The following is a 48,111-nucleotide window of genomic DNA, read 5'->3' as shown; positions in this document are numbered from 1 at the left end:
TCCCTCCGGGTCGATCGGGGTAGGGGCCCCGCCCTCCACCCGGCGCGCCGCAGGCCCGCCCCTACCCCGCGCAGGCAGACGACAGACCAACGGCGCCGACCACTCGCAGAGAGCAGAGTGCCGCATCCCTCCAGGTCGATCGGGGTAGGGGCCCCGCCCTCCACCCGGCGCGCCGCAGGCGCGCCCATACCCCGCGCAGGCAGACGACAGAGCAACGGCGACGACGTCCGGTGCAGGGGTGTCGTCTTCGAGTCAATCGGGGAAGGGGCCCCGCTCTTGACTCGAAGGCGACACCCCGGAGCCGGACGACGACGCCGTTGCGGGGTCAGGAGTCAGCCGAAGCTCACTCCCACTCGATCGTCCCCGGCGGCTTCGACGTCACGTCGAGGACGACGCGGTTGACGTCGCGCACCTCGTTGGTGATGCGGTTGGAGATCTTCGACAGCACGTCGTAGGGCAGACGCGTCCAGTCGGCGGTCATCGCGTCTTCGCTCGAGACGGGACGCAGCACGATGGGGTGGCCGTAGGTGCGGCCGTCTCCCTGGACGCCGACGGAGCGCACGTCGGCCAGCAGCACGACGGGGCACTGCCAGATCTCGCCGTCGAGGCCGGCTTTGGTCAGTTCGGCGCGGGCGATGGCGTCGGCCTCACGCAGGATCTCGAGGCGGTCAGCGGTGACCTCGCCCACGATGCGGATGCCAAGACCCGGCCCCGGAAAGGGCTGGCGGCCGACGATCGCTTCGGGAAGCCCCAGCTCGCGGCCGATGGCGCGCACCTCGTCTTTGAACAGGGTGCGCAGCGGCTCGACGAGCTCGAACTGCAGGTCTTCGGGGAGTCCGCCGACGTTGTGGTGGCTCTTGATGTTGGCGGTGCCGGCTCCGCCGCCCGATTCCACGACGTCGGGATAGAGGGTGCCCTGCACGAGGAACCGCACCTGCTCGCCCTCGGCCTTCGCCTCGGCGACGAGGTCGGCCTGCACCTGCTCGAACGCGCGGATGAATTCGCGGCCGATGATCTTGCGCTTCTGCTCGGGGTCGCTGACGCCGGCGAGGGCGTTGAGGAACGTCTCGCGCGCGTCGACGGTGATGAGCTTCACGCCGGTGGAGGCGACGTAGTCGTTCTCGACCTGCTCGCGCTCGCCCTGGCGGAGGAGGCCGTGGTCGACGAAGACGGCGATGAGCTGGTCGCCGACGGCCTCGTGCACGAGAGCGGTCGAGACGGCGGAGTCCACGCCGCCCGACAGTGCCGAGATCACGCGGGCGCTGCCGACCTGCTGGCGGATGCGCTCGACCTGTTCGGCGATGACGTTGCCGCTGTTCCAGTCGGCGGGGAGTCCCGCGGCCTTGTGCAGGAAGTTCTCGATGACGTGCTGACCGTGGTCGGAGTGCTTCACTTCCGGATGCCACTGCACGCCGTACATGCGGCGCGCGTCGCTCGCGAACGCGGCGACGGGCGTGTGCGCGGTGCGGGCGAGGACCTCGAAGCCCTCGGGAGCGCGGGAGACCTGGTCGCCGTGGCTCATCCACACGTTCTGGTCGACCGGCTGACCCTGCAGCAGCGTGCCCTCGGTCACGATCGTGGCGTCGGTGGCGCCGTACTCGCGCAGGCCCGTGTTCGCGACCTCGCCGCCGAGCGCCTTCGCCATGACCTGGAAGCCGTAGCAGATGCCGAGGGTCGGCACGTCGAGGTCGAACACGCCGCTGTCGAGGCTGGGAGCGCCGTCTTCGTACACGGACGACGGGCCGCCCGACAGGATGATGCCGACGGGGTTCTTCGCCGCGATCTCGTCCGCCGTGGCGGTGTGGGGGACGATCTCGCTGTACACGCCGGCTTCGCGCACCCGACGGGCGATGAGCTGTGCGTACTGGGCGCCGAAGTCGACGACGAGGACGGGGCGCTGGGACGTTTCGGTCTGTTCGGTCACCGGTTGCCTTCCGGGGTGGGAACGGGAGCGTCGGCCTGGGCGGCTTCGCGCTCGGCGAGGTAGGCGCGCACGCTCCGGGCGGTGCGCACCTCGAGGATGAAGGAGAGGAAGGGCACCACGCCACCGAGGGCGAGGAACACGAAGCGGCGGAACGGCCACCGCATGAGGCTCCATACGCGGAAGCACGAGAAGAGGTAGACCACGTAGAACCAGCCGTGGGCGACGAGGATCGCGAGCGAGACGTTGACGCCGTCTCCGGTCGACAGGATCTCGCAACCGCTGCCACCCGGGACGAACAGTGAGAACCACTGGCAGTCGGGACCGGGCACGGCATCCGCGAACCACAGGAAGCCACCGGAACCGCCGAGGAACAGCTCCACGTGAATGGGCGTGTACTTCAGGATCATCTCCGCGACCAGCAGCAGCAGGCCGACGCCGGTGATGATCGAGCAGATCTGGTAGAACTTCAGGGCTCCGCGGATCGCCGGGAACGAGGCGAGCTTGGGGGCGCGGGGCATGGATGCCAGTCTACTCGCGAGACACTGGGGGCCCTGCCGCGAGGGCTTCGGACTGTTCGTCCTCGAGGTCTTCGACCTCTTTCTCCCAGGCGTCGCGAGCGAGGCGGTACCAGAGGTAGAGCGCGAAGCCGGCGAAGACCGCCCACTCGGCGGCGTAGAAGATGTTCAACCAGTTCACCCGTGAACGCTCGTCGGGCGCCGGCGACGAGATGTCGACGAGCGGACCGATGGCGGTCTGCGACGCGATGTACTGCCGGTAGACGCTCACGTCGGTGATGTCGTGCCACCGGCCGAGCAGCATGGCGGGAGACATCCGGGTGAGGGTGTACGGGTCGGCGCCCGACGGCGGCACGGACGGCCCCTCGTCGGAGATCAGACGTCCGGTGACCTCGACCACCGCCGTCGGGTCGGTCTCGACCTGTCGCTCGAGCTCGGCGGCGGCGGCGTTCGCCTGGTCGAGGCTCGGGGTCCAGCCGGTCGCCACGGCGACCGAGGTTCGTTCCTCGGCACCGGCGACGCGGAGCTGCCCGGTGACCCAGTACCCCTCGACGTCGTCGTTGTACCGCGAGGAGACGACGATGAAATCGGATGCCACCCACGTGCCCGTCACCTCGACCCGCTGACCGACGAGGGGTTCGGGGAGGTAGTCACCCGGCTCGACCACGTCGGCGAGCGGACGGACGACCTCGGTCATGCCCGGCTCGGGCGGCGAGGTGTCGACCGCGCGACCCAACTGCCACTGCCCGAGCCACGCGAGGACTCCCGCCACGACGAGAGAGAATGCCAGCAGCGCGATCCAGCGCGGCCGCAGCATCACCTCCCGCAGGGTGGGCGGGAAGATCTGCGGGGGCGCCGGATCGGTCGCGGGGGCGGATGTCATGCGGTGCCGGTCAGTGACCGTAGGGGGCGACGACGACCTCGACGCGCTGGAACTCCTTGAGGTCGGAGTAGCCGGTAGTGGCCATCGACTTCTTCAGCGCCCCGATGAGGTTGGCGGTACCGTCGGCGACGGGCGCCGGGCCGTAGAGGATCTGTTCGAGCGGCCCGACGCGGTCGACGGCGACTCGACGGCCGCGCGGTAGCTTGGCGTGGTGCGCCTCGGGGCCCCAGTGGAAGCCGCGTCCGGGCGCGTCGGTCGCGCGAGCCAGGGCGACGCCGAGCATGACGGCATCCGCGCCCATGGCGAGGGCCTTCACGATGTCGCCCGAGGTGCCCACGCCGCCGTCGGCGATGACGTGCACGTACCGGCCGCCCGATTCGTCGAGGTAGTCGCGCCGCGCTCCGGCGACATCGGCGACGGCGGTGGCCATCGGGGCGTGCAGACCGAGGGTCGCCCGGGTGGTCGAGGCCGCTCCCCCACCGAAGCCGACGAGCACGCCCGCGGCGCCCGTGCGCATGAGGTGCAGGGCGGCGGTGTACGTGGCGGCACCGCCGACGATCACGGGCACGTCGAGGTCGTAGATGAACTTCTTGAGGTTCAGCGGTTCGGCGACCTTCGAGACGTGCTCCGCCGACACGGTGGTGCCGCGGATGACGAAGAGGTCGACGCCGGCCGCGACGACGGTCTCGTAGAGGTCTTGCGTGCGCTGGGGGGTCAGGGCCCCGGCCACGGGGACGCCCGCGTCGCGCACCTCGGCGAGGCGGTCGCGCACCAGCTCGGGCTTGATCGGCTCGGTGTAGAGCTCCTGCATGCGGCGGGTCGCGTCAGCCTCGGGGAGCGTCGCGATCTCGGCCAGGTGCGGCTCGGGGTCGTCGTAGCGGGTCCACAGCCCCTCGAGATCGAGGACGCCGAGACCGCCGAGCCGACCGAGCTCGATGGCCGTGCGGGGGCTGACGACGGAATCCATGGGGGCACCCAGGACGGGGATCTCGAACGAGAACGCGTCGATCGTCCACGCGGTCGAGACGTCTTCGGGGTTGCGCGTGCGCCGCGACGGCACGACGGCGATGTCGTCGAAGGTGTAGGCGCGGCGGGCGCGCTTCGCGCGGCCGAGATCGATCTCCATGGTCACCCGCCCAGCCTACCCGCGCCCTCCGACCTCATCGTCGGCGGGGGAGAGCTCGATCGGCGCGTTGCCGCCCCGCAGAAGTCGCGTCAGCAGTCCGTCGAAGAAGAAGACGAGAAAGGCGATCGAGCCCACGAGGGGGCTCAACGCGACCGCCACGACGCTCAGGAGCATGGCGCTCAGGCCCGCCCGCCCGACGCGGCGTGCGTCGTCGCGCGAGAGGTCGGGGATCGCGTCGGAGCGGACGGCCCACACCCACTGGATCCACCCGAGAAGAATCGCGAGGAAGAAGTTGACGGGGAGGAGCACCCGTCCGAGGAAGAGATCGGCGTAGGTCGTGTTCAGCGACGACGTGAACGGCACGAGCACGACGAAGAGCAGACGGAAGCTGTTGATCCACATGCCCAGGGCATCGATGCGGGCGATGTACTCGAACTGGCGCACGTGCGTCATCCACATCAGGCACAGGATGAGGAAGCTGATCGCGAACGAGAACACCGGGTGCGCCAGATCGCGCAGCGCGGCGGAGAGGTCGGCGTCGGTGGTGACCGAGCCCAGCGGCTGGTCGGTCAGCCCCAGCACGAGCAGGGTGGCGGCGATCGCGAAGACCCCGTCGGTGAAGGCCTCGGTGCGCCGCGCCGACACCGACGCGTCGGGGTGACTCCTCCGCCGGATCATGCGCACAGCGTAGCGCCACCCTCCGACGACGACGGGCCGGGCAGTCACTGCCCGGCCCGCCGTGAAGAACGCGTTATCGCTTGTAGTTCGGTGCCTCGACGACGATCTGCACGTCGTGGGGGTGCGACTCCTTGAGCCCCGCCGAGGTGATGCGGACGAAGCGGCCCTTCGTCTTCAGCTCTTCGACGGTGCGGGCGCCGACGTAGAACATCGACTGACGCAGGCCTCCGATGAGCTGGTAGGCCACCGCGGCGACCGGACCGCGGTACGGCACCTGACCCTCGATGCCCTCGGGGATGAGCTTGTCGTCGCTGGGCACGTCGGCCTGGAAGTAACGGTCCTTCGAGTAGGAGGTCTTCTTGCCGCGCGTCTGCAGTGCGCCCAGCGAACCCATTCCGCGGTACTGCTTGAACTGCTTGCCGCCCTGGAAGACGATCTCGCCCGGCGACTCGTCGGTTCCGGCGAGGAGGGAGCCGAGCATGACGGTGTCCGCGCCGGCGACGAGGGCCTTGGCGATGTCGCCCGAGTACTGCAACCCACCGTCGGCGATCACGGGCACACCGGCGGGGATCGCGGCCTGCGCGGCCTCGTAGATGGCGGTGACCTGGGGCACGCCCACGCCCGCGACCACGCGGGTGGTGCAGATCGAGCCCGGGCCGACGCCCACCTTCACGGCGTCCACTCCCGCATCGATGAGCGCCTGGGCGCCCTCGCGGGTGGCGACGTTGCCGCCGATGACGTCGATGTGGTCGAAGGTCGGGTCGGCCTTGAGGCGACGCACGATGTCGATCACGCCCGCGGACTGACCGTTGGCGGTGTCGACGACGAGCACGTCGACGCCGGCGTCGCGCAGCGCCTCGGCGCGCTGCCAGGCGTCACCGAAGAAGCCGATCGCCGCGCCCACCCGGAGGCGGCCCTGGTCGTCCTTGGTGGCGAGGGGGTACTTCTCGCTCTTGTCGAAGTCCTTGATCGTGATGAGACCGGCGAGCTTGCCCTCGTCGTCGACGAGTGGCAGCTTCTCGACGCGGTGCTTCGCGAACGTCGCGATGACGTCGTTGGCGTGGATGCCGACGTGCCCGGTGATCAGGCCGTCCTTGGTCATGACGTCCTTGACCTTCGTCGTCTGACGCTCGAAACCCGAGACGAAGCGCATGTCGCGGTTGGTGATGATGCCGACGAGCACGCCGTCGGGGTCGACCACGGGCAGACCCGAGATGCGGTACTGCGCGCACATCGCGTCGACCTCGGCCACGGTGGCATCCGGGTTCGTCGTGATGGGGTTCGAGACCATGCCCGACTCGCTGCGCTTGACCTGGTCGACGATGCCGGCCTGGTCGTCGATCGAGAGGTTGCGGTGCACGATGCCGATGCCGCCCTGACGGGCGATCGCGATGGCCATGCGCGCCTCGGTGACGGTGTCCATGGCGCTGGAGAGAAGAGGGGTCGCCACCGTGATGCGGCGGGTCAGACGCGACGACGTGTCGGCCTCGCTCGGGATGACGTCGGTGTGCCCCGGAAGCAGCAACACGTCGTCGTAGGTCAGTCCGATGAAACCGAAGGGGTCGTGCTGCTCCATGGATCCTCCTGCGCGCGCGGCGCCTGTGTGAAAGGGGACGTCGTCGGCCGGAGCGCGGGTTCGCGTGCTCCGCCTGCGATTCTAAGCGTCGGGAGGCTGGGAAACATTCCCGTGAACACTGGCCGCCATGCGAAGCGGGCACAACACGGTTCGCTAACGACGCGGTCGGCGAAACACCCGCGACACATTACGCTCGTAGCGTCGACCGTCGAAGCTGACGGGACGACTTCGTCAGCGCTGCCGAACTGGAGATTCCGTGGGTCATTCCTCCCCCACCGCGATACGATCGCGAACTTTGTCCCGCCTGGCCGTGATCGTCTCGCTCTTCGCGAGCGCGATCGCCGTCATGAGCCTGTTCTTCGCGTCACCCGCGATGGCGCAGGCCACGCAGGCGCCCACCCCCGCCGCATCGGCGGGCACCGGTGACGTCTCGACCCAATTCTCGATCGGAGGCATCATCCGCGCGGGCGACGACCCGGTCGAGGGCGTCGAGGTGCTCGTCTCCGGTTCGGGCTTCTCCGAGACCGGCACGACCGGCGCCGATGGGCGCTGGGCGGTGGCCGTCCCCGGACCCGGCGAGTACACGGCCGAGCTGCAGGTGGACACGCTGCCCGACGGCGTCGCTCCGCGCGACCCCGACAACGTCACCCGCGACGTCACGATCGGCACGACCAACACGGTCAACGTGCTTTTCCCGACGGGTGAGGGCACGGCGGCCAGCGGAACCATCTGGGACACGCTCTTCTCTCGCTTCTTCTACGGCCTGAACTTCGGCCTTCTGCTGGCACTGGCCGCGATCGGCATCTCGCTGATCTTCGGAACGACCGGCGTGAACAACTTCGCCCACGGCGAGATGCTCACCTTCGGCGCGATCATCTTCTACGTCTTCACGGCGATGGGCTGGAACCTGCTGCTGGCGATCCTGCTGACGGTGGTGCTCTCGGCCGCGCTCGGCTGGACTCAGGATGCCGTGCTGTTCAAACCGCTGCGAAAACGCGGGGTGGGCTTGGTCCAAGTGCTGATCGTCACGATCGGTCTGTCGATCGTGCTGCGCTACCTGTACCTGTACTTCTTCGACGGCGGAACGCGCAACATCGCGACCGGGATCACCGACAACGTCACCATCGGCCCCGTCACGGTGACGCTCACCTCGATCATCAGCATGGGCATCAGCATCGTGATGCTCGGCCTCGTCGGGTACTTCCTCACCCGCACGCGCATCGGCAAGGCGACCCGCGCGGTGAGCGACAACGCGTCGCTCGCCGCCGCATCCGGTATCAACGTCGACCGGGTGATCCGCATCGTCTGGGTGCTCGCGGGTGCGCTCACGGGCCTCTCCGGCGTCCTCTACGGCCTCTACCGCGGCGTCACGTGGGACATGGGCTTCGCCATCCTTCTGCTGCTGTTCGCCGCGGTCACGCTGGGCGGACTCGGGAGCGCGTTCGGCGCGCTCGTGGGCTCGCTCATCATCGGCATCATCACGGAACTGTCGACCATCGTCATCCCACCCGACCTGCGGTACGCGGTGGCCCTGATCGTGCTCATCGGCGTGCTGCTGTTCCGGCCGCAAGGTGTGCTCGGTCGTAAAGAGCGGATCGGTTGAGGAAAGACGACATGGACTGGTTTTCGATCTTCAACAACGCCGCGGGCGAGCTCATCAGCCCGACCACCGCGGCCTACGCCCTCGCCGCCATCGGACTCAGCGTGCACTTCGGTTACGCGGGTCTGCTCAACTTCGGTCAGGCGGGCTTCATGGCCGTCGGCGCCTACGCCTTCGCCATCGCGACGCTCTCGCTCTCGGCACCGGTGTGGCTCGCCATCCTCATCGCCATCGCCGCCTCGGTGCTCTTCGCGTTCCTTCTCGGCATCCCGACCCTGCGTCTGCGCGCCGACTACCTCGCGATCGTCACGATCGCAGCGGCAGAGATCGTGCGCTACGTCGTGTCGACCGTGGGTCTGACCGACATCACCGGTGGCTCGCAGGGCCTGAACGGCTACAACCGCGAGTTCCAGGCGCTGAACCCCCTGCCCGCCGGCACCTACGGCATCGGGCCGTGGACTTACTCGGCGAACGACTGGTGGGTCCGCGTCTTCGGCTGGGGCCTCGTCATCATCGCCACGATCCTCGTCTACCTCCTGATGCGCAGCCCCTGGGGCCGCGTGGTCAAGGGCATCCGCGAGGACGAGGACGCCGTGCGCAGCCTCGGCAAGAACGTCTACTCCTACAAGATGCAGGCTCTCGTGCTGGGTGGTGTCATGGGCGGCCTCGCGGGCGTGGTGTTCATCCTCCCCCGCGCCGTGCAGCCCGGTAACTACGGAACGGCGCTGACGTTCTTCATCTGGACCGCCCTCCTGCTCGGCGGGGCCGCGACCCTGCTCGGCCCGATCGTCGGATCGATGCTGTTCTGGGTGCTCCTGTCGCTGTCGAACGGCATCATCGTGGGGTTGCGCGACGTCGGCATCCTGGGCTTCATGTCCAGCACGCAGACGGGGCAGGTGCGCTTCATCCTCGTCGGCATCGGACTGATGCTCCTGGTGATCTTCCGACCACAGGGCATCTTCGGCAACAAGAAGGAGCTGTCGTTCAATGTCTGACACGACCCTCACCCACCCGCTCGTCAAGGGCGATGTCGGCCCCGGCTGCGCCAAGGTCGACCCGATCGTCGTCGCCGACGGCGTCACCCGGCAGTTCGGCGGGCTCAAGGCCGTCCACGTCGAGCACCTCGAGATCCCGCGCGGACAGATCACCGCTCTGATCGGCCCGAACGGTGCCGGCAAGACGACGCTGTTCAACCTGCTGACCGGCTTCGACAAGCCCAACACGGGTCGTTGGAGCTTCGAGGGGTCGAACCTCGCCGGTGTCCCCGCGTTCAGGGTCTCGCGCAAGGGGATGGTGCGCACCTTCCAGCTCACCAAGTCACTCGGGCGCCTGTCGGTGCTGCAGAACATGCTGCTCGGCGCCCGCGGGCAGAAGGGCGAGAACATCTTCCGCGCCCTGATCCCCTCGACCTGGCGCTCGCAGGAGCAGGCGAACACCGATCGGGCCGACGACCTGCTGCGCCGGTTCAAGCTGGATGCCAAGCGCGAGGACTTCGCCGCGTCGCTCTCGGGCGGCCAGCGCAAGCTCCTCGAGATGGCCCGCGCGCTCATGAGCGACCCGAAGCTGGTCATGCTCGACGAGCCCATGGCCGGCGTGAACCCCGCGCTGACGCAGAGCCTGCTCGGGCACATCCTCGACCTGAAGAAGGAGGGGATGAGCGTGCTGTTCGTCGAGCACGACATGCACATGGTGCGTCACATCTCCGACTGGGTCGTCGTCATGGCCGAGGGGCGCGTCGTCGCCGAGGGTCCGCCCGACACCGTGATGAGCGACCAGGCCGTCATCGACGCCTACCTGGGCGCCCACCACGACACCGATCTCGGCGACATGACCACGTCGCAGCTCGAGACCATCCAGTCCGAGGCCGCCGCCGAGGCGGAAGCGGAGCTCATCGCCGACGAGAAGGACGGCAAGCTCTGATGGCCGACACCGCCACCACCACGCGCACCGCGGTGCTGCGTACCGACGACCTCGTCGCCGGGTACCTGCCGGGTGTGAACATCCTCAACGGGTGCACGGTCGACGCCTACCAGGGCGACCTGATCGGCATCATCGGCCCCAACGGCGCGGGCAAGTCGACGCTGCTGAAGGCCATCTTCGGCCAGGTGAAGATCCGCAGCGGCGCCGTGCTGCTCAACGGCGAGGACATCACCTCGCTCAAGGCCGACAAGCTCGTCGGCAAGGGCGTCGGCATGGTGCCGCAGAACAACAACGTGTTCCCGAGCCTGTCGATCGAAGAGAACCTGCAGATGGGTCTCTTCCAGCGGCCCAAGGTGTTCGCGGAGCGCTTCGAGTTCGTCAGCGGGCTGTTCCCCGAGCTGGCCAAGCGGCGCCGGCAGCGCGCCGGATCGCTCTCGGGCGGCGAGCGCCAGATGGTCGCCATGGGCCGCGCGCTCATGATGGACCCCTCGGTGCTGTTGCTCGACGAGCCGTCGGCCGGTCTCTCCCCCGTGCGCCAGGACGAGACGTTCCTGCGCGTGGCCGAGATCAACCGCGCGGGCGTGACGATCATCATGGTCGAGCAGAACGCGCGCCGATGCCTGCAGATCTGCCACCGCGCCTACGTGCTCGACCAGGGCAAGGACGCGTACACGGGAACCGGTCGAGAGCTTCTCACCGACCCCCGCGTCATCGAGCTGTACCTCGGCACGCTGGCCGCCGACGAGGACGCCAAGCGCGATCGTCCGCAGCCCGAGGCCTGATCGACCGTCGACTGATCGCGAGTGCGGCGCTCACCCTGGTGGGCGTCGCACTCTCGGCATGTTCGGCCCCGGCACAGCCCGCGCCGTCGCTCGAGGTCGTCCTCGTGCAGCAACGCGGCGACATCGCCGTCGGCCGGGTGCAGCTACGGGTGACCAACACCTCGGACTCCCCCGCGACGTTCACGGCGGCATCGTTCTCTTCCCCCGTGTTCGACGGTCCCGCGCAGTGGGATGCCCCGCGGCCGACGACGCTGAATCCGGGGCGCACCGTGGATCTCCCGGTGATCCTGCCCACCATCCGCTGCGAAGCCGCCGACGACGCGCCCGAGGCGACGCTCACGGTCGACGGGGAGCAGACGACCGTCCCCTTGGAGGACACCCTCGATGTGCTCGGGCACGCGAGCGCCACGGCATGCGACCGGGACGCGCTGGCATCCGTGGTCCGCGTGACGGCTTCGGCGGCGACCGCCGGCGCCGACGGCTCGATCATCCTGAGTCTCGCGCTCGATCCGGCTCAGAGCGGCGACGGGACGGCCCAGCTCGTCGCCCTGCGGGGAACCGTGCTGCTGCGGTTCGCGGCCGGTGACGAAGCGCCCCTGAACACGACGGTCTCCGCCGGCGACGCGCCGTCGATCCTCGACGTCGCTGTGGTGCCTCAACGCTGTGACGCGCACGCCATCGCCGAAGACAAGGTCGGGACGCTGTTCGACCTCGTCGCCCGCGTCGACGGACGCGAGGTGGTCGTCCCCCTGGAGCGGTCGAAGGACGTCGCCGCCGCGCTCCTGGTGCTCACCGCGCAGGTGTGCGGGTTGACGCCGACGGGTTGAGTCCGCCTCACTGCCTCTCCCGCTCCTCGGCTGCACCGCGCGACGCGGCGCATGCCTCAACGCGAAAGGGCCCGGATCCTGAGATCCGGGCCCTTCCTGCGGTGTCAAGTCACTCGTTGAGCGAGCCGAACTCCGTGTTCAGCAGGGTGTACTTGTTGTCGGCACCGTACTGGTAGATGCCGATGTACGCCTCGGTCGGGTCACCGTTCTCGTCGAACGTGATCGGGCCGGAGACACCGTCGTAGTCGATGTCGGTGCCGTCGTTGATCAGCGCGAGGCAGTCGGCGAAGGTCGTGCACTTCTCGCCGCCCTCGGAGACCGACTGGAGGTTGTCGCGGATCGCGGTGCCCGAGTCGTCCTTGGCCTGCGCCGCGGCGAGAGCAGCGACGATGACGGCGTCGTAGGACTCCGGCGCGTAGCTGAAGTCGGTCAGCGCGGGGTCGATCTCCTTCAGACGCGACTGGAACGTCGTGTCGGCCGGGTTGCCGGGCAGCGTGCCCTTGGCGCCCTGCAGGGTGCCGGCGGGGAACTCGTACGAGTTCGACAGGTTGCCGTCGACGAAGTAGACCTTCGACGCGGCGTAGCCCTGCGTGCTGACCAGCTGCGGGATGATCGACGACGTCTCTTCGAACGCGATCACCGCGACGGCGTCGGGCTGAGCCGCGAGCAGCTCGTCGACCTGCGACGTGAAGACCGTGTCACCCGGGTTGTAGGGGACCGCGACGGAGACCTCGCCACCGGCGGCCTCGATGGCCGTCGTCGCGTTGTCCTTCAGGCCGATGCCGTAGGGGTCGTTGATGTAGATGATGCCGACGTTGGCGGCACCGTCTCCGACCATCAGGTTGCCGAGCACGCGGCCCTGCAGCACGTCGGAGGGCGCGGTGCGCCAGTAGTACCCGTCGTCGGCGTAGGTCGTGAAGTCGGGCGAGGTGTTGGCGGGCGAGATCTGGACCACACCGGCGTTGACCAGCTGGTCGACGAAGGTGAAGGACACACCCGACGAGGCGGCACCGATGACGACGTCGGCACCGGCGTCGACGAGCTCGGTCGCCGACTGCGTGGCGATGTCGGTGGTCGTGTCACCCGAGTCGCGCTCGGTGAGTTCGACCGAGAACGGGAATGCGTCGCCCGTGGCCTCGATGTCCTGCACGGCGAGCTTGACGCCGGCGACCTCGGGCGGGCCGAGGAAGGCGAGGTTACCCGTGGCGGGGAGGATCGTGCCGACGTGGAACGCGCCGTCGGCCGTCGATACGGCACCGCTGCCACCGTCGGAGGATTCGCTGGGTGCGGCGGCGTCGCCGCCACCACCGGCACAACCGGCGAGGACGAGCGCGCTTGCGCCGACCAGGGCGAGACCGCCGAGGAGTCGGGCGCTGCGCGTGCGCGGGAAGACGTTCATAGTGCTCCTTGCTGTGGATGAACGCGGGGAAGACCCATGGGGTCACCTGATTCCCCCAACCTAATCGGATGCAGGTTTTCCGCATGTTGCCGTTCGTTAACGATGTGCGTCCCCGCGGTCACGGGCGCATAACGGTCGACGACACCGCATCGAGAACGGACGGATTCAGCCGGTAAACGCAGAAATCGCGGAACTCACACCGGCTCGGCGACATCGGCCACCACGCGACGATGACGCCGCGAGGCGACGATCGAATCGGCACTCAGGATCACCAGCGCCACCCAGACCAGGGCGAAGCCGATCCAGCGCTCGGGGGTCATCTCTTCGTGGAGCACCCAGACACCGATGACGAACTGGATGACGGGCGCCACGAACTGCAGCAGCCCGATCACCGTCAGCGGCACCCGCCGGGCACCCGACGCGAACAGCAGCAGCGGGATCGCCGTCACGACGCCCGCCGACAGGAGCAGCACCGTGTGCAGCGCTCCGACGGTGCCGAGCGTGATCCCCGAGATGGTCGCGACGAACACCAGCTGGATCGCGGCGACCGGTAGGAGCCACAGCGACTCGAGGGTCAGACCGCTCACGGCATCCACCGACGGGCCGATCTGCTTCTTCACCAGACCGTAGAAGCCGAAGGAGAACGCCAGCGTCAGGGCGATCCACGGGAAGGAGCCGTAGCCGACGACGATGACGACGACCGCGGCGACGGCGATGCCCACCGCGATCCACGGCAGGACGCGCAGTTTCTCGCGCAGCACGAGGACCCCGAGCAGGACCGTGACGATCGGGTTCGTGAAGTACCCGAGGCTCGTCTCGATGACGTGCCCGGTCAGGGCCCCGATCAGGTAGGTCTGCCAGTTCACGTAGATCAGGACGCCCGCCAGTGCCGTGAGCGCCATCAGGCGCGGCTGCCGCACGATGGCGAGGAACGGGCGCCACGTGCGGAGAACCGTGAGCAGCAGGAGGCAGAAGGCGAAGGCCAGGATGATCCGCCAGGCGACGACCTCGAAGGGATCGGTCGGCTTGAGCTGCAGGAAGTAGATCGGCAGGACACCCCAGAGCAGGTAGGCGCTCAGTGCGTACAGCGCGCCTCGGGTGCTCCCACCGGCGGGGGCGGGTGGGATGGCGGTCACTCGATCAGCCTATGCGCGGCGTCGCCCCGGGGGCCGCCGACGGCCGCCGCTTTCCTGCCACCTGCCCGGTCGACGACACGGAGGCCGAGGCGAGGACGGCGACGAGACGAGGAAGACCCCGGATGCTGTGGCATCCGGGGTCTTCGTCGTGAGTCGCGCGATCAGCGGACGACGACCGCCAGCACGTCGCGAGCCGACAGCACCAGGTACTCGTCGGCGCCGAACTTGACCTCGGTGCCGCCGTACTTGCTGTACAGCACGCGGTCGCCGACGGCGACGTCGAGGGGGACACGGTTGCCGTTGTCGTCGATGCGGCCGGGGCCGACGGCGACGACTTCGCCCTCCTGCGGCTTCTCTTTGGCGGTGTCGGGGATGACGAGACCACTCGCGGTGGTCTGCTCAGCCTCGACCTGCTTGATGACGATCCGGTCCTCGAGCGGCTTGATGGAAACCGACACGGTCTACCTCTTTCTCGTTACAGAAGACTTGTCAGCACTCACGCGGGGAGAGTGCTAACCAGAGTCTAGGGAAGGGTTGGCACTCGTGCAATGCGAGTGCCAACCCGACGTGTGTGGGAACGGCACGAGCCGGAGAACGACCGGCGCGGCCGCGACGCGCAAGCGAGGACGGACCTGAACGACGGCGCGCGAAGTATTGCACCTTCGCGCCTTGGATAACACCCGTTTCACCTCCCCTTTCATCCTCAATCGGGGTGTGCGACACTTCTGGGACAGCGTCGACACGTGCAGGGGGCACGGGCCGATGGAACACGAACGGGCTCGTCGTCGAGCTCGGAGAGTCGGGGGATTCAGGAGTGCCTTGGGCGCTTCTGTGCGCCCTCGGGGGGTCGAAACACATGGCTACGCCGTACTTCTTGGCGATCGATGTAGGGACGAGCAGGACTGCGGCTGCGACCGCGCGTTCCGCACCCGACGGGGCGTTGCTTGCCGCATCGCTGCCGCTCGGGCGCAACGCCGACAGCACCCCGACCACCGTCTTCGTGTCGGACAGCGGACTGCTGTTCGGCGACGCGGCGGAGCGTCGGGGCACCGCCCAGCCCGAGCGTCTCGTGCGCGAATTCAAGCGCCGCATCGGCGACGACGTGCCCATCGTGGCCGGAGACCGGCGCTTCTCTCCTCAAGACCTCTACGCCCTGGTCGTGGGGTGGGTGATCGGCACCGCGGTCGAGCGCGAGGGACAGCACCCCGCCGGCATCGCCGTCTCCGTCCCCGTCACCTGGGGCGAGTACCGCACGCAACTGGTGCGCGACGCGATCGGCCGCCTCGGCTGGAGCGACGTGCAGGTCATCACCGAGCCCGAGGCCGCCGCGCGCCACTACGAATCGACGCACCCCCTCGAGAGCGGCCGCGCCCTGGCGGTCTACGACTTCGGTGGCGGCACGTTCGACACCGTCATCCTCCAGAAGATGCCCGACGGCAACGTGGACTTCGTCGGCAGCCCCGTCGGCATCCCCGACCTGGGCGGCGCCGACTTCGACGACATCGTGCTGCGGCACACCGTCCGTGCCGCCGGCATCCCGGCATCCGCGCTCGCGAGCGTGGAGTCCGATGCGGGCCTACGCATGGCCCTGGCGTCGCTCCGACGCGAGTGCGTCGACGCCAAGGAGTCGCTGTCGTTCGACGGTGAAGCCGTCGTGCCGGTGCTCGTCGGCGACGGCCACGGCGCCGTCCGCCTGACCCGCGCCGAGTTCGAGGACATGATCGAACCCGAGATCGAGCGCACCGTCGAGGTGCTCGAGATCGCGCTGGAGCAGTCGGGCCTCACCGCCGACGACCTCGACGCGATCCTGCTCACGGGCGGCACCTCCCGCATCCCCCGCGTCGCGCAGCTGCTCTCAGAGCGTTTCGACCGCCCGATCGCCGTCGACGCCGATCCCAAGGCGATCATCGCGCTCGGCGCCGCGCGCACCGCGGCCGGCGGCGACCTGCGCCCGTTCTCGCTCCTCGCGGTCGACGACGCTCCGGCCGACGACGATGACGACGACCGCGATGACGACGACGCGAACTCCGAGTCCGTCTTCACCGCCCAGCGGAGCGAGAAGCGCGCTCCGTGGTTTCGACGGGTTCCCGCCACGGCGTACGTCGCTGCGGGTGTCGCGGTGCTCACCGTGAGCGTGGGCGTCGTCAGTGTGCCCGCCCTCGGCGTCGGCATCCTTGCCCGCACCGGAATGGCCGTTACCTCGCAGCCCATGGCCGCCGACCTCGACGTGCGCGTGTTCGACGCGCTCGATCTGCCCTCCTCTCCCCCGGCGAGCATCGCCGCCCCCCAGGTGCAGCCCGTCGCCGAGCAGCCCGCGGCCCCGCAGGAGGCCACCGCTCCCGAGGAGCCCCGCTCGACCACTCGCAGCGAGGAACGTCAGCGCACCCCCCAGCGACTGACCCCTCAGGCCGCCGAACAGCGCAGCCCCTCCGCGGCGCCCCCCGCGCAGCAGCAGGCCTCCAACGGTGGCGGCGGAAGTGGGGGCGGGAACCCCGCCCCGGCCACCCAGCCGTCGTCGTCCACGCCGTCGGAGCCCTCGGCCGGCACGCCGTCGACCGATCCGACGACCACCGCTCCCTCTCCCTCCGACCCGGCCCCCACCACGCCGGCCGAGACACCGGGCACCGAGACGCCGGGCACGGACACGCCGGTCACCGACCCGCCCGCCTCCGAGGAGCCGGCTCCGTCTCCGTCGACGGAGAACCCGCCGCCGACCGAGACCTCGCCGCCGTCGGAGCAGCCGGCCGAGACCAGCTCTCCGGCACCCGAGACACCGCCCACCTCCGCCGAGCCCACGCCCTGACGCGGGCCGTCGGAAGATCACCACCGATGTCGATCTCGAACACGTCCTCCGATGCTGCCCACGGCGACCTCGAATCGCTGCTGCTGCCGCGCGTCGCACGCGCCCTCCTCGACGCCTCCGTCGCGGCGGTCGAGCCCGCACCGCTCGCGGTCGTGGGAACGGCTGGCTCCGGCAAATCCCGCGTGCTGCGTCACCTCTTCACGGCGCTGCGCACGGCCGGCGTCTCCCCCGTCGCCCTGACACACCTCTCGGACCTGCCCGCCGCGGGGGACGCGGTCGTCGTCGTCGACGACGCGCATCTTCTCGACGATGAGACGCTCTCCACGCTGGCGGACCGGCTGCGCACGGGAAGCGCGACGGTGCTGCTCGCCACCCGTCCCGACCCCGACTCACCGGTGCTGCGCGCGCTGATCGACGACATCGAACGGCACCAACCGCCGATGCTGCTCGGACACGTGACGATGTCCGACGTCACCGCGCACCTGGGGACCGCAGCCACGGACGTGTCGCGGGGCTGCCTCACCCGCCTGCTCGAGGCCACCGGAGGGTTGGCCTGGCTGACCGCGGAGGCGCTCATGCTGCACGGCGACGCGATCTGCGATGGTCGGTGCGATCACGACGAGATCGCCCGGTCGCTGGACGACCTGGTCTCGCACCGCATCGACTCCCTCGACCCGTCGCTGCGGCTCGCCGTCGAAGCGCTGTGCCTCGACGAGCGCTCCGCGCTCGACGCCGGCGCCGGCCCCGCCTGCGCCGCGGGCTACGACGCCGGCCTGCTGCAGCGCGGCGGGCGTACGGTCCCGCTCGTGCGTGACGCCGTGCGCGCACGACTGACCGCCGACCGCCTGCTGGAGCTGTACTCGGCGCGGCTGGTGCGCGACGCCGCCTCGGTGCAGGCGCTCCTCGGGGGCACGACGGACGAGCGCGTGGCATCCGCCCTGCTCGCCGACGGCGACCGTGAGTTCTCGCGCGATCCTGCGAAGGCGGCCGAGCTCTACGAGGCGGCCGACCGGGCGGGAGCGCCCTCGGCCACCCTGGCGTTGCGCCGCGCGCGGGCCGCGTGGGCCCTGGGCGACGTGGATGCCGCCGGCACGTTCGTCGACCGCCTGCTCGCCGACTCCGACTCCCCCGGCGACGCCGCCCTCGACATGGCCGCCGCCGTGTGGGCCATGCGCGGCGACATGGACCTCGGGGCGCAGGTCTACCGCGGCGGCGTGCCGACGACGTCCGAGAGCCGGGCGAAGTGGACGATCGCCGCCGCGGGCGCCGGTCACACCGATCCGGCCGCGACGGCCGTCTCCGCACCCGTGCGCACCATCCCGACCGCCCACGGCGTCTCGCTCGAACTCCTCTCCCGTGGCCTGCGGGCCTCTCTCGACGCCGCCGACCACGACGGTCTGCAGGATCTCGTGCGTGCGAGCGAGATGTACACCGCGTCGGGGAGCGACGCCCCTCTGCCGGAACTTCCGGCCGTGATCGCCGCTCTGGTCGCGCTGCACCTGGGCGAGGCCGCCGTCGCCCAGCGGGTTCTTGATGCCGCGATCGCCGGTGCGCAGGGCGGTGCATGGGCGGGTCCTCGCCTGCTGCTGTGGCGCGCGTGGGTCGCACTGCAGCGCGAGCACGCGGCGGAGGCGGAGAACGCCCTGCGCGCGGCGACCGGCGGACGTCCGCTCGGTGCGCGCGATCGTCTGCTCGCCGACGCCGTCGAGCTCGGGCTCGTGCGGCGGAACGGCCAGCCCTCCGAGCTGCCGCCGGTCTGGCAGCGCGCGCAGGAGTCGCTGCTGCGTGTGCAGATCGACCTCTTCACGCTCGTCCCCCTCGGCGAGTTCGCCGTCTCGGCGGCACGGGTCGGCGAGTTCGGTGCCATGCGCTCGTCGCTCGAGCGGGCCGACCAGCTGCTCGCCGACCTCGGCCGACCGGCCCTGTGGGAGACGAGCCTGCAGTGGTCGGGCCTGCACGCCAGCATCCTGCTGGGCAGCCCCGAGGAGCTCACCGTTCACGCGCGAGCCCTGCGGGCCGCGGCCGAGCACTCGCCCCTGGCCGCCCGCCTGGCACGCGCCGGGCGCGTGTGGACCGACGTCCTCACCGGCGCCGTCGACGTGGACGCCATCGAGGAGTCCGCCGCGGCCCTCGCTGCGAGCGGCTTCGCGTGGGACGGTGCACGTCTAGCGAGCCACGGCGCGAGCAAATCCACCGATCGGCGCATCATCGCGCGCCTGCTCGCGTGCGCCCGTCAGCTGCACCCGCGTGAGCGCGTGGAGACGCCCGCGACCCCGGCGACCGACACCGGCCCGATCCCCGCACCCACGCGTGCGGCCGAGGGCTCCGGCATCCTGAGCGAACGCGAGCGGGAGGTCGCGGCGCTGGTGCTGCAGGGCAAGACCTACGCCGAGATCGGCGAGACGATCTTCATCTCGCCGCGCACCGCCGAGCACCACATCGCCCGCATCCGCCGGCGCCTCGGCGCCACCTCCCGCTCCGACCTCATGAGCCGTCTGCGCATGGCTCTCGACGACGGTTCGCACGCCCCGGAACCCGGGGCGCAGAAGACCGGCGACGACGCGCAATCCGCCAGGGTGCTCGCGTCCGCCAAACCCCTATGACCCACCGCGCGCTATGGGGGTTCCCCCCGACGCGCACAGACACCCCTTCGACCTAACGTCGATCACAAGGAACAACCGTGAGGAGACCCCAATGAGCGTCACGCTGGCGACCATGGCAGATGCGCTGATCGAATTCATCCTGAGCCTCCTACGCGATCCGGAGGCCGCAGCCGAGTTCGAGGAAGACCCGGAAGGCGCGATGGCGGCACGGGGCCTGAACAACGTCTCGTACGCGGACGTGTGCTCGGTCGCCCCGGTGATCGCCGAGAAGCCCCACGTGATCGTGAACCCCACTCCCGTGCCGGTGCCCGTGGGCCCCAAGCCGGAGTGGAACCCGGTGGTCAAGGAGATCAAGACGATCACCACGCAGCTGTCGTACACGCACATCGACGACCGCGACACGATCGTCGACCAGTCGGTGAACCAGAACATCTGGGCCAACGGCGACGTCAACCAGACCTTCGGCAACGAAGCCGTCGTCGCCTCGGGTGACGACGCGATCGCCGCCGGCAACGACGTCGATCAGGACACGACCCTCGACAACTCGACCGACATCAACGCCGGCAACGACGTCAACATCGGCAACGACGAGACGAACACCGACATCGACGGCTCGTACAACGACACCGACGAGACCACCGAGACGACCGACAACTCCACCGACGTCGACCTGACCGACTCGGCCAACGACTCCTCGACGGACGTCGTGGTCGACGACTCGTTCAACGACACCACCGACACGACGATCGACACCTCGGTCGACGAGGACACCACCGTCGTGTTCGACTCGGGCAACGACGTCGTCATCGAAGACACCTCGGATGACACCCTCTGACACGCCCTCGGAACGGCGGGTGGGCTCTCACGAGCTCACCCGCCGTTCCGGTGCGCCCGCACCCCAGGCGCAGGTGCGCCGCTCCCCGGCACCGCCGCCGTACGAACCGCCACCCAAGGCCGTCAAGCCCGAGCGGCCCGCGCTGCACGACAAGGCCGCGGCCCCCGTCATGGTCAAGATGCCGCCGCCCGCGGCGGTGCGTCTCGCGCAGATCAGCTGGGTGCTCAGCCTGGTGGTGGGCGCGATCACCGTGGGGTACCTCTTCATCGTCCGCCAGACGATCGACCCCGATATCGAGGCGATCGTGCGCGGGGTCGACGACTCACGGCCGGCCGAGACCGTCAGCACCGCCGCCGACATCGTCTTCTGGTGCGTCTTCGGCGCACTCGTGACGGTGCTGCTGGTGCAGATCACCTCGCTGGTGTCGTTCAACAACCGTCGCGACAACGCGCGGTGGTGGATGCTGGGCGTCCTGCTGCTGCTGGCCGTGACGGTCCTGGCGGCCCGGCAGTTCGTGGCCGTCGGCGACCGGGGAGTGCCGCTGGATCGGCTCTTGCTGATCCAACTCGGCCTGTCCGCGCTCGGTCTGCTGTTCTCGGTCATCCCGGCCGCTCTCCGCTGGACACGGCGCAAGCACGACATCCGACGCGGCAGCCCCGGCAGCAGCCCCTCCGCGGAGTTCTGACGAAGCGGCATCCGATCCTCGCGGGTCGGATGCCGCTTCTCTTTCGCGTCGGGTTCTCCGTCGCGTCAGGCGGGTCCGCTCGAGAGCAGCGCGTCCGTCGCGTCGACACCGCGGTCGGCGTCCCCCGTCGCGTCGGAGCCGAGGAGATCGGATGCCGCGCCCTCGACGCTGCGGACCACGCCACGGCACAGGTCTGCGGTGTGGCGGTCGGTCAGAGGCGACTCCGCCAGCGAATGCCAGTGCGCGAGCAGACCGTCGATGCGCTCGCGCTGCGCCGGGGGCGCCGCGTCGTCGCCGAGACCCAGCCGTCGCGCGGGCGCGAGTCCTGAGCCACCCACGATCCGCTCCGCCTCCTCGAGCGCCTCGGCGCCGAGTTCGGGGGGCGCCGTGCGCAGCTCCGCCAGCAGCGACAGCTCGCGCAGATCGTGGCTCTGCGCCGTCAGGCGCTCGATGGATGCCAGCAAGCCGGCGGTGTGCGGGCGCGGGCGTTCGCGCACGAGGCGTTCGACGCTGTGCAGGATGCCGCGCGCCTTCAGCGCGAAGGCGCGACCACGGAACTGGTCCTCGACGAAACGCTGCACCTCGACCAGGCCGCTCTGCTGCACGAGGCGGTCGGAGAGAGCCGACGACGTCGTCGCGCCGCCGCGGATGAGCGCCGCCGCCAGCCGCACCCCGAACAGGCCGAAGCGCCGCAGCAGGCCGCGACGGATCTCCACGCTCAGGGCGGTGTCGTCGGTGGCGCGCGTGAAGCGGTCGACGGTCAGCAGCAGCTTGTCGCGTGCCTCGCGGTCCATCAGCGCGATGTGGCGCAGGGCGATGAACTCGCTCTCGCGCAGCGTGCGCCCGCCCTCGGCGAGAAGACCCGCCACCGGGACCACGTCGAGCGCCAGGGCGCGCAGTTCGCCGTCCCGGCGGTATCGGTCCGCGATCTTGGCCGCCGACAGCAGCGAGTCGATGCGACCCGAGCCGATCTCATCGGCGCGGGACAGGGCCGCCAGGGCGTTGACGGTCTGGGACTCCCCCGCCGCGGTGTCGCGGAAGGCCTCGAGGAACTTGAGGTCCTCGGCGTGCACGTGCCGCAGCAGATAGATGATGGCATCCGCCGCCGTCGGGGTGTCCTTGGGGATGAAGAAGTCGGTCGAGCGCGCCGAGTTCTCCACGGTCAGCGAGGCGATACCCGGGGTGTCGATGAGCACCGTCGAACGAAGGCTCTCGCTCGGCCAGGCGACATCGATCCAGGCGACCTCTTCGGCGGTGTACCCGCCCATGTCCAGCACGAGGCGCCCCTCGTGCCGGCGCACCGGGCGGGAGATCCGGCGGCCGTCGTGAAGGCGCAGATCCACGCGGGCGGTCGATCCGTAGCGGTACCAGGTGATCGTGCGCGTGCACTCCCCCGCGTCGGTCGGGGCGATCCGCTCGCCGATGAGGGCGTTCAGCAGCGTCGACTTGCCCGCCTTGACGATGCCGGCGACCGCCAGGCGCAACGGCTCCCGCAGCCGCGCCCGGAACGACTCCAGCACCTCGACCGCGGCCGCGTCGTCGGCGTACGCGTCGAGGGCGTCGTCGACGATCCGGGCGACCTCGGGCAGCCCGGCGCTCACCGACCGACCGCCGCGCGGGCGGGGCGTGCCGCCTCGAGCTCGGTGGTGGGGATGCGTCCGCGCAGGGCCTCGATGTCGCGCAGTTGCGCCTGCAGCGTGGTGATGCGCTTGTCGCGGTCGGCGGTGTAGGAGGCCGCCGCCTGCTTGGCCACCAGCACCGAGTCACTGAGCGAGCGGTGCAGCTCCTCGGCGATCGAGCCGAAGTGGTCGCGGGCGGTGCGCTGGACGACGCGCAGGCGGTCCTTCAGCTGCTTGCCCACCTGGAAGACGGTGTCTTCGATGTGACGGCGCAGGAGGTTCTTCGCCTCGTTCTGCCGACGGAGCAGGCGCGAGGACATGTCTTCGCGGAAGGCCCGGCGACCGACCAGGACACCGGCGAGCAGCGAGAGCGGGTTGATGAGCGAGAGGCCGACGATGCTGGTCGCGAGCCCCACCATCAGCACGCCGCCGTAAGACCCGCGCACACCGATGTAGATCTTCTCGGCGGCGCCCATCTTGCCGTCGTCGAGGTGCTGCAGCTCCTCGACCGGGTCGAGCAGACCATCGGTGCCGGCGACGTCGATCAGCGGGATCGACTCCTCACCCATGCGGAACTCGTCGGCCACCTGCTCGGCCAACCACTGCGACCGCTCGTTGGTCCAGACGAAGGTCTCGGAGACCGCGGCGTTCACCCGCTCGTCGACCCACTGGGCGATCTGGTCCCAGATGGGGCCGGGGTCGCCCTCGTCGATGGCGGCCTCCCCCTCGCGCTGCACCTTGCGCAGGCGATCGCGCAGGTCGTGCTCGGTGTCGGAGATCAGGTCGGCGATGCCGTCGGAGAGAGTGACCTGCCAGCGGGAGGTGCGGCTGCGGAAATCGTCGGCCTTGGCCTTGGCATCCTCGAGACGGGCGATCATGCCCGGCGTGTCCTCGGGATGCAGCAGGGCGTTGAGCTCGGTCTTCACGGCCAGCGAGAGCTGGTCGGACACGGTCAGCAGGTCGTGCACGGCGGCACGACGGTTGAGGTCCTCCGCCTTGCCCAGCACGTCGCGACGCAGGTGCGCCACGAGCTCGGGGAAGCCGGACTCGTCGTTCAGCTCACGGTCCTGCTGCTCGGCGGCCAGCAACCGCAGGTCGCTCGAGACGGCGAAGACGGGGACGTCGTCGATGTCGACGCCCAGCTCGTTCAGGTGCTTCTCGTCGACGCGCTGGATCTCGCGCCACTCGGGGTAGAGATCGGTCTTCGACAGCACGGCCGCGACGTTCGGGGAGATGCGCATCGCGTGGCGCAGGAACTGGATCTCCGGCTCGGTGTACTCCTGCGACGCATCGGAGACCAGCAGCACGGCGTGCGCGGTCGTGAGGGCGGCGAGGGTCGCGAGGGAGCGGGTCGACTCGAGCCCGCCGACACCGGGCGAGTCGACGATGCGCAGTCCCCCCTTGAGGATCTCGCGCGGCAGCAGTACCTCGGCGCCCACCACGTCGCCGTCCTGCTCGTCGTCGGCGCGGGAGGTGACGTAGTCGGACAGACGCTCGAAGGGGATGTCGACCCGGCGGACCTCGTGCGACTCCCCGCTCTCGCGCTTCACGAGCACGGTCGCGGAGGGCTCCTCCGCGTATCCCACCGAAGTCGGCACGCTCGTGGCGATGTCGTCGTCGACCGCGCAGGCGGGGGCGTTGATGAGGGCGTTGACCAGTTTGCTCTTGCCCTGCTTGAACTGCCCGACGATGACCACGCGCACGTGGGGGTCCTGCAGACGGGAGCGTGTGCTCGTGAGCTTCTCGACCAGGTCCTCGCGACCGAGGACCCCGGAGTACTTGCGGGCCCGTTCGACGAGGGCGGCCAGTTCGGCCGCCGGCGCGGGACCCTTCCTCCCGTCGGCTTCGGCACCGTTCGGCGCGGGAGACGTGGTGGGCTGGGCCGGTGCGGACACGCGGGGAACCTCTCGGTCGGGCCGACGCCTCTTCGACGTCGAAGGATCTGGGAACGACGATAGCCCCGGGCGGGAAAACCCGCCCAGGGCTACCGTTCAGACGCTTCCGTTGTTACGGATGGCGACTCAGGCGTCGAGATCGGCGTCGGGGAGCTGCACGTCCACGACCTCGGCGTTGCCGGAGCCCCAGATGACGTCGGCGTTGATCGTCCAGTCCTGCGACTCGGTCGAGCTGAAGTCGTCGTTGAACGAGTCGCTCAGGTCGACGTTGACGGACTCGTCGTTGTACGAGTTGTCGATCGACCAGTCCTGCGAGTTGTCCGTGAGCTCGACCGAGATGTCGGTCGTGTTGCCCACGTTGTCCCACGTCGTGATCTCGGTGGTGTTGCCGATGTTGATGTCGCCCTCGGCGTCGAAGTTCGTCGACGCGTCCAGCGAACGCGAGATCGAGACGTCGCCACCGGCGGCCACGGCACCCTCACCCGAAGCGGTGACGGCGCTGTTGCTGAAGTCCTGGGTGATCCCGCCACCGAGGACGTTCTGGTTGACCGACTGGTCGACGATGGTCGACTGGCTGTAGATGGAGGCGTTGCCGCCGCCGCCCGCGCCGCTCCAGCCCGAGAAGCCCGTGTTGTATTCACGAACGCCCGCGTTGGTGGAGTTGTCCTCGACCGAGTTGTCGGTGTTGTACGAGTCGACCGCGATCTCGTACGAGTTGCCCGAGTTGTTGACCGAGTTGTCGGTGTACTCGTTGCCCGAGTTGTCCCACGAGTTGTCGACGTTGCCGGTGTCGACGTTGCCCGAGTCGACGAACGACCAGTCCTGGGTCGACTCGTCGGTCGACGAGTTGTCGACGTTGCCGACGGTGTCGAGGTCGACGGCCAGGTTCTGGCTGTTGTTCGTGTTGGTCGTGCTGTTGCTGTTGCCGACGTTCGACCAGTCCGCGTTGCCGGAGTCGCTCACGTCACCGATGTTCCACACCATGATGTTGGTTCCTTACTTTACGAAGAGGCTCAGGCCAGGGGCAGGTTGAGGTCGGCGGTGTTGAAGCTGTCCACGACCGCCGTGATGTCGACGTCGATGGTGGTCTCGCTGTCGAACACCTCGGAGGTGTTGAACGAGCCGTCGGCCGAGTAGTTCTCCGAGAAGTCGTTGAACGAGTCGGAGACGTCGATGACGCTGGAGTTGTCGGTGTACGAGTAGTCCAGGTTGTACTCGTTCATCGAGTCCGTGATCGTGGTGATCGTGGTCTCGTTGCCGATGTTGATGTCGCCGCCGGCGCTGAAGTTGCTGGACTCGTTGACCGAGTAGTCCCAGTCGACGCTGCCGCCGGCTGCGATGGAACCCTCACCCGAAGCGGTGACCGAGGAGTTCGCGAACGACTGGTCGACGTCGCCGTCGGCCGCGAGGTTCTGGTTGACCGACTGGTCGACGATCGTGGAGCTGCTCCAGATCTCGGTGTGGCCGCCGCCCGCAGCGCCGGAGTCGGCTGCCGAGGCGCCGCCCCACGCGCCGAAGCCCGTGTTGTACTCGCGGACACCCGCGTTGACGGAGTTGTCGGTGTGCGAGTTGTCGGTGTTGTACGAGCCGTCGGCCCACTCGAGGCTGTTGCCCGAGTCGTTGACCGAGTTGTCGGTGGCCGTGTTGTTCGAGTCGGTCCACTCGTTGGACTCGTTGTAGGAGCCCTCGTTGAACGAGCCGTCGAGGCCGATGGTGGTGTCGCTGGCGTCGGTGACCGAGTTGTCGGTGTTGAACGAGTCGGTGGCCGAGGCGTCGGTGTTCACCGAGTTGTCTTCGTTGACGGTGCTCGTGTCGTTGAGCGAGTCCGCGATGGCCGTGTTGAGCGAGTTGTTGATGTCGCCGGTGGTAGGCATTTCTTCCATCCCATTCTCGGGCCGCGGCCCGCAGTGCTGTTCGTTCTTCGAGAGTAAGAACGGGCCGCGGATCCGGCATCGGGGGCCTCCCCGGTATCGGGTACGGGGGACCCCGGGGTTTTGGGGGGAGGGGGGAGGGGGACCACGGGGGTCTCCTCCGATCGAGGCGGCGACGGGGGCCGGCTCCGCGTCCTCACCCGCGCACGGGAGTCGGAGTCCGCACCACCCCGGGGAAACCCTGCCCCGAGCCTGCCGACAGGTCGGGACCGCTCGCGCACCGGCTCCCCCGCCCCGGGAAACCCGGTCCCTCGCGCTCGGTGCAGCCGGACCCCGCGGGGGCGCCCGACCCCGCGGACCCGCCCGCCTAGGCTGGTTCGGTGGACACCGCCGAGCTCACCGCCCTGCTCACCCCCGAGGGCCTCCGCCTGCTCGACGACATCGGCCCCCTCGTCTCCACCGACGACGCCGCGCGCGCGGTCTCCCGGCTTCGAGCGGCCGGGCACTCCCCCGACCTCGTGGCCGCCGTGGTGGGTCAGGCCCGCCTCCGAGTGCGGGCGGCGGTGAAGTTCGGCCCGTTCGCCGACCGGATGCTGTTCACGCGCGCGGGGCTCGAGCAGGCGACGCGCCTGTCGATCGCCGCCCGTCACGCGGGGCGGTTCCGCGACGCCGGCATGACGAGCGTCGCCGACCTCGGCTGCGGCATCGGCGGCGACGCCCTCGGTCTCGCAGGTCTCGGCATCCGGGTCCACGCCGTCGACGCCGACGAGGTGACCGCCGCCATCGCCGCGTACAACCTCGCCCCCTTCGGCGAGGCCGCGAGCGTCGCCCACGCGCGCGCCGAAGACGTCGACCTGACGGGGACGGATGCCGTGTGGCTCGACCCCGCGCGACGGACAGCCGGCCACGCCGAGACGCGGCAGGTGACATCGGCGGAGTGGTCGCCGTCGCTCGAGTGGGTGTTCGACGTGCTGCGCCGCACCCCGGGAGGGGTCAAGCTCGGACCGGGCTTCGATCGCGGGCAGATCCCCGACGACGTCGAAGCGCAATGGATCAGCGCCGACGGCTCCACGATCGAGCTGGTGCTGTGGGCGGGCGCTCTCGCGCGCGAGCGGGTGCGACGGGCGGCGCTCGTGGTGCGCGGCGGTGACGCGTGGGAGCTCACCGCCCCCGCCGACAGCCCCGACGTCGACATGTGCGACCTGGGCGCCTTCGTGCACGAGCCCGACGGGGCGGTGATCCGCGCCCGGCTCATCGGCGAGGTCGCCCGTGCCCTCGACGCGGGGACGGTGTCGGAGGGGATCGCGTACCTGACCTCCGATGCGGCGCTGACGAGCCCGTTCGTCTCGACGTTCCGCGTGCGCGAGCAGCTTCCGGTGGACACGAAGAAGCTCGCCCAGGCCCTGCGCGCACGCGGCATCGGGACGCTGGAGATCAAGAAGCGCGGCGTCGACATCGACCCCGCCGTGCTGCGGAAGAAGCTCTCGCTGCGCGGCAACGCATCGGCGACGCTCATCGTGACCCGCGTGGGGTCCCGACGCGTCGCTCTGCTCGCCGACCGCGTGTGAGCACGCGCGTCAACCCCGACACCTCCGCCCCGAGACGCAGCCCGGCGACTCGCCGCGGCGGCGCTCAGACGACGGCGAGCTGCGAGAAGCCCCAGACGAGCCAGCCGACGCTGAAGACCAGCGACAGCACGGCGAGGCACAGCGCCCATACGGCGGCCCGACGACCGTCGTGCGCCCGACGCAGCGACAGCGCCGCGAAGACCACCGCGGTCACTCCCAGCGGCAGGAGCCACCCGGTGAACAGCGATCCCGACAGCGCGAGGATCGCCAGCGCGAGAGCCCACGGAGCCAGGGACGGGGGCGTGGGCGGCACCGGAGGCACGTAGGGGATGAGGTGATCACCGAACGCGGCCATCTCGAGCTGGGCCGTCGGCAGGCGCTCGGGGTCGTCCTCGAAGGGCGGGATCGCCGTGCTCGACGCCGCCTCGCCGGCTCCCGCGACTCCCGACACGGCCGTCCCGGACACCGCCGTCCCGGACACCGCCGTCCCGGACACCGCCGTCCCGGACACCACCGTCCCGGATGCCGCGCTGACCGGCGCGGGCGCGCTCCCGCCCGAGGTCGCCATCCGGCGGGTGCCCGAGGCAGCCGCCGGCACCTCCGCAGCGGGGTCCCCGGCCCTCGCGCCCGCCGGAGCCTCGACTCCGGAGGCCAGGAGGTCTTTGCGTCCGCGTCGGGTCGGCGGCGGCAGCTCGGTCACGATGCCGCTCCGGCGCCGGGCACCGACTCGGCACGGAGGGACGGGGGCTCGGCATCCGGATCCTCGGCGACCTGGATCTCGGTCACCGGAAGGGTCGAGTCCGCTCCGAACGCGAGGGTCGAGGGGCGCCGCCCCGAGGCGATGAGCTGGGCTGCGAGCGCGGCGATCATCGCGCCGTTGTCGGTGCACAGCCGGAGGGGCGGGATGCGCACCGCGACACCGGCGGCGGCCGCGCGCTCGAGGGCGACGTCGCGCAGACGTTTGTTGGCGATGACACCTCCGCCGAGGAGGAGGCGGGGAACGCCGTGGCGCGCACACGCGTCGAGGGCCTTGGTGACGAGCACGTCGACGACGGCCTCGCGGAAGGACGCCGCCACGTCGGCCACCGGCACGGGTCGTCCCGCCGCCTCGTGCTGCTCGACCCAACGGGCGACCGCGGTCTTCAGGCCCGAGAACGAGAAGTCGTAGCGGTGGGATGCCATGTCGGAGGCCCGGGACATGCCACGGGGGAAGCGGATCGCGGTGGGGTGTCCGGTCGCGGCGGCGCGGTCGATCTCGGGGCCGCCGGGGTAGGGCAGCTTCAGCAGTCGCGCGACCTTGTCGAAGGCCTCTCCGGCGGCGTCGTCCATGGTCTCGCCGAGCAGTTCGACGTCGCTCGTGAGGTCGCGCACGAGCAGCAGCGAGGTGTGTCCGCCGCTGACCAGCAGCGCGACCGTGGGGTATTCGAGCTCGTCGGCGTCGGCGTCGAGGATGTCGGCCGCGATGTGCCCGACCAGGTGGTTCACGGCGTAGAGCGGCTTGTCGAGCGCGACGGCCAAGCCCTTCGCGGCCCCGACGCCGACCATCAGGGCGCCCGCGAGCCCGGGCCCGCTGGTGACGGCGACGGCGTCGAGCTCGTCGAGGGTCACCCCGGCCTCGGCGAGCGCGGCGTCGATCGAGGGCTGCAGCGCCTCGAGGTGCGCGCGGGCGGCGACCTCGGGAACGACCCCGCCGTACCGGGCGTGTTCGTCCATGCTCGAGGCGATGGTGTTGCTGAGCAGCTGTCGACCGCGGACGATGCCGATGCCGGTCTCGTCGCAGCTGGTCTCGATGCCGAGCACGAGGGGCGCGTCCATCAGCACCACCCCTTTCCGGTCGTCGTCGCGGCGGCGCGGGCGGCCGCCCACCCCCGGAGGTCGAGTTGCATGACGATCGCGTCGACGTCGTCGGGCTGGTAGTACCGCGGGCGGCGACCCACTTCGACGAAACCCTCCGAGGCGTACAGCGCCTGCGCGACGGGGTTGTCCGCCCGCACCTCGAGGAACACGTGGCGCACCTCGCGGCGCACGGCCTCGTCGAGCAGCTCGCCCAGCAACGCCCGGCCCCGACCGCGGCCACGCGCGGTCGCCGCGATGGCGATGGTCTGCACGTCGGCGTCCCGCGCACCGCGCACCGCGCGCAACCCCGCGTAGCCGACGAGGCGGTCCCCCTCTTCGACGACGACGTACCAGCCGTGCGGAGAGGCGAGCTCCTCGCGCATCATGGCCGCGCTCCACGCGTCGGTGGGGAACGAGGCGTTCTCGAGCGCCATGATCGCGTCGAGGTCGGAGACGGTCGCGGTGCGCACGGCCATCAGCTGACCCGCTTCGGCGCGTGCGCGGCGACCACGTCGGGGCTGCGCAGGTAGAGCGGTTCGATGCCCGCGAGGGTGCGATCGGCGTCGAGGGCGCGCGCGGCGACGAGCGCGACCATCGCGGCCGAGACCCGCGTGGCCTCGATCCGCACGGCTCCGAGCTCGGCGAGCCGATCGTCGACGTCGTCGCGGGGGCTGAGCGCGGCATCCGCGATGCGCACCGGGAGTCCGTCGTCGTCGATCCCGTCGTAGACGCTGAACGCGAACTCCCGACGGCGGGCGTCGGTGACGACGGCGAAGCGCGGAGTGTCGGTGCCGGTCAGGGCGTCGGCCAGCAGCACGCCGAGCGCCACGGCGTCGTGACTGGGCACGGGAACCACCGGCACACCGCGTCCGAGCGCGTAGACCCGCGCCGTGGCGATGCCGACGCGGAGGCCCGTGAAGGGCCCCGGTCCCATGCCGATCGCGACGTGCGTCGGCGCGGGGGCCACCGCCGTCGCCCGCCGCAGCAGGTCGCCGATGACCTCGGCGTGACCGAGGGGGTTGGCGCTCTGCTCGTCGGCGAGCACCTCCCCGTCGCGGGCGATCGCCGCGACGGCGGTGCCGAGCGAGGTGTCGATGCCGATGATCACCGTTCCAGGGTATCCGGCCCTCCGACGCCGCTCCCGAAGCGGCATCCGTTCGCGCCGTCCGCTCCGAAGAAGAGGCATGGATGCCACTGAGCTCGGCCTCCGCCGCGTGGTCGTCCCCACGGGCGTCGGTCCCCTCGTCGTCCACGCCGGGCGGGGCTCGGGCAGCCCGGTCGCGACGATCCTGCTCCACGGGGCGGCGGGGTCCTGGACGACGTGGATGCCGATGCTCTCGGCATCCACCGGGCGCCTCTCCGACGTGATCGCGGTGGACCTTCCGGGCTGGGGCGAGACGCTGGGACCCGTTCCCGACCCGGCGGAGCTCGCGGTCGCGATCGCGGCCGTCGCACGCGCCCTCGGCTACCCGCGGTGGCGGGTGGTCGGGCACTCGCTCGGCGGGGTGATCGCCCTCGACATCGCCGCCCGCTTCCCCGGCGAGACCGTCGCCGTCGGTGTCGTCTCGCCCAGCGGCGCCGGCGCCCGGGCCGTGGTCCGTCGTCCCCTCGCGGGCGCGGTGCATCTCCCCTGGCTCGCGGGCATGGTCGGGGCGATGGGCGTGCTGCGCGCGCTGGGACCCGCCGCAGGCCCCCTCTTGCGGGGGCTGCAGCGCACGGGGGCGCTCGACGTCCTCGCGCGGCCCTTGTTCCGTCACCCCGAGCGTGTGGGGCGCTCCACGACCGACGCCCTCGCCACGGAGATCCGCCCGTCGGCGTTCCTCGCCGCGGCGAGGATCTCGCGAACGCACGACGACGGGGTGTGGCGGCGCATCGTCTGCCCCGTCAGGTCGGTGCGCGGCCGTCACGACGTCTTCGTCGCCACGAGCGACCCCCGCGCCTGGAGGCGGATGCTGCGGGACTACGACGACGTCGTGCTCGACGACAGCGGGCACTTCGCCCACGTGGAGCAGCCCGTCGAGACGCTGCGGGCGCTCCGCGACGTCTGGGCGGCCGAGCGCGCCCCGGGGCGATCCCCCCGCGCGAAGCCGCAGTCGGCGAGGACCGCGACGCGCTGACCGCTCCGTCCGGGAGTCAGGGCCGACGCGAGATCGTCACCGTCCGTGGCGCATCCACGTCGAGCTCGACGGTGTGCACGGCGATCTCGCCGCACGCGTTGTCGACTCCGCGGCCGCCGAGGTGCCGGTCGATCTCGATCTCCCACCACGAGTCCGCCAAGTACTCGGCGACACCCTTCCCCCACTCCACGATCACGGCCGAGTGCGCCACGTCGATGTCGAGGTCGTCGAGTTCGACCGCCGCCCCCAGACGATAGGCGTCCACGTGCACCAGCGGCGTGCCGCCCACCAGCGACGGGTGCGTGCGGGCGATGACGAACGTGGGGCTCTGGATCGGACCACGGATGCCGAGTCCCTCGCCGATCCCGCGCGTCAGGGTCGTCTTGCCGGCGCCGAGGGGCCCGGTGAGCACGACGACGTCCCCGGGCGCCAGGGAGCGGCCGATCCGCCGGCCGAGCTCGTGCATATCGGAGGGCGCGGCGATCTCGCGTGTGCCGAGCAGCTCGTCGGGGACGCTCACGCCTCGACCTCCCGCCGGGGGACGCGGGCGCCCACGCGCGTGACGATCTCATAGTCGATGGTGTCGGCGGCATCTGCCCAGTCCCGCGCCGAGGGCGCGCCCAGAGTCGGATCGCCGAACAGCACGACCTCGTCGCCCAGCGCGACCGGGTGGTCGCCGACGTCGACGACGAACTGGTCCATCGCGATGCGACCGGCGACGGTGAAACGGCGGCCGCCGATCGAGACCGGTCCGCGGCCGGAGGCCTGGCGGGGGACGCCGTCGGCGTAGCCCAGCGGCACGAGGGCGAGGGTCGTGTCGCGCTCGGTGCGGTAGTCGTAGCCGTACGACACCCCGGTGCCGGCGGGAACGCGCCGCACCGCCGCCACCGCTCCGCGCAGCGTCATGGCCGGACGCAGACCCAGGTCGGCGGCCGTGCGGTCGGCCAGGGGCGAGACGCCGTACATGCCGATACCGATGCGGACGCAGCCCAGCCGCGCTTCGGGGAGGGTGATCGCCGCGTTGGTGGCGGCGATGTGCCGCAGGGGCGGGTTCAGTCCCGCGGCCGCGGCGAGCGCCAGGCCCTCGTGGAAGCGGGCGAGCGCCGCGCGGTCGTCGTCGAGGCTGGTGTTGGACAGGTGGGAGAACACCCCGATCACCCGCACGCGCCCGATGCGCTCGAGTCGCGCCGCCTCGGAGAACACGGTCCGCCACTGCTCGGGCGCGATGCCGTTGCGCGAGAGTCCCGTCTCGATCTTGAGGTGGACGGCGGCGGGTCGTCCGCCCGCGAACGCCTCTCCGGCCCGCTCCAGCTGGTCGAGGTCGGAGACGCCGAGCTCGATGTCGTGCCGCACCGCCTCGGTGAACGACGCTCCCGGCGCATGCAACCACGCGAACAGGGGGGCGCGCACGCCCGCTCGCCGCAGGGCGAGCGCCTCATCGATGTCGGAGACGCCGATGCGCGTCGCGCCGCCCTCGAGCGCCGCGCGGGCGGCGCGGAGCGCTCCGTGACCGTAGCCGTCGGCCTTCACCACCGCGATGATCTGCGAGCCCGTCAGCGTGCGCAGGTGCCGCACGTTCTCGGTGATCGCCTCGACGTCGATGAGCGCTTCGCGCAGCACTCCCCGCGGCAGTCTCATGCGGTGTCCTCTCGGGCGGTGGGGAAAACGGATGCCGTGACTCCGGCCGGCGGAACGGCCTCGGCGATGACGTACGCCGTCGCGAGCCCCGCGTCGTGCGACATCGAGAGGTGCAGGGCGGTGATCCCCCGCCCGGCCACGGTCACGGCGGTCTCGCCGGTCAGGGCGAAGACGGGGCGTCCCGACTCCTCGGAGGCCACCTCGATGTCGGTCCAGTGCACGCCGTCGGATCCGCCGAGGGCCTTGATGAGCGCCTCCTTCGCCGCGTAGCGCGCGGCGAGCGAGCGGGGCTTGAGCACGCGCTCAGCGGGGGCGAACAGGCGCGGGAGCAGTCGAGGGGTGCGCGCGAGTGTGGCGGCGAAGCGGGGGACGTCGACCACGTCGACGCCGATTCCGACGATCATGCGCCCTCCCCTCGTGGCATCCGCTCCATTCTGCCGGTGCCCGCACACGCCGTGGCGCCGTCGTCGGCGAGCCGGACTCCGGAGAACCGGTCACCGCGCTGCCTTCCGGGCGCGTTGCCGCCGCGATGCCGCGCGATTCTCCGGAGTTCGGCCTCGCGACCGACGGCGAAGGGGCCGGATGCCGCGGCATCCGGCCCCTCCTGCGACACGCGGTCTATTCGACCGTCACCGACTTCGCCAGGTTGCGCGGCTGGTCGACGTCGAGGCCCTTGGCCTCGGCCAGACCCATCGCGAAGATGTGCAGCGGCACGACGGCCAGCAGCGGCTCGAACAGCGGGGCGGCCAGCGGGATGCGCAGCACCTCGTCGGCGGCGGGCAGCACGGCGACGTCGCCCTCTTCGGCGATCGCGATGACGCGGGCACCGCGCGCGCGGATCTCCTCGATGTTGGAGACGACCTTCTTGTGCATCTCACCCGAGCCGCGCGGCGACGGCACCACGACGAACACGGGCTGGCCCGGCTCGATCAGGGCGATGGGGCCGTGCTTGAGCTCGCCGGCGGCGAAGCCCTCGGCGTGGATGTAGGCCAGTTCCTTCAGCTTCAGCGCACCCTCGAGCGCGATCGGGTATCCGACGTTGCGGCCGAGGAAGAGGACCGAGCGCGTGTCGGCCATCCAGTGGGCGAGCTGCTCGATGCGGGCCTGCTCGCTCTCGAGCACGCGGGCGATCTTGCCGGGCACGGCCTCGAGCTCGGCGACGGCCTCGACCGCGGCGACGGGATCGATGGCGCCGCGGATCCGCCCCACGTGGAGGGCGAGCAGGTACAGCGCGGTGATCTGCGCGACGAAGGCCTTCGTGGAGGCCACGGCGACCTCGGGGCCGGCGTGCGTGTAGACGATGGCATCCGATTCGCGCGGGATGGTCGCTCCCTGCGTGTTGCAGATCGACAGCGTCTTCGCGCCACGCGAACGGGCGTACTTCACCGCCATGAGCGTGTCCATGGTCTCACCCGACTGGCTGATCGAGACGACCAGCGTGCGGGCGGAGAGCACCGGGTCGCGGTAACGGAACTCGTGGGCGAGCTCGACGTCGACGGGCACGCGCGTCCAGGTCTCGAGCGCGTACTTGCCGACCATGCCGGCGTAGGCGGCGGTGCCGCACGCGATGACGAGGATGCGGTCGATGTCGGCGAGGAAGTCGTCGAGTCCGTCGAGCTCGGGGATCTCGACCCGCCCCTCGTGGATGCGTCCGCGCAGGGTGTTGGCGACGGCCTCGGGCTCCTCCGAGACCTCCTTGGCCATGAACGACGACCAACCGCCCTTCTCGGCCGCCGAGGCGTCCCACGTGACCTCGAACGCCTCGACCTCGACCGGTGCGCCCGAGAAGTCGGTCACCTCGACGCCCTCGGGGGTGATGGCCACGATCTCGTCCTGCCCGATCGCGAGGGCGTTGCGGGTGTGCTCGACGAAGGCGGCGACGTCGGAGCCGAGGAAGTTCTCGCCGTCGCCGAGGCCGATGACCAGCGGCGAATTGCGGCGCGCACCGACGACCAGACCCGGGTGGTCCTGGTGCATGGCGAGCAGCGTGTACGCCCCCTCGAGGCGCGAGACGACCGCGCGGAACGCCTGCACCAGGTCCTTGGTGCGGGCGTACTCCCGGCCGATCATGACGGCGGCGACCTCGGTGTCGGTCTCGCTGCGGAAGGCGAAGCCCTCGCCGACCATCTCGCTCTTGAGCTCGGCGAAGTTCTCGATGATGCCGTTGTGGATGACGGCGAGCTTGTCGTCGTCGGCGAGGTGCGGGTGCGCGTTGGCATCCGTCGGTCCGCCGTGCGTCGCCCAGCGCGTGTGGCCGATACCGGTGGTGCCGTTCGGCATGGGCGAGGCCTCGAGGTCGTCGCGGAGCACCGCGAGCTTTCCCGCGCGCTTGCGCATGTCGAGGGCGCCCTCACCGTCGATCACGGCGATGCCGGCGGAGTCGTAGCCCCGGTACTCCAGCCGGGACAGTCCGGCGAGAAGGATGTCCTGGCTCTGACGAGGACCCACGTAACCGATGATTCCGCACATGAGCCCCCATCCTACGGGGCGATGCCGAGCACCCCCTGCGACCGCGGCAGACGGGTCGGGGGCGGCCCTAGAGCTTGCGCAGCAGGACCGACTCGACCGTGTGGTCGGCGCCCTTCTGCAGCACGAGACCTGCGCGGTGCCGCGTGGGCAGGACGTTCTCTTCGAGGTTGGGGAGGTTGATCTCGCGCCAGTAGCCGAGGGCGCGTTCGACGGCCTCCTCGTCGCTGATGTCGGCGAAGACGCGGAAGAACGACGTGGGGTTCGTGAAGGCGTTGTCGCGCAGCGCGAGGAACCGCTCGACGTACCACTTCTCGATGTGCGCGGCGTCCGCGTCGACGTAGATCGAGAAGTCGAACAGGTCGCTCACGGCGACCTCGTTCGGTGACGGGGGCGGCTGCAGGACGTTCAGCCCCTCCACGATGACCACGTCGGGTCGGTGCACGGTGACGTGCGCGTCGGGCATGATGTCGTACCGCACGTGGGAGTAGAAGGGTGCTCGCGCCTCCTCGGCACCCGACTTCACCTCGCTGAGGAACTGCACGAGCGCCCGCCGGTCGTACGACTCGGGGAAGCCCTTGCGCTCCATGAGTCCGCGGCGTTCGAGCTCGGCGTTCGGGTAGAGGAAGCCGTCCGTGGTGACCAGCTCCACCCGGGGGGTGTCGGGCCAGCGGCTCATGAGCTCGCGCAGGAGGCGGGCGATGGTCGATTTGCCGACCGCCACGGAGCCGGCGACGCCGATGACGAACGGGGTCGTGGCATCCGGTTCACCGAGGAACTCGCTCGTGTCCGCGCCCAGTCGGCGCGTGGCACGCGCGTAGAGGCTCAGCAGTCGACTCAGGGGCAGGTACACCTCGGCGACCTCGCGCGGGTCGAGCCGGTCACCGATCCCGCGCAGCTGCACGATCTCGTGCTCGGTCAGCGGCTGCGGCAGTCCACCCGCCAAGCGCGACCAGTCGTCGCGGTCGATCTGACGGTAGGGGCTCAGCGACGGCGCGGGAGCGTCGGTCTCGGCGGCGGACACCCGCCCATGCTACCGGCGGGATCGCGCCGTTCCGGCTGACCCCGGCCCGACCGCGACGTCGACGCCGGGCGGCCGGGTCGCGCCACTACGCTCGGACCGTGCGCCTGGGAGTTCTCGACATCGGTTCGAACACCGTCCACCTGCTCGTCGCCAACGCCCGCGCGGGAGGTCGGCCGACGGCCACCACGTCGCACCGCTCGGTGCTCCGCCTCATGCGCTACCTGCAGCCCGACGGCTCCATCTCGCCCGAGGGGGTGGAGGGACTGGTGGATGCCGTGGCCGCGGCCTGCGCGCACGCGCGCGCCGAGGGGGTCGATGAGCTCCTCGCCACCGCGACCTCGGCGGTGCGCGAGGCGACCAACGGCGAGGCGGTGATCGCGCGGATCGAGGACGTCCTCGGCCAGCCGCTCCAAGTGCTGGGCGGCGAGACGGAGGCGCGCTTCACCTACCTGGCGGTGCGGCGGTGGTTCGGCTGGTCGGCGGGGCAGATCCTGCTGTTCGACATCGGCGGCGGCTCGCTCGAGATCGCCGGCGGCGGAGACGAGCTGCCCGACCTCGCCGAATCGGTGCCGCTGGGTGCGGGACGCTCGACGGTGCAGTTCCTGCCGCACGACCCGCCCGGCGCCGACGAGATCGACGCGCTGCGTCAGCACGCGATGGCCGTTCTGGCGCCCGTGGCGGAACGCTTCGCGGCGCTCCCCCGGCCCGACCACGTGGTGGGCTCGTCGAAGGCGATCCGCTCGCTCGCCAAGCTCGCGGGGTATCCCGTACCGGGCTGGTCGGGCATCGACCGCATGGTGCTGCCCCGCCGGGAGCTGAAGGACTGGATCCCGCGGCTGGCCCGCATCCCCGCCGACGCGCGCGAGGCACTGCCCGGCATCACCGCCGACCGCACGTTCCAGATCGTCGCCGCGGCCGTCGTCGTCGAGCGGGCGATGAAGGCGCTCGACGTCGAGGAGCTCGAGGTCTCCCCCTGGGCGTTGCGCGAGGGAGTACTCCTCCGCTATATCGAGTCGCTGGAGTACTGACCCACCGTCGTCGCCGCACGGCTTCCGAGTTCGGGGCGGATCTCGCCGTCCGGGGCGTGAGAATCCCTCCCCGAACCGCCGAAGACGCCCCGAACCGAATGAACCGGAGCGGCCCGGGCCGACCGGCGACGCGGGCCGCCGCGGCGGCGGACCGGGTCAGAGCGCCAGGCGCTCCCGCACGACGTCGGCCAAACGATCCGCGTGGGCCCGGGCGACCTCTTCCGACGCCGCCTCGACCATCACGCGGACGAGAGGTTCGGTACCGGACGCGCGCAGCAGCACCCGGCCGGAATCGCCGAGGTCGGCGATGGACGCGGCCACCGCCTCCTGGACGCCCGCGTCGGTCACGCCGTCGCGATCGACGCCGCGCACGTTGACGAGCACCTGCGGGTACACCGTCATCAGAGACGCGAGCTCGGCGAGGGTCTTGCCCTGTCGGGCCATCTCGGCCACGATGTGCAGGCCCGTCAGCAGGCCGTCGCCGGTCGTGGCGAACTCGCTCATGATGACGTGACCTGATTGCTCACCACCGAGGGAGTAGCCCCCCTCGTTCATGGCTTCGAGCACGTAGCGATCGCCGACGCCGGTCTGGAGAACCCGGATGCCGTGGTCGGCCATCGCGCGATGCAGCCCCAGGTTGCTCATGACCGTGGCGACGAGGGTGTCGTCGACGAGCGCGCCGCGTTGCTTCATCGCCACCGCGAGGATGGCCATGATCTGGTCGCCGTCGACGATGTTCCCCTGGGCGTCGACGGCGAGGCAACGGTCGGCGTCGCCGTCGTGGGCGATGCCGACGTCGGCTCCGAGTCGCACGACGGCCTCGGCGAGCACGTCCAGGTGCGTCGAGCCCACGCCGTCGTTGATGTTGAGGCCGTCGGGTTCGGCCCCGATGACGGTGACGGTCGCGCCCGCGTCCTTGAACGTCTCGGGCGACACTCCGGCGGCCGCGCCGTGGGCGCAGTCGAGCACCACGTGGATGCCGTCGAGGCGGTGCGGCAGCGAACCCAGCAGGTGCAGGACGTAGCGGTCCTCGGCGTCGGCGAAGCGACGGATACGGCCGACACCGGCACCCGTGGGCTGCAGGCGCTCACCCTCGAGGGCGAGCTCGATGCGCTGCTCGACGACGTCGGGCAGCTTCGTGCCTCCGCGGGCGAAGATCTTGATCCCGTTGTCGGGAGCGGGGTTGTGCGACGCCGACACCATCACGCCGAAGTCGGCGTCGTGATCGGCGATGAGGAAGGCCGTAGCGGGCGTGGGGATCACCCCGGCGTCGAGTACGTCGACGCCCGAGGAGGCGAGTCCCGCGGAGACCGCGGCCGCGAGGAACTCCCCCGAGACGCGCGGGTCGCGCGCGACGACGGCGGTGAGGCGACGGCCTTCGGCCTTGCGCGCCTCCGCCGAACGGCCCTGGCCCAGGACGACAGCAGTCGCCTGGGCCAGGTGCAGCGCGAGTTCGGCGGTGAGGAGGCCGTTGGCCAGCCCCCGCACCCCGTCCGTGCCGAAAAGAGGCATCCGGAGCGTCGAACTCAGCGCTTGGAGTACTGAGGCGCCTTGCGGGCCTTCTTGAGACCGGCCTTCTTGCGCTCCTTGACGCGAGCGTCGCGCGAGAGGAAGCCGGCCTTCTTCAGGGTCGGGCGGTTGTTCTCGGCGTCGATCTCGTTGAGCGAGCGGGCGATTCCGAGGCGCAGCGCGCCGGCCTGACCCGAGGGGCCACCACCGGAGATGCGAGCGATCACGTCGTACGAGCCGGCGAGCTCGAGCACCGTGAACGGGTCGTTGATCAGCTGCTGGTGCAGCTTGTTCGGGAAGTAGTCCTCGATCGTGCGGCCGTTGACCGTGATCGTGCCGGAGCCCGGGATGAGGCGCACGCGGGCGATGGCCTGCTTGCGGCGGCCGACGGCTGCGCCGGGGACCGAGAGCACGGGGCGCTCGGCGGCGACGGTCGACTGCTCGGCCGGCGTCTCGGTGCTGTAGTTGCTGGGGTCGATGTTCGACACTGTTTCGTCCTTATCCGGCGGCGCTTACTGGGCGACCTGGTCGAAGGTGTATGCCGTGGGCTGCTGAGCACCGTGGGGGTGCTCGGCGCCGCGGTACACCTTGAGCTTCTTGAGCTGCGCCGCGCCGAGGCTGTTCTTGGGCAGCATGCCGCGGATGGCCTTCTCGACCGCGCGGACGGGGTTCTTGTCGAGGAGTTCCTCGTACGTGACCGACTTGAGGCCGCCCGGGTAACCCGAGTGGCGGTAAGCCTTCTTCTTCTGGAGCTTCTGCCCCGTGAGCGCCACCTTTTCGGCGTTGATCACGATGACGAAGTCGCCGGAGTCGATGTGGTTGGCGAAGGTCGCCTTGTGCTTGCCGCGGAGGAGGACCGCCGCGTGCGAGGCGAGACGGCCGAGGACGACGTCGGTGGCGTCGATAACGACCCACTCGCGCGTGACCTCAGCGGCCTTGGGGGTGAAAGTGCGCGTCACAGTAGTGCTGCTTTCTTATTCGAACGGAGGAGTTCGTGAATCCCGCTCCGGTGGTCCGTTGCTCCGTCGATGACGGGGCAACCAGGGCCGGTGGAGGGCTCACGTTCGGGCAACCCGCTCGCAGAGAGGCGGGCACCAAAGAGCAAGACTACGGCATCCGGATGCCACGGCCAAATGCCGCCGCCGTCAGGACAGGAGCGTGCCCGCGGCGAACAGGGCGAAGCCGGACGCATTGAAGACGACGTGCACGGCCACCGCCGGCCAGATACGCCCCGTCCCGATCGTGAACGCCCCCGCGACCACGCTGAGCAGGGTGAGGGCGACGAGGTCCGCGGGATCGCGGAGCGCGGCGAGTTCGTGCGCGGCGACGAAGAGCGCCGTCGACACGGCCACCGCGGCGATCCCCGCCGCGGCACCGCCCACACTGCGCCGGAGGACGGCGTAGGCACTGACCAGCACCACTCCGCGGAACAGCAGCTCCTCGATGGTCGGGGTGAACAGCGAGCCCGCGACCGCGTCGACGACGAAGCCGGGCGGCAGCCCGCCATCGGTCGAGAAGACCGAGGGCCAGGGGGCGTCACCGTCGCCGATACCGGCCACCGCGCCCTGGGCGAGTCGGAGCAGGATGCCGAAGACGAGGCCGTACACGACGTCGATCGCCCGGAACCGGAGCAGACCCCGCGGACGCGAGCGCGCGAAGGCGAGGGCGACGGGCGCCGCCATCGCCGTCCAGATGATCCCCTGCGCGCCGCCGGCGGCCGTCTCGACCGGGAACAGGGCGGGCGCGAGGTGCGCCCCGATCACTCCGACCCCGACCGCGCAGACGGCCCACCCGAGCAGCTCGACGTCCCACCGGGCGGTGCTCGATCCCCCCTCGCGCCACCGTCGACGACGGCGACGGCCCCGGCGGGGAACGGCGGCACCGTCGAGCGAGGACATGCGGGCAGGTTAGGACGCCGGTACGCCGCCCTAGCGCGTCCGGCGATACCCGGGCGGCCTGCTTCACCACCCGCTTCGCCCGTGTCCGCGAGCGGGTGAAGCCGGGGACGACGATGCCCCGCCGCCCGAGGGCGGCGGGGCATGTCCCGTGCGAACGCGTCCACCGCGGATGCGGGCGAGAGTGAGGACGCGAGCGCTGCCGGTCAGCGCTGGAGGAAGTCGATGACCACCCGGTTGAACTCGTCGGCGTGGCTGACGTTCACGCCGTGGGGCGCGCCGGCGACGACGTGGAGCTCGCTCCCCGCGATCGCCTCGTGGGTGCGCTTGCCCGAGCCCTCGAAGGGGACGGTGCCGTCGCTGTCGCCGTGGATGACGAGGGTGGGCACCGTCACGTGGGGCAGGTCGTCACGGAAGTCGGTGGTCGCGAACGCCTCCATCGCCTTCAGCGCTGCGTGGTGATCGGCCTGGTTCGCGAGACGCTCGGCCTCGGCGCGGTCCGCCTCGGACACGGCGAGGGTGCCGCCGACCGAGAAGAAGTCGGTCGTGAACTGGTGATAGAACGCCTTCTCGTCGTCCTTGAGCCCCTGCTTCATGCCGTCGGCGGTCTCGTCGTCGAGCGGCCCCTCCGGGTTGTCGTCGGTCTTGGCCAGGTACGGGGGCACGGCGGAGGCGAAGACGACGCTGTGGATGCGGTCGGCGCCGTGACGCGTGAGGTAACGGGCCACCTCTCCGCCACCCATCGAGAAGCCGACGAGGGTGACGTCGCGCAGGTCGAGGGCCTCGATGACGGCCTTGAGGTCGTCGGAGAAGGTGTCGTAGTCGTATCCGGAGCGCGGCTTGTCGCTGCGGCCGAAGCCGCGGCGGTCATAGGTCACGACGCGGTATCCGGCCGCCTCGATCGCGGGGACCTGGTGCGCCCACGACTCGCCCGAGAGGGGCCAGCCGTGGATGAGGACGACGGGGCGACCGGTGCCGCCGGTGTCGTCGACGTGGAGGTCGATGTCGGTCAGAAGTCCGTGGTGTGCGGTGATCTCGCTCATGTCCACGATGCTTCGACGCCTCCCTGAACACTGCCCCCCGCTTGACGAGCAGGTCTCGAATGGGTAACGCCCTGCCCCGACGCACAGGGCGAGCGCGGATGCAACGGCTCGGGACCGCGCATTCGCCGTCGTTAGCCTTCCGGCATGGCTCCGACCCGCATCCCCGGTATCGCCCTGCTCATCGTCGCCGGCGGGCTGATCCTCAGCGCCTGCGCCCCCGCTACAGGGGGCGGCCCCGTCCCCGGTTCATCGGATGCGCCCGGGAGCGCGGCATCCGGTGCGACCGCTCTCGACGACGACGGCAGGACCGCCGTGACGGCGATCACCACCGCCGAGGCGAGCGCCGGCGGTCGCGGCTTCGAACTGGAACGCGGCGACGACGACGCGTGGGAGGTGCACGTCGCGGTGGGCGAGCGCGAGGTCGAGGTGCGCGTGGCATCCGATGGGACGACCGTGCAGTCGTCGCAGGACCACGACGGCATCGACGCCGAGGAACGTGCCGCGCTGGACGCCGCCGTCACCACGCTGGCCGACGCCGTGCGGATCGCCACGGCGCAGAACCCGGGCGGCGAGCGCGTCGACGAGGTCCAGCTGGAGGAGGACGACGGCACATGGGTGTGGGAGGTCGAGGTGCGCGACGGGACGACGGTGCGCGTCGCGGCCGCCGACGGGGCGGTTCTCTGACCCGCCCGCGAAGCAGAGGCGCGGGTCGGGCGCAACCCTTCGTCCCGACGGCGCGGGCTGCCGCGAGCGTCACTACACTCGCGCCATGAGCCACGCCTGCGACTCCGTCGGTCATAGTCCGAGCGCCCGGGTGACCCCGGGCGCAACCTCCCTTCGATCGGGGGTGACACGCCGATGAACGACCTCGCGCTCAACATCGTCCTCGTCATCGTGTTCGTCTTGATCGGGGGCGTGTTCGCCGCGACCGAGATGGCACTGGTGACCCTGCGCGAGAGCCAGGTCAACGCTCTCGCCGCCCGCGGCAAGCGGGGACAGAAGGTCGCCGACCTCGCACGCAACCCGAACACGTTCCTCTCCGCGGTGCAGATCGGCGTCACGGTGGCGGGGTTCGCCTCCGCCGCGTACGGCGCGTCATCCATCGCCCCTTCGGTCTCTCCGCTGTTCGAGAACCTGGGTCTCGAGCCCGCCATGGCGGCGACGGTGTCGACGATCGCCCTCACCCTCGTGATCGCTTATCTGTCGCTCGTGCTGGGCGAGCTCGTGCCCAAGCGCCTGGCGATTCAGCGCAACGCCGCGTTCGCCTACACGGTCGCCCCGGTGCTGAACGGGTTCGCAAAGCTCATGCGTCCCGTGATCTGGTTGCTGTCGCTGTCGACCAACCTCCTCGTGCGGCTGCTCGGCGGAGATCCGAACAAGACCGGTGAGGAGCTCACCGAGGAGGAACTGCGCGACATCGTGTCCAGTCACGAGGGGCTCCCGGCCGACGAGCGTCGCATCCTCGACGACGTGCTGTCGTTGCGTGGACGGCACGTGAGCGAGGTCATGCGCCCACGGCCCGAGGTGGTGACCCTGGATGCCGGGGGCACGATTGCCGAAGCCCGCGAGACCGTGCGGGATCTGCCCTACTCGCGGTATCCCGTCGCGGAGCAGTCCATCGACGACGTCGTCGGATTCGTCCACGTGCGAGACCTCTCCGACGACACCGGGCGTCCCCTCAGCGCCGTCATGCGCGAGATCCGCTACATCCCCTCCACCGCCCGCGTCCTGCCGACGCTCACGGCGATGCGCGCCGACGGCAGCCACATCGCGGTGGTGGTCGACGAGTACGGCGGCACCGATGGCATCGTGACACTCGAGGACCTGGTCGAGGAGGTGGTCGGCGAGATCTTCGACGAGTACGACACCGACGCCGAGCAGCCGCTGGCCGAGGGCGAGCACGGCGTCGTCGAAGGGCGCCTCAACCTGCAGGACTTCGAGGAGGCGACGGGTGTGACCCTCCCTCGCGGCGCGGCCGACACGGTCGGCGGGTTCGTCGTGGAGCGGCTGGGGCGCCTGGCCCGGGCCGGCGACACCGTCGAGGTCGACGGTGCGACGCTGCAGGTGAGCGCCGTGGAGCGCAGGCGCGTCGCGGAACTGCTGGTCACCCGGCATCCCCTCGACGAAACCGACGCGGACGTGCAGCGAGCGACGCGCGACTGACCAGGACGCCGATCGCGGCGGGGGCGATCAGGCGGTGACGCTCCGCACCGGCGAGGTGTCGCCGAGGGCGAAATGGCGCCCGTTGATGGCGAGCAGGTCCGCGTCCCCGGCGGCGGGGAGACCCGGGGGCGGCGCGAATTCCACGTCACGGCTGCTGATCATGCGCCCCATGCTCACGCGCTCCGCGGCGGCACGGCAGGGCTTGACAAGCGGGTGACGCGCGGCGATCGCAAATAAAGGTTGCGCACAATTGAATTGCGTGCAATGCTTTTGACATGCCCGCAGTCGACGCCCTCGTGTGTTTCGCGCTGTACGCCACCAACCGCGCGACGACCCAGGCCTACCGCGTGCTGCTGGAGCCGTTCGATCTCACTTATCCGCAGTACATCGCCCTGGTGACGCTGTGGGCCGACGGCGAACAGACGGTGAAGAGCCTGGGCGAAGCCCTGCAGCTGGACTCCGGCACCCTGTCGCCGATGCTCGCGCGCATGGAAGCGGCCGGCTACGTCACGCGCACCCGCGCTTCCCGCGATGAGCGCGTGGTCACCGTCGCGCTCACCGATCGCGGCGTCGCCCTGCGTGACGACCTCGCGCACGTGCCGCGGTGCATCGCCGCCGGAGCGGGCTTCACCGACGCCGACGACGCGCGCGAACTCATCGACGCGCTGCACCGTCTCACCGACGCGATGAAAGACCTTCGCGACCACCCTGACGCGGTGCTCGCTTCCGTCGGCGCTCCCCGCCCCTCGGCGTGAGCGCCCCCCACCTATCCGCCCTTCGAAAGGACACCCCATGGAAGCCCTCTACACCGCCGAAGCCGTCTCGACGGGCCACGGTCGCACCGGCCACGTCACCGCCGGCAGCTACATCGACCTCGAGGTCGCTCCCCCCAAGGAGATGGGCGGCTCGGGTCAGGGCACCAATCCCGAGCAGCTCTTCGCCGCCGGCTACGCCGCGTGCTTCCACGGCGCGCTGCACGCGGTGGCCCGCGGACACAAGGTCACGCTGGAGGACTCCTCGGTCGGCGGACGCGTGCAGATCGGCTCGAACGGCCAGGGCGGCTACCAGCTCGCCGTGCTGCTCGAGGTGGTCCTCCCCGGTGTCGACGCCGAGCTCGCCCAGCAGCTCGCCGACGAGGCCCACCAGGTCTGCCCGTACTCCAACGCCACGCGTGGAAACATCGAGGTCACCGTCACGGTCTCCGAGGACTGACCTCCCCTCGACACCGGGGCGGGGCGCTGAGCCCACGAATCGCGTCCCGTCCCGGTCCGCACCACCCCGACGCCGTCCGCTCCGCGGGCGGCGCCGTCGCGTCCGCCTGCGGATCAGCGCAGCTGCAGCTCGCTCTCGGCCTTGCCGTACGAACGACGCAGCCACTGGCCGAAGCCGGGCTGCGACAGGCAGGCGGAAGCGCTCTCGCACGTCACGACGGAGTCCTCCGCGGCGTACGTCCGGTACACATCGACCTTGGCGGCGAGCTCCTCGCCCTCGATGTTGACCGGCTGATGCTGCGAGGGATAGCCGATGTAATACGTGACGGCATCCGCGGGCACCTGCACGGCGGGTGCGACCGCGCGCACGAGCGAGCCGACGCAGGAGTGATCGGGGTGGTCTCCGCGAGCGAACACGCTCTCGTGCGGGATGTTCGTCGTCACGTGGTCGGGGCGTCCGGCGTGGATGAGTTCGGCGACCGTGTCGGCCAGGCGGCTCGCGTCGAGAGCGGGGCCGTCGTCGATCGGGCGGAGCACCGGAACGGTGCCGTTGATGAGCTGCGTCAGGCCCGCATCACCCGTACTGGGGAACCCCTTCGCACTCAGGTTGCCGTCGGGCAGGCGCAGCACGGTGATCGACAGGCGTGGGTCGTCCGAGGGCACGAACCGCGTCGCGCGGGCGCCACTCAGCAACGTGATCTCCCGCGTGTCCCACGGGGCCGTGCTCCCGCGCATCAGATCGTAGGCCGCGCGGATGCCGGCCTCCCGCTGCCGCGCGTAGTCGAGTCCCCGACCCGCGTCACCGGCCGTCACGAAGATCGTGCGCAGGGCGGCCCCCGAGGCAATCACGCCGGCGAGGTGGGGGTTGGCGAAGATGATGTCGTCGTCGGCGTGCGCCCACACGGCGACGGTGGTGTCCTGCCCCGGTTGCTCGAACGCGGGCGATGTCTCCCGCGGCAGCGCACCCGGCGCCGGGACGATCGGGGCGAGCTTCACCCAGGCGCCTTCCGGACCGGCGGACCGGCGGATGTCGCGGTACACCAGCGCGCCGCCCCCCAGCGCGGCCAGACCACCCACGGCGATCCCCCCGAAGACCAGGGCGCGGCGGCTGATGCCGCGTCGCCGACGGGCTCCACCCTCCGCATCGGCACGGTCCCCACGCGAAGGCTCGTCGATGTCACTCACGGCGACTCCGTCCTGTGATGCGCCCCCCGGCGACGGATTTCGGGTACGTCGCGCCCTCAGGCGCCCTTCGACGCTATCGCGCTCGACGCGGCTCTCCCGACGCGTCACCGCGCGCCGCGCGGGTCGGGGCGCGTCGATCATCCGGCGGGCGCCGAGGCCGACGGAGCGGTCCGCACCTCACGCATCGGTGATGCTCAGCGGGCACCTAAGGTCGGTCGGAACACTCGCCGTATGCAGACCACCTCACCGCCGCGGTCACTGACGCCCGTCGCACTCCGCGTTCGCGCGGTGCTCAACGAGTGGGACCCCATCGGCGTTCACCAGATCGGTCATGGCTGGCCCGATGACGAGTACGACGACCTGATCCTGCCCGTGCTCGACGCCCTCGACGTCCATCCCTCGGTGGATCACCTGGCGGCCGAGCTGCGCGAGGTCGTCGAACACGACTACGGGCTCCCGACGCCCTCGGGATCGCACGATGCCGCGCGCTCCCTTCTCGCGCTCGCGACCGAGCGGTCGCACTAACCCGCGGCGACGGCCGGAGCAAGCCCTGCCGTGGCTCCTGCGATCGTCCTAGGGTGCGGTGCATGGTCGATCTCACCCGCCCGCAGACTCCCGATCCGTATCCGCTGCTCCCCGCCGTGGCCGCGTTCGACGTGACGAGCGACGACGTGGTCGATGGGCGACCGCTGGACGACGCGCAGGTCGCCGACGAAGGCGACACCTCGCCGCACCTGCGCTGGTCGAACGT

47 protein-coding genes (1 of these 47 only partly in view) are annotated in these 48,111 nt (G+C 70.6%); 18 read left to right on the top strand and 29 right to left on the bottom strand.

Annotation, left to right across the window (positions count from 1 at the left end; all coding sequences use genetic code 11):
- Positions 1 to 343: 343 nt before the first annotated feature.
- The 6 genes from guaA to guaB all read right to left on the bottom strand — a co-directional run bounded on the left by guaA (position 344) and on the right by guaB (position 6,702).
- A complete protein-coding gene (gene guaA / locus QRO03_RS14385; RefSeq protein WP_285138161.1) occupies positions 344 to 1,924 on the bottom strand; it encodes a glutamine-hydrolyzing GMP synthase in 1,581 nt (526 codons plus the stop codon).
- Positions 1,921 to 2,442, bottom strand: a complete 522-nt coding sequence (locus QRO03_RS14380; protein WP_285138160.1) for a DUF3817 domain-containing protein — start codon at positions 2,440 to 2,442, stop codon at positions 1,921 to 1,923. Before QRO03_RS14380 ends, guaA begins: the two co-directional genes overlap by 4 nt.
- Positions 2,443 to 2,452: 10 nt before the next feature.
- Positions 2,453 to 3,322, bottom strand: a complete 870-nt coding sequence (locus QRO03_RS14375; protein ID WP_285138159.1) for an SURF1 family protein — start codon at positions 3,320 to 3,322, stop codon at positions 2,453 to 2,455.
- A 10-nt stretch (positions 3,323 to 3,332) separates the two neighbouring features.
- Entirely contained in the window at positions 3,333 to 4,448 is a 1,116-nt protein-coding gene (locus QRO03_RS14370; protein WP_285138165.1) for a GuaB3 family IMP dehydrogenase-related protein, read from the bottom strand.
- 15 nt (positions 4,449 to 4,463) lie between these two features.
- Complete coding sequence (locus QRO03_RS14365) at positions 4,464 to 5,126, bottom strand: TMEM175 family protein (RefSeq protein ID WP_285138158.1); 663 nt, start codon at positions 5,124 to 5,126, stop codon at positions 4,464 to 4,466.
- A 73-nt stretch (positions 5,127 to 5,199) separates the two neighbouring features.
- Complete coding sequence (gene guaB, locus QRO03_RS14360; protein WP_285138157.1) at positions 5,200 to 6,702, bottom strand: IMP dehydrogenase; 1,503 nt, start codon at positions 6,700 to 6,702, stop codon at positions 5,200 to 5,202.
- A 295-nt stretch (positions 6,703 to 6,997) separates the two neighbouring features.
- On the opposite strand from guaB, the gene QRO03_RS14355 reads away from it, so the two are divergent.
- The 5 genes from QRO03_RS14355 to QRO03_RS14335 are packed head-to-tail and all read left to right on the top strand — an operon-like array spanning position 6,998 to position 11,831.
- A complete protein-coding gene (locus QRO03_RS14355) occupies positions 6,998 to 8,305 on the top strand; it encodes a branched-chain amino acid ABC transporter permease (protein ID WP_285138156.1) in 1,308 nt (435 codons plus the stop codon).
- 11 nt (positions 8,306 to 8,316) lie between these two features.
- On the top strand, positions 8,317 to 9,297 hold the full coding sequence (locus tag QRO03_RS14350; protein ID WP_285138155.1) for a branched-chain amino acid ABC transporter permease: 981 nt from the start codon (positions 8,317 to 8,319) through the stop codon (positions 9,295 to 9,297).
- Positions 9,290 to 10,222, top strand: a complete 933-nt coding sequence (locus QRO03_RS14345) for an ABC transporter ATP-binding protein (protein WP_285138154.1) — start codon at positions 9,290 to 9,292, stop codon at positions 10,220 to 10,222. The genes QRO03_RS14350 and QRO03_RS14345 overlap by 8 nt, the downstream gene beginning before the upstream one ends.
- Positions 10,222 to 11,004 carry an ABC transporter ATP-binding protein gene (locus QRO03_RS14340; RefSeq protein WP_285138153.1) on the top strand — a complete coding sequence of 261 codons (783 nt, stop codon included), beginning with the start codon at positions 10,222 to 10,224 and terminating at the stop codon, positions 11,002 to 11,004. Before QRO03_RS14345 ends, QRO03_RS14340 begins: the two co-directional genes overlap by 1 nt.
- A gap of 38 nt (positions 11,005 to 11,042) precedes the next feature.
- The gene (locus QRO03_RS14335; RefSeq protein ID WP_285138152.1) at positions 11,043 to 11,831 is read left to right on the top strand and encodes a hypothetical protein; all 789 of its coding nucleotides are present in this window, start codon (positions 11,043 to 11,045) and stop codon (positions 11,829 to 11,831) included.
- Positions 11,832 to 11,940: 109 nt separating this feature from the next.
- Here the strand turns inward: QRO03_RS14335 and QRO03_RS14330 are convergent, their stop codons facing one another.
- The 3 genes from QRO03_RS14330 to groES form a co-directional block, all read right to left on the bottom strand.
- Complete coding sequence (locus tag QRO03_RS14330) at positions 11,941 to 13,230, bottom strand: ABC transporter substrate-binding protein (protein WP_285138151.1); 1,290 nt, start codon at positions 13,228 to 13,230, stop codon at positions 11,941 to 11,943.
- 194 nt (positions 13,231 to 13,424) lie between these two features.
- The gene (rarD, locus tag QRO03_RS14325) at positions 13,425 to 14,366 is read right to left on the bottom strand and encodes an EamA family transporter RarD (RefSeq protein ID WP_285138150.1); all 942 of its coding nucleotides are present in this window, start codon (positions 14,364 to 14,366) and stop codon (positions 13,425 to 13,427) included.
- A 161-nt stretch (positions 14,367 to 14,527) separates the two neighbouring features.
- Positions 14,528 to 14,824: a co-chaperone GroES gene (gene groES, locus QRO03_RS14320; protein WP_039394204.1), complete on the bottom strand. Its 297-nt coding sequence runs from the start codon at positions 14,822 to 14,824 to the stop codon at positions 14,528 to 14,530.
- Between the two features lie 398 nt (positions 14,825 to 15,222).
- On the opposite strand from groES, the gene QRO03_RS14315 reads away from it, so the two are divergent.
- The 4 genes from QRO03_RS14315 to QRO03_RS14300 all read left to right on the top strand — a co-directional run bounded on the left by QRO03_RS14315 (position 15,223) and on the right by QRO03_RS14300 (position 21,292).
- Entirely contained in the window at positions 15,223 to 17,169 is a 1,947-nt protein-coding gene (locus QRO03_RS14315; protein ID WP_285138149.1) for an Hsp70 family protein, read from the top strand.
- A gap of 26 nt (positions 17,170 to 17,195) precedes the next feature.
- Positions 17,196 to 19,772 (top strand): helix-turn-helix transcriptional regulator, encoded by a 2,577-nt coding sequence (locus QRO03_RS14310; RefSeq protein WP_285138148.1) that lies wholly within the window; start codon positions 17,196 to 17,198, stop codon positions 19,770 to 19,772.
- Between the two features lie 91 nt (positions 19,773 to 19,863).
- Entirely contained in the window at positions 19,864 to 20,607 is a 744-nt protein-coding gene (locus QRO03_RS14305; RefSeq protein ID WP_285138147.1) for an IniB N-terminal domain-containing protein, read from the top strand.
- The gene (locus QRO03_RS14300) at positions 20,594 to 21,292 is read left to right on the top strand and encodes a hypothetical protein (RefSeq protein WP_285138146.1); all 699 of its coding nucleotides are present in this window, start codon (positions 20,594 to 20,596) and stop codon (positions 21,290 to 21,292) included. The genes QRO03_RS14305 and QRO03_RS14300 overlap by 14 nt, the downstream gene beginning before the upstream one ends.
- Positions 21,293 to 21,357: 65 nt before the next feature.
- Here the strand turns inward: QRO03_RS14300 and QRO03_RS14295 are convergent, their stop codons facing one another.
- The 4 genes from QRO03_RS14295 to QRO03_RS14280 form a co-directional block, all read right to left on the bottom strand.
- Positions 21,358 to 22,893, bottom strand: a complete 1,536-nt coding sequence (locus tag QRO03_RS14295; RefSeq protein WP_285138145.1) for a dynamin family protein — start codon at positions 22,891 to 22,893, stop codon at positions 21,358 to 21,360.
- Positions 22,890 to 24,806 carry a dynamin family protein gene (locus QRO03_RS14290; protein ID WP_285138144.1) on the bottom strand — a complete coding sequence of 639 codons (1,917 nt, stop codon included), beginning with the start codon at positions 24,804 to 24,806 and terminating at the stop codon, positions 22,890 to 22,892. The genes QRO03_RS14295 and QRO03_RS14290 overlap by 4 nt, the downstream gene beginning before the upstream one ends.
- A 126-nt stretch (positions 24,807 to 24,932) precedes the next feature.
- On the bottom strand, positions 24,933 to 25,790 hold the full coding sequence (locus QRO03_RS14285) for a hypothetical protein (RefSeq protein ID WP_285138143.1): 858 nt from the start codon (positions 25,788 to 25,790) through the stop codon (positions 24,933 to 24,935).
- 29 nt (positions 25,791 to 25,819) lie between these two features.
- Entirely contained in the window at positions 25,820 to 26,680 is an 861-nt protein-coding gene (locus QRO03_RS14280; protein WP_285138142.1) for a hypothetical protein, read from the bottom strand.
- A 377-nt stretch (positions 26,681 to 27,057) separates the two neighbouring features.
- Here QRO03_RS14280 and QRO03_RS14275 point away from each other — a divergent pair, with 377 nt between their 5' ends.
- Positions 27,058 to 28,245, top strand: coding sequence for a class I SAM-dependent methyltransferase (locus tag QRO03_RS14275; protein WP_285138141.1), 1,188 nt, complete (start codon positions 27,058 to 27,060; stop codon positions 28,243 to 28,245).
- Positions 28,246 to 28,309: 64 nt separating this feature from the next.
- On the opposite strand, the gene QRO03_RS14270 is transcribed toward QRO03_RS14275, so the two are convergent.
- The 4 genes from QRO03_RS14270 to tsaB are packed head-to-tail and all read right to left on the bottom strand — an operon-like array spanning position 28,310 to position 31,189.
- Entirely contained in the window at positions 28,310 to 28,945 is a 636-nt protein-coding gene (locus QRO03_RS14270; protein ID WP_285138140.1) for a hypothetical protein, read from the bottom strand.
- A complete protein-coding gene (gene tsaD, locus QRO03_RS14265; RefSeq protein ID WP_285138139.1) occupies positions 28,942 to 30,060 on the bottom strand; it encodes a tRNA (adenosine(37)-N6)-threonylcarbamoyltransferase complex transferase subunit TsaD in 1,119 nt (372 codons plus the stop codon). The genes QRO03_RS14270 and tsaD overlap by 4 nt, the downstream gene beginning before the upstream one ends.
- Positions 30,060 to 30,557: a ribosomal protein S18-alanine N-acetyltransferase gene (gene rimI / locus QRO03_RS14260; protein WP_285138138.1), complete on the bottom strand. Its 498-nt coding sequence runs from the start codon at positions 30,555 to 30,557 to the stop codon at positions 30,060 to 30,062. The genes tsaD and rimI overlap by 1 nt, the downstream gene beginning before the upstream one ends.
- Positions 30,557 to 31,189: a tRNA (adenosine(37)-N6)-threonylcarbamoyltransferase complex dimerization subunit type 1 TsaB gene (gene tsaB / locus QRO03_RS14255; RefSeq protein WP_285138137.1), complete on the bottom strand. Its 633-nt coding sequence runs from the start codon at positions 31,187 to 31,189 to the stop codon at positions 30,557 to 30,559. Before tsaB ends, rimI begins: the two co-directional genes overlap by 1 nt.
- 76 nt (positions 31,190 to 31,265) lie before the next feature.
- Here tsaB and QRO03_RS14250 point away from each other — a divergent pair, with 76 nt between their 5' ends.
- Positions 31,266 to 32,198 carry an alpha/beta fold hydrolase gene (locus QRO03_RS14250; RefSeq protein ID WP_285138136.1) on the top strand — a complete coding sequence of 311 codons (933 nt, stop codon included), beginning with the start codon at positions 31,266 to 31,268 and terminating at the stop codon, positions 32,196 to 32,198.
- A 16-nt stretch (positions 32,199 to 32,214) separates the two neighbouring features.
- Here the strand turns inward: QRO03_RS14250 and tsaE are convergent, their stop codons facing one another.
- From tsaE to coaA, 5 genes are all read right to left on the bottom strand, one after another.
- Entirely contained in the window at positions 32,215 to 32,718 is a 504-nt protein-coding gene (gene tsaE / locus QRO03_RS14245; RefSeq protein ID WP_285138135.1) for a tRNA (adenosine(37)-N6)-threonylcarbamoyltransferase complex ATPase subunit type 1 TsaE, read from the bottom strand.
- Entirely contained in the window at positions 32,715 to 33,836 is a 1,122-nt protein-coding gene (alr, locus tag QRO03_RS14240) for an alanine racemase (protein WP_285138134.1), read from the bottom strand. Before alr ends, tsaE begins: the two co-directional genes overlap by 4 nt.
- A complete protein-coding gene (locus QRO03_RS14235) occupies positions 33,833 to 34,240 on the bottom strand; it encodes a holo-ACP synthase (RefSeq protein WP_285138133.1) in 408 nt (135 codons plus the stop codon). The genes alr and QRO03_RS14235 overlap by 4 nt, the downstream gene beginning before the upstream one ends.
- Positions 34,241 to 34,454: 214 nt before the next feature.
- Complete coding sequence (gene glmS / locus QRO03_RS14230) at positions 34,455 to 36,305, bottom strand: glutamine--fructose-6-phosphate transaminase (isomerizing) (protein ID WP_285138132.1); 1,851 nt, start codon at positions 36,303 to 36,305, stop codon at positions 34,455 to 34,457.
- Between the two features lie 67 nt (positions 36,306 to 36,372).
- Positions 36,373 to 37,326, bottom strand: coding sequence for a type I pantothenate kinase (coaA, locus tag QRO03_RS14225; protein ID WP_285138131.1), 954 nt, complete (start codon positions 37,324 to 37,326; stop codon positions 36,373 to 36,375).
- 98 nt (positions 37,327 to 37,424) lie between these two features.
- On the opposite strand from coaA, the gene QRO03_RS14220 reads away from it, so the two are divergent.
- Entirely contained in the window at positions 37,425 to 38,354 is a 930-nt protein-coding gene (locus QRO03_RS14220) for a Ppx/GppA phosphatase family protein (RefSeq protein WP_285138130.1), read from the top strand.
- A gap of 156 nt (positions 38,355 to 38,510) precedes the next feature.
- Here the strand turns inward: QRO03_RS14220 and glmM are convergent, their stop codons facing one another.
- The 5 genes from glmM to QRO03_RS14195 form a co-directional block, all read right to left on the bottom strand.
- A complete protein-coding gene (gene glmM / locus QRO03_RS14215) occupies positions 38,511 to 39,866 on the bottom strand; it encodes a phosphoglucosamine mutase (protein WP_285138129.1) in 1,356 nt (451 codons plus the stop codon).
- 14 nt (positions 39,867 to 39,880) lie between these two features.
- Complete coding sequence (gene rpsI / locus QRO03_RS14210; protein WP_285138128.1) at positions 39,881 to 40,351, bottom strand: 30S ribosomal protein S9; 471 nt, start codon at positions 40,349 to 40,351, stop codon at positions 39,881 to 39,883.
- A gap of 24 nt (positions 40,352 to 40,375) precedes the next feature.
- A complete protein-coding gene (gene rplM, locus QRO03_RS14205) occupies positions 40,376 to 40,822 on the bottom strand; it encodes a 50S ribosomal protein L13 (protein WP_183418467.1) in 447 nt (148 codons plus the stop codon).
- A 186-nt stretch (positions 40,823 to 41,008) separates the two neighbouring features.
- The gene (locus QRO03_RS14200; protein WP_285138127.1) at positions 41,009 to 41,761 is read right to left on the bottom strand and encodes a CPBP family intramembrane glutamic endopeptidase; all 753 of its coding nucleotides are present in this window, start codon (positions 41,759 to 41,761) and stop codon (positions 41,009 to 41,011) included.
- 203 nt (positions 41,762 to 41,964) lie between these two features.
- Positions 41,965 to 42,801, bottom strand: a complete 837-nt coding sequence (locus QRO03_RS14195; RefSeq protein ID WP_285138126.1) for an alpha/beta fold hydrolase — start codon at positions 42,799 to 42,801, stop codon at positions 41,965 to 41,967.
- Positions 42,802 to 42,945: 144 nt separating this feature from the next.
- On the opposite strand from QRO03_RS14195, the gene QRO03_RS14190 reads away from it, so the two are divergent.
- Positions 42,946 to 43,485 (top strand): PepSY domain-containing protein, encoded by a 540-nt coding sequence (locus QRO03_RS14190; protein ID WP_285138125.1) that lies wholly within the window; start codon positions 42,946 to 42,948, stop codon positions 43,483 to 43,485.
- Positions 43,486 to 43,659: 174 nt separating this feature from the next.
- Positions 43,660 to 44,964 carry a hemolysin family protein gene (locus QRO03_RS14185; RefSeq protein ID WP_285138124.1) on the top strand — a complete coding sequence of 435 codons (1,305 nt, stop codon included), beginning with the start codon at positions 43,660 to 43,662 and terminating at the stop codon, positions 44,962 to 44,964.
- A gap of 27 nt (positions 44,965 to 44,991) precedes the next feature.
- Here QRO03_RS14185 and QRO03_RS14180 read toward each other — a convergent pair whose 3' ends face one another.
- Positions 44,992 to 45,126, bottom strand: a complete 135-nt coding sequence (locus QRO03_RS14180; RefSeq protein WP_285138123.1) for a hypothetical protein — start codon at positions 45,124 to 45,126, stop codon at positions 44,992 to 44,994.
- A gap of 113 nt (positions 45,127 to 45,239) precedes the next feature.
- Between QRO03_RS14180 and QRO03_RS14175 the strand changes: the two genes are divergently transcribed.
- Together QRO03_RS14175 and QRO03_RS14170 are read left to right on the top strand one after the other, a co-directional pair.
- Positions 45,240 to 45,719: a MarR family winged helix-turn-helix transcriptional regulator gene (locus QRO03_RS14175; protein ID WP_285138122.1), complete on the top strand. Its 480-nt coding sequence runs from the start codon at positions 45,240 to 45,242 to the stop codon at positions 45,717 to 45,719.
- Positions 45,720 to 45,756: 37 nt separating this feature from the next.
- Positions 45,757 to 46,176 (top strand): organic hydroperoxide resistance protein, encoded by a 420-nt coding sequence (locus QRO03_RS14170; RefSeq protein WP_285138121.1) that lies wholly within the window; start codon positions 45,757 to 45,759, stop codon positions 46,174 to 46,176.
- A 113-nt stretch (positions 46,177 to 46,289) separates the two neighbouring features.
- Here QRO03_RS14170 and QRO03_RS14165 read toward each other — a convergent pair whose 3' ends face one another.
- Positions 46,290 to 47,360, bottom strand: a complete 1,071-nt coding sequence (locus QRO03_RS14165; protein WP_285138120.1) for a PIG-L family deacetylase — start codon at positions 47,358 to 47,360, stop codon at positions 46,290 to 46,292.
- Between the two features lie 231 nt (positions 47,361 to 47,591).
- Here QRO03_RS14165 and QRO03_RS14160 point away from each other — a divergent pair, with 231 nt between their 5' ends.
- Both QRO03_RS14160 and QRO03_RS14155 read left to right on the top strand, forming a co-directional pair.
- Positions 47,592 to 47,885, top strand: coding sequence for a hypothetical protein (locus QRO03_RS14160; protein WP_285138119.1), 294 nt, complete (start codon positions 47,592 to 47,594; stop codon positions 47,883 to 47,885).
- Positions 47,886 to 47,947: 62 nt separating this feature from the next.
- Positions 47,948 to 48,111 carry the beginning of a YbhB/YbcL family Raf kinase inhibitor-like protein gene (locus QRO03_RS14155; RefSeq protein ID WP_285138118.1) on the top strand. It continues 361 nt past the right edge of the window, so the window shows 164 of its 525 coding nt (coding positions 1-164); its start codon is at positions 47,948 to 47,950; the stop codon falls past the right edge of the window.

This window comes from Microbacterium sp. lyk4-40-TSB-66 (assembly GCF_030209475.1).
Taxonomy (GTDB): domain Bacteria; phylum Actinomycetota; class Actinomycetes; order Actinomycetales; family Microbacteriaceae; genus Microbacterium.
Note: the sequence above shows the minus strand (reverse complement) of the source record. Positions and strands in the feature narration are given on the sequence as shown.

What these genes read in the sequence shown, in the direction of transcription:
- QRO03_RS14380 (WP_285138160.1), bottom strand. Translation starts at nt 2,442, where the DNA reads ATGCCCCGCGCCCCCAAGCTCGCCTCGTTCCCGGCGATCCGCGGAGCC.
- QRO03_RS14375 (WP_285138159.1), bottom strand. Translation starts at nt 3,322, where the DNA reads ATGACATCCGCCCCCGCGACCGATCCGGCGCCCCCGCAGATCTTCCCG.
- QRO03_RS14370 (WP_285138165.1), bottom strand. Translation starts at nt 4,448, where the DNA reads ATGGAGATCGATCTCGGCCGCGCGAAGCGCGCCCGCCGCGCCTACACC.
- QRO03_RS14365 (WP_285138158.1), bottom strand. Translation starts at nt 5,126, where the DNA reads ATGATCCGGCGGAGGAGTCACCCCGACGCGTCGGTGTCGGCGCGGCGC.
- guaB (WP_285138157.1), bottom strand. Translation starts at nt 6,702, where the DNA reads ATGGAGCAGCACGACCCCTTCGGTTTCATCGGACTGACCTACGACGAC.
- QRO03_RS14350 (WP_285138155.1), top strand. Translation starts at nt 8,317, where the DNA reads ATGGACTGGTTTTCGATCTTCAACAACGCCGCGGGCGAGCTCATCAGC.
- QRO03_RS14345 (WP_285138154.1), top strand. Translation starts at nt 9,290, where the DNA reads ATGTCTGACACGACCCTCACCCACCCGCTCGTCAAGGGCGATGTCGGC.
- QRO03_RS14340 (WP_285138153.1), top strand. Translation starts at nt 10,222, where the DNA reads ATGGCCGACACCGCCACCACCACGCGCACCGCGGTGCTGCGTACCGAC.
- QRO03_RS14330 (WP_285138151.1), bottom strand. Translation starts at nt 13,230, where the DNA reads ATGAACGTCTTCCCGCGCACGCGCAGCGCCCGACTCCTCGGCGGTCTC.
- QRO03_RS14315 (WP_285138149.1), top strand. Translation starts at nt 15,223, where the DNA reads ATGGCTACGCCGTACTTCTTGGCGATCGATGTAGGGACGAGCAGGACT.
- QRO03_RS14310 (WP_285138148.1), top strand. Translation starts at nt 17,196, where the DNA reads ATGTCGATCTCGAACACGTCCTCCGATGCTGCCCACGGCGACCTCGAA.
- QRO03_RS14305 (WP_285138147.1), top strand. Translation starts at nt 19,864, where the DNA reads ATGAGCGTCACGCTGGCGACCATGGCAGATGCGCTGATCGAATTCATC.
- QRO03_RS14300 (WP_285138146.1), top strand. Translation starts at nt 20,594, where the DNA reads ATGACACCCTCTGACACGCCCTCGGAACGGCGGGTGGGCTCTCACGAG.
- QRO03_RS14285 (WP_285138143.1), bottom strand. Translation starts at nt 25,790, where the DNA reads ATGGTGTGGAACATCGGTGACGTGAGCGACTCCGGCAACGCGGACTGG.
- QRO03_RS14280 (WP_285138142.1), bottom strand. Translation starts at nt 26,680, where the DNA reads ATGCCTACCACCGGCGACATCAACAACTCGCTCAACACGGCCATCGCG.
- tsaD (WP_285138139.1), bottom strand. Translation starts at nt 30,060, where the DNA reads ATGGACGCGCCCCTCGTGCTCGGCATCGAGACCAGCTGCGACGAGACC.
- rimI (WP_285138138.1), bottom strand. Translation starts at nt 30,557, where the DNA reads ATGGCCGTGCGCACCGCGACCGTCTCCGACCTCGACGCGATCATGGCG.
- QRO03_RS14250 (WP_285138136.1), top strand. Translation starts at nt 31,266, where the DNA reads ATGGATGCCACTGAGCTCGGCCTCCGCCGCGTGGTCGTCCCCACGGGC.
- alr (WP_285138134.1), bottom strand. Translation starts at nt 33,836, where the DNA reads ATGAGACTGCCGCGGGGAGTGCTGCGCGAAGCGCTCATCGACGTCGAG.
- QRO03_RS14235 (WP_285138133.1), bottom strand. Translation starts at nt 34,240, where the DNA reads ATGATCGTCGGAATCGGCGTCGACGTGGTCGACGTCCCCCGCTTCGCC.
- glmS (WP_285138132.1), bottom strand. Translation starts at nt 36,305, where the DNA reads ATGTGCGGAATCATCGGTTACGTGGGTCCTCGTCAGAGCCAGGACATC.
- glmM (WP_285138129.1), bottom strand. Translation starts at nt 39,866, where the DNA reads ATGCCTCTTTTCGGCACGGACGGGGTGCGGGGGCTGGCCAACGGCCTC.
- QRO03_RS14200 (WP_285138127.1), bottom strand. Translation starts at nt 41,761, where the DNA reads ATGTCCTCGCTCGACGGTGCCGCCGTTCCCCGCCGGGGCCGTCGCCGT.
- QRO03_RS14195 (WP_285138126.1), bottom strand. Translation starts at nt 42,801, where the DNA reads ATGAGCGAGATCACCGCACACCACGGACTTCTGACCGACATCGACCTC.
- QRO03_RS14190 (WP_285138125.1), top strand. Translation starts at nt 42,946, where the DNA reads ATGGCTCCGACCCGCATCCCCGGTATCGCCCTGCTCATCGTCGCCGGC.
- QRO03_RS14185 (WP_285138124.1), top strand. Translation starts at nt 43,660, where the DNA reads ATGAACGACCTCGCGCTCAACATCGTCCTCGTCATCGTGTTCGTCTTG.
- QRO03_RS14180 (WP_285138123.1), bottom strand. Translation starts at nt 45,126, where the DNA reads ATGATCAGCAGCCGTGACGTGGAATTCGCGCCGCCCCCGGGTCTCCCC.
- QRO03_RS14175 (WP_285138122.1), top strand. Translation starts at nt 45,240, where the DNA reads ATGCCCGCAGTCGACGCCCTCGTGTGTTTCGCGCTGTACGCCACCAAC.
- QRO03_RS14170 (WP_285138121.1), top strand. Translation starts at nt 45,757, where the DNA reads ATGGAAGCCCTCTACACCGCCGAAGCCGTCTCGACGGGCCACGGTCGC.
- QRO03_RS14160 (WP_285138119.1), top strand. Translation starts at nt 47,592, where the DNA reads ATGCAGACCACCTCACCGCCGCGGTCACTGACGCCCGTCGCACTCCGC.